Origin of the sequence: Lelliottia sp. (genome assembly GCF_045627565.1) — a bacterium.
Classification (GTDB): domain Bacteria; phylum Pseudomonadota; class Gammaproteobacteria; order Enterobacterales; family Enterobacteriaceae; genus Enterobacter.
Genome location: NZ_JAZQNX010000034.1, coordinates 57,672 through 115,342, shown reverse-complemented (window position 1 = coordinate 115,342; position 57,671 = coordinate 57,672). Strand labels below are relative to the sequence as shown.

General features: G+C 53.3%; 52 protein-coding genes (1 of these 52 only partly in view). 27 read left to right on the top strand and 25 right to left on the bottom strand.

The window, feature by feature from the left end; genetic code table 11:
• The 5 genes from ACKI5T_RS17060 to ghrB form a co-directional block, all read left to right on the top strand.
• A protein-coding gene (locus tag ACKI5T_RS17060; protein ID WP_407438988.1) for a LacI family DNA-binding transcriptional regulator crosses the window boundary here: on the top strand, window positions 1-717 show its 3' portion. It extends 300 nt beyond the left edge of the window; only the last 717 of its 1,017 coding nucleotides appear in the window; its start codon lies off the left edge, out of view; its stop codon occupies window positions 715-717.
• A gap of 102 nt (window positions 718-819) precedes the next feature.
• Complete coding sequence (locus tag ACKI5T_RS17055) at window positions 820-1,581, top strand: sugar phosphate isomerase/epimerase family protein (RefSeq protein WP_407438986.1); 762 nt, start codon at window positions 820-822, stop codon at window positions 1,579-1,581.
• A complete protein-coding gene (locus tag ACKI5T_RS17050) occupies window positions 1,574-2,512 on the top strand; it encodes a sugar kinase (RefSeq protein ID WP_407438984.1) in 939 nt (312 codons plus the stop codon). Before ACKI5T_RS17055 ends, ACKI5T_RS17050 begins: the two co-directional genes overlap by 8 nt.
• Window positions 2,513-2,596: 84 nt before the next feature.
• Complete coding sequence (locus ACKI5T_RS17045; RefSeq protein WP_407438982.1) at window positions 2,597-3,877, top strand: MFS transporter; 1,281 nt, start codon at window positions 2,597-2,599, stop codon at window positions 3,875-3,877.
• Between the two features lie 26 nt (window positions 3,878-3,903).
• The gene (ghrB, locus tag ACKI5T_RS17040; RefSeq protein ID WP_407438980.1) at window positions 3,904-4,878 is read left to right on the top strand and encodes a glyoxylate/hydroxypyruvate reductase GhrB; all 975 of its coding nucleotides are present in this window, start codon (window positions 3,904-3,906) and stop codon (window positions 4,876-4,878) included.
• Between the two features lie 56 nt (window positions 4,879-4,934).
• Here the strand turns inward: ghrB and cspA are convergent, their stop codons facing one another.
• Together cspA and ACKI5T_RS17030 are read right to left on the bottom strand one after the other, a co-directional pair.
• Window positions 4,935-5,147, bottom strand: coding sequence for an RNA chaperone/antiterminator CspA (gene cspA / locus ACKI5T_RS17035; protein ID WP_006177792.1), 213 nt, complete (start codon window positions 5,145-5,147; stop codon window positions 4,935-4,937).
• Between the two features lie 245 nt (window positions 5,148-5,392).
• A complete protein-coding gene (locus ACKI5T_RS17030) occupies window positions 5,393-6,103 on the bottom strand; it encodes a DUF3053 domain-containing protein (protein WP_407438978.1) in 711 nt (236 codons plus the stop codon).
• 330 nt (window positions 6,104-6,433) lie between these two features.
• On the opposite strand from ACKI5T_RS17030, the gene ACKI5T_RS17025 reads away from it, so the two are divergent.
• Window positions 6,434-6,712: an HTH-type transcriptional regulator gene (locus ACKI5T_RS17025; RefSeq protein ID WP_407438976.1), complete on the top strand. Its 279-nt coding sequence runs from the start codon at window positions 6,434-6,436 to the stop codon at window positions 6,710-6,712.
• Window positions 6,713-6,880: 168 nt separating this feature from the next.
• Here ACKI5T_RS17025 and glyS read toward each other — a convergent pair whose 3' ends face one another.
• The 3 genes from glyS to ACKI5T_RS17010 all read right to left on the bottom strand — a co-directional run bounded on the left by glyS (window position 6,881) and on the right by ACKI5T_RS17010 (window position 10,335).
• Window positions 6,881-8,950 (bottom strand): glycine--tRNA ligase subunit beta, encoded by a 2,070-nt coding sequence (glyS, locus tag ACKI5T_RS17020; RefSeq protein WP_407438974.1) that lies wholly within the window; start codon window positions 8,948-8,950, stop codon window positions 6,881-6,883.
• 9 nt (window positions 8,951-8,959) lie between these two features.
• Window positions 8,960-9,871: a glycine--tRNA ligase subunit alpha gene (glyQ, locus tag ACKI5T_RS17015; protein WP_011915428.1), complete on the bottom strand. Its 912-nt coding sequence runs from the start codon at window positions 9,869-9,871 to the stop codon at window positions 8,960-8,962.
• A 158-nt stretch (window positions 9,872-10,029) separates the two neighbouring features.
• The gene (locus ACKI5T_RS17010; protein ID WP_133632055.1) at window positions 10,030-10,335 is read right to left on the bottom strand and encodes a YsaB family lipoprotein; all 306 of its coding nucleotides are present in this window, start codon (window positions 10,333-10,335) and stop codon (window positions 10,030-10,032) included.
• Between the two features lie 184 nt (window positions 10,336-10,519).
• Here ACKI5T_RS17010 and ACKI5T_RS17005 point away from each other — a divergent pair, with 184 nt between their 5' ends.
• Window positions 10,520-11,515 carry an acyltransferase gene (locus tag ACKI5T_RS17005; protein ID WP_407438972.1) on the top strand — a complete coding sequence of 332 codons (996 nt, stop codon included), beginning with the start codon at window positions 10,520-10,522 and terminating at the stop codon, window positions 11,513-11,515.
• Here the strand turns inward: ACKI5T_RS17005 and ACKI5T_RS17000 are convergent.
• The 4 genes from ACKI5T_RS17000 to xylA form a co-directional block, all read right to left on the bottom strand.
• Window positions 11,508-12,404: a GlxA family transcriptional regulator gene (locus ACKI5T_RS17000; protein WP_407439009.1), complete on the bottom strand. Its 897-nt coding sequence runs from the start codon at window positions 12,402-12,404 to the stop codon at window positions 11,508-11,510. The two genes, ACKI5T_RS17005 and ACKI5T_RS17000, sit on opposite strands and share 8 nt — an antisense overlap.
• 23 nt (window positions 12,405-12,427) lie before the next feature.
• On the bottom strand, window positions 12,428-12,967 hold the full coding sequence (locus ACKI5T_RS16995; protein WP_407438970.1) for an isochorismatase family protein: 540 nt from the start codon (window positions 12,965-12,967) through the stop codon (window positions 12,428-12,430).
• A 104-nt stretch (window positions 12,968-13,071) separates the two neighbouring features.
• Window positions 13,072-14,526 (bottom strand): xylulokinase, encoded by a 1,455-nt coding sequence (xylB, locus tag ACKI5T_RS16990; RefSeq protein WP_407438968.1) that lies wholly within the window; start codon window positions 14,524-14,526, stop codon window positions 13,072-13,074.
• A 52-nt stretch (window positions 14,527-14,578) separates the two neighbouring features.
• A complete protein-coding gene (xylA, locus tag ACKI5T_RS16985; RefSeq protein WP_011915422.1) occupies window positions 14,579-15,901 on the bottom strand; it encodes a xylose isomerase in 1,323 nt (440 codons plus the stop codon).
• Between the two features lie 376 nt (window positions 15,902-16,277).
• On the opposite strand from xylA, the gene xylF reads away from it, so the two are divergent.
• The 4 genes from xylF (at window position 16,278) to xylR (ending at window position 21,249) form a co-directional block, all read left to right on the top strand.
• Window positions 16,278-17,270, top strand: coding sequence for a D-xylose ABC transporter substrate-binding protein (gene xylF, locus ACKI5T_RS16980; protein WP_407438965.1), 993 nt, complete (start codon window positions 16,278-16,280; stop codon window positions 17,268-17,270).
• A gap of 72 nt (window positions 17,271-17,342) precedes the next feature.
• A complete protein-coding gene (locus ACKI5T_RS16975) occupies window positions 17,343-18,884 on the top strand; it encodes a xylose ABC transporter ATP-binding protein (RefSeq protein WP_407438964.1) in 1,542 nt (513 codons plus the stop codon).
• Window positions 18,862-20,043 (top strand): xylose ABC transporter permease XylH, encoded by a 1,182-nt coding sequence (gene xylH / locus ACKI5T_RS16970; RefSeq protein ID WP_407438962.1) that lies wholly within the window; start codon window positions 18,862-18,864, stop codon window positions 20,041-20,043. Before ACKI5T_RS16975 ends, xylH begins: the two co-directional genes overlap by 23 nt.
• A 27-nt stretch (window positions 20,044-20,070) precedes the next feature.
• Window positions 20,071-21,249 (top strand): D-xylose utilization transcriptional activator XylR, encoded by a 1,179-nt coding sequence (gene xylR, locus ACKI5T_RS16965; RefSeq protein WP_011915418.1) that lies wholly within the window; start codon window positions 20,071-20,073, stop codon window positions 21,247-21,249.
• 52 nt (window positions 21,250-21,301) lie between these two features.
• On the opposite strand, the gene ACKI5T_RS16960 is transcribed toward xylR, so the two are convergent.
• A complete protein-coding gene (locus ACKI5T_RS16960; protein WP_407438960.1) occupies window positions 21,302-22,138 on the bottom strand; it encodes a protein bax in 837 nt (278 codons plus the stop codon).
• A 314-nt stretch (window positions 22,139-22,452) separates the two neighbouring features.
• Here ACKI5T_RS16960 and ACKI5T_RS16955 point away from each other — a divergent pair, with 314 nt between their 5' ends.
• The 4 genes from ACKI5T_RS16955 (at window position 22,453) to ACKI5T_RS16940 (ending at window position 29,240) form a co-directional block, all read left to right on the top strand.
• Complete coding sequence (locus ACKI5T_RS16955; RefSeq protein WP_407438958.1) at window positions 22,453-24,483, top strand: alpha-amylase; 2,031 nt, start codon at window positions 22,453-22,455, stop codon at window positions 24,481-24,483.
• Between the two features lie 173 nt (window positions 24,484-24,656).
• Window positions 24,657-25,907 carry a valine--pyruvate transaminase gene (gene avtA, locus ACKI5T_RS16950; protein WP_407438956.1) on the top strand — a complete coding sequence of 417 codons (1,251 nt, stop codon included), beginning with the start codon at window positions 24,657-24,659 and terminating at the stop codon, window positions 25,905-25,907.
• Window positions 25,908-26,253: 346 nt separating this feature from the next.
• Window positions 26,254-27,438, top strand: a complete 1,185-nt coding sequence (locus tag ACKI5T_RS16945) for a collagen-like triple helix repeat-containing protein (protein WP_407438954.1) — start codon at window positions 26,254-26,256, stop codon at window positions 27,436-27,438.
• Window positions 27,439-27,521: 83 nt separating this feature from the next.
• Window positions 27,522-29,240, top strand: coding sequence for a ShlB/FhaC/HecB family hemolysin secretion/activation protein (locus ACKI5T_RS16940; RefSeq protein ID WP_407438952.1), 1,719 nt, complete (start codon window positions 27,522-27,524; stop codon window positions 29,238-29,240).
• On the opposite strand, the gene ACKI5T_RS16935 is transcribed toward ACKI5T_RS16940, so the two are convergent.
• Together ACKI5T_RS16935 and ACKI5T_RS16930 are read right to left on the bottom strand one after the other, a co-directional pair.
• On the bottom strand, window positions 29,232-29,693 hold the full coding sequence (locus ACKI5T_RS16935; RefSeq protein ID WP_407438950.1) for a 4Fe-4S dicluster domain-containing protein: 462 nt from the start codon (window positions 29,691-29,693) through the stop codon (window positions 29,232-29,234). The genes ACKI5T_RS16940 and ACKI5T_RS16935 overlap by 9 nt on opposite strands.
• A 301-nt stretch (window positions 29,694-29,994) precedes the next feature.
• The gene (locus ACKI5T_RS16930) at window positions 29,995-30,735 is read right to left on the bottom strand and encodes a MipA/OmpV family protein (RefSeq protein WP_407438949.1); all 741 of its coding nucleotides are present in this window, start codon (window positions 30,733-30,735) and stop codon (window positions 29,995-29,997) included.
• Between the two features lie 118 nt (window positions 30,736-30,853).
• On the opposite strand from ACKI5T_RS16930, the gene ACKI5T_RS16925 reads away from it, so the two are divergent.
• On the top strand, window positions 30,854-31,816 hold the full coding sequence (locus tag ACKI5T_RS16925; protein ID WP_407438947.1) for a LysR family transcriptional regulator: 963 nt from the start codon (window positions 30,854-30,856) through the stop codon (window positions 31,814-31,816).
• Here ACKI5T_RS16925 and ACKI5T_RS16920 read toward each other — a convergent pair.
• The 7 genes from ACKI5T_RS16920 to ACKI5T_RS16890 all read right to left on the bottom strand — a co-directional run bounded on the left by ACKI5T_RS16920 (window position 31,813) and on the right by ACKI5T_RS16890 (window position 40,267).
• Window positions 31,813-33,351: an aldehyde dehydrogenase family protein gene (locus ACKI5T_RS16920; RefSeq protein ID WP_011915409.1), complete on the bottom strand. Its 1,539-nt coding sequence runs from the start codon at window positions 33,349-33,351 to the stop codon at window positions 31,813-31,815. The two genes, ACKI5T_RS16925 and ACKI5T_RS16920, sit on opposite strands and share 4 nt — an antisense overlap.
• A 92-nt stretch (window positions 33,352-33,443) precedes the next feature.
• Complete coding sequence (gene yiaY, locus ACKI5T_RS16915; RefSeq protein WP_407438945.1) at window positions 33,444-34,595, bottom strand: L-threonine dehydrogenase; 1,152 nt, start codon at window positions 34,593-34,595, stop codon at window positions 33,444-33,446.
• A gap of 153 nt (window positions 34,596-34,748) precedes the next feature.
• Window positions 34,749-36,614 (bottom strand): selenocysteine-specific translation elongation factor, encoded by a 1,866-nt coding sequence (gene selB / locus ACKI5T_RS16910; protein ID WP_407438943.1) that lies wholly within the window; start codon window positions 36,612-36,614, stop codon window positions 34,749-34,751.
• Window positions 36,611-38,002, bottom strand: a complete 1,392-nt coding sequence (selA, locus tag ACKI5T_RS16905; protein ID WP_407438941.1) for an L-seryl-tRNA(Sec) selenium transferase — start codon at window positions 38,000-38,002, stop codon at window positions 36,611-36,613. The genes selB and selA overlap by 4 nt, the downstream gene beginning before the upstream one ends.
• A 97-nt stretch (window positions 38,003-38,099) precedes the next feature.
• On the bottom strand, window positions 38,100-38,708 hold the full coding sequence (locus ACKI5T_RS16900; protein ID WP_407438939.1) for a glutathione S-transferase: 609 nt from the start codon (window positions 38,706-38,708) through the stop codon (window positions 38,100-38,102).
• Window positions 38,709-38,771: 63 nt separating this feature from the next.
• A complete protein-coding gene (locus ACKI5T_RS16895) occupies window positions 38,772-39,908 on the bottom strand; it encodes an HlyD family secretion protein (protein WP_011915404.1) in 1,137 nt (378 codons plus the stop codon).
• A 2-nt stretch (window positions 39,909-39,910) separates the two neighbouring features.
• Entirely contained in the window at window positions 39,911-40,267 is a 357-nt protein-coding gene (locus tag ACKI5T_RS16890; protein ID WP_407438937.1) for a DUF3302 domain-containing protein, read from the bottom strand.
• Window positions 40,268-40,921: 654 nt separating this feature from the next.
• Between ACKI5T_RS16890 and ACKI5T_RS16885 the strand changes: the two genes are divergently transcribed.
• From ACKI5T_RS16885 to trmL, 8 genes are all read left to right on the top strand, one after another.
• Entirely contained in the window at window positions 40,922-42,832 is a 1,911-nt protein-coding gene (locus tag ACKI5T_RS16885; protein WP_407438936.1) for a PTS mannitol transporter subunit IICBA, read from the top strand.
• Window positions 42,833-42,916: 84 nt separating this feature from the next.
• Window positions 42,917-44,080 carry a mannitol-1-phosphate 5-dehydrogenase gene (gene mtlD / locus ACKI5T_RS16880; protein WP_407438934.1) on the top strand — a complete coding sequence of 388 codons (1,164 nt, stop codon included), beginning with the start codon at window positions 42,917-42,919 and terminating at the stop codon, window positions 44,078-44,080.
• Complete coding sequence (gene mtlR, locus ACKI5T_RS16875; RefSeq protein ID WP_407438932.1) at window positions 44,080-44,670, top strand: mannitol operon repressor MtlR; 591 nt, start codon at window positions 44,080-44,082, stop codon at window positions 44,668-44,670. Before mtlD ends, mtlR begins: the two co-directional genes overlap by 1 nt.
• Window positions 44,671-44,727: 57 nt before the next feature.
• Complete coding sequence (locus ACKI5T_RS16870; protein WP_011915399.1) at window positions 44,728-45,090, top strand: YibL family ribosome-associated protein; 363 nt, start codon at window positions 44,728-44,730, stop codon at window positions 45,088-45,090.
• A gap of 352 nt (window positions 45,091-45,442) precedes the next feature.
• A complete protein-coding gene (gene lldP, locus ACKI5T_RS16865) occupies window positions 45,443-47,098 on the top strand; it encodes an L-lactate permease (protein WP_407438929.1) in 1,656 nt (551 codons plus the stop codon).
• A complete protein-coding gene (gene lldR, locus ACKI5T_RS16860) occupies window positions 47,095-47,868 on the top strand; it encodes a transcriptional regulator LldR (protein WP_407438927.1) in 774 nt (257 codons plus the stop codon). Before lldP ends, lldR begins: the two co-directional genes overlap by 4 nt.
• Window positions 47,865-49,052 carry an FMN-dependent L-lactate dehydrogenase LldD gene (gene lldD, locus ACKI5T_RS16855; protein WP_407438925.1) on the top strand — a complete coding sequence of 396 codons (1,188 nt, stop codon included), beginning with the start codon at window positions 47,865-47,867 and terminating at the stop codon, window positions 49,050-49,052. The genes lldR and lldD overlap by 4 nt, the downstream gene beginning before the upstream one ends.
• A 125-nt stretch (window positions 49,053-49,177) precedes the next feature.
• On the top strand, window positions 49,178-49,651 hold the full coding sequence (trmL, locus tag ACKI5T_RS16850) for a tRNA (uridine(34)/cytosine(34)/5-carboxymethylaminomethyluridine(34)-2'-O)-methyltransferase TrmL (RefSeq protein ID WP_407438923.1): 474 nt from the start codon (window positions 49,178-49,180) through the stop codon (window positions 49,649-49,651).
• Here trmL and cysE read toward each other — a convergent pair.
• From cysE to ACKI5T_RS16825, 5 genes are all read right to left on the bottom strand, one after another.
• Window positions 49,648-50,469, bottom strand: a complete 822-nt coding sequence (cysE, locus tag ACKI5T_RS16845; protein WP_011915394.1) for a serine O-acetyltransferase — start codon at window positions 50,467-50,469, stop codon at window positions 49,648-49,650. The genes trmL and cysE overlap by 4 nt on opposite strands.
• A 75-nt stretch (window positions 50,470-50,544) precedes the next feature.
• On the bottom strand, window positions 50,545-51,564 hold the full coding sequence (gene gpsA / locus ACKI5T_RS16840) for an NAD(P)H-dependent glycerol-3-phosphate dehydrogenase (protein WP_407438920.1): 1,020 nt from the start codon (window positions 51,562-51,564) through the stop codon (window positions 50,545-50,547).
• Window positions 51,564-52,031 carry a protein-export chaperone SecB gene (gene secB, locus ACKI5T_RS16835; RefSeq protein WP_407438919.1) on the bottom strand — a complete coding sequence of 156 codons (468 nt, stop codon included), beginning with the start codon at window positions 52,029-52,031 and terminating at the stop codon, window positions 51,564-51,566. The genes gpsA and secB overlap by 1 nt, the downstream gene beginning before the upstream one ends.
• 33 nt (window positions 52,032-52,064) lie before the next feature.
• Complete coding sequence (gene grxC / locus ACKI5T_RS16830; protein WP_059180467.1) at window positions 52,065-52,313, bottom strand: glutaredoxin 3; 249 nt, start codon at window positions 52,311-52,313, stop codon at window positions 52,065-52,067.
• Between the two features lie 13 nt (window positions 52,314-52,326).
• Window positions 52,327-52,758, bottom strand: coding sequence for a rhodanese-like domain-containing protein (locus ACKI5T_RS16825; RefSeq protein ID WP_407438917.1), 432 nt, complete (start codon window positions 52,756-52,758; stop codon window positions 52,327-52,329).
• Window positions 52,759-53,005: 247 nt separating this feature from the next.
• Between ACKI5T_RS16825 and gpmM the strand changes: the two genes are divergently transcribed.
• The 3 genes from gpmM to ACKI5T_RS16810 are packed head-to-tail and all read left to right on the top strand — an operon-like array spanning window position 53,006 to window position 56,791.
• Window positions 53,006-54,550, top strand: coding sequence for a 2,3-bisphosphoglycerate-independent phosphoglycerate mutase (gene gpmM / locus ACKI5T_RS16820; RefSeq protein WP_407438915.1), 1,545 nt, complete (start codon window positions 53,006-53,008; stop codon window positions 54,548-54,550).
• A gap of 33 nt (window positions 54,551-54,583) precedes the next feature.
• Window positions 54,584-55,843: a murein hydrolase activator EnvC gene (gene envC, locus ACKI5T_RS16815; RefSeq protein WP_235135802.1), complete on the top strand. Its 1,260-nt coding sequence runs from the start codon at window positions 54,584-54,586 to the stop codon at window positions 55,841-55,843.
• A gap of 3 nt (window positions 55,844-55,846) precedes the next feature.
• Complete coding sequence (locus tag ACKI5T_RS16810; protein ID WP_407438913.1) at window positions 55,847-56,791, top strand: divergent polysaccharide deacetylase family protein; 945 nt, start codon at window positions 55,847-55,849, stop codon at window positions 56,789-56,791.
• Window positions 56,792-56,808: 17 nt separating this feature from the next.
• On the opposite strand, the gene ACKI5T_RS16805 is transcribed toward ACKI5T_RS16810, so the two are convergent.
• Window positions 56,809-57,615: a glycosyltransferase family 2 protein gene (locus ACKI5T_RS16805; RefSeq protein ID WP_407438911.1), complete on the bottom strand. Its 807-nt coding sequence runs from the start codon at window positions 57,613-57,615 to the stop codon at window positions 56,809-56,811.
• Between the last annotated feature and the right edge of the window lie 56 nt (window positions 57,616-57,671).

The window sequence follows — 57,671 nt, the reverse complement described above, 5'->3', positions numbered from 1 at the left end:
TGTAATACCAATAACGAGCTGAATCAGGAATTGCACTACCTCGACCTGCTGCGCAGCTATCAGGTGGAAGGTATCGTGGTTAATGCCGTGGGTATGCGCGAAGAGGGGCTAAACCGTCTTCAGCAGTCTGCGCTTCCGATGGTACTCATTGACCGCAAAATACCGGAATTCGCCTGCGATGTCGTCGGGCTGGATAACACGCAGGCCGCCACGACCGCCACGGAACACCTCATAGAGCAGGGTTTTGAAGCGATTTTGTTTATGAGCGAACCGTTGGGAATGGTCAATACCCGTCGCGATCGCCTCAGCGCTTTTCGTGCGACCCTGGCGCGTTATCCCGGCGTGATCGCCGAGAATGCTGAAATCCCACTGCATGAAGCCGACCAGATGGATAACACGCTGCGTCAATTTCACACCCGTCATCGCGGAATGCGTAAAGCCGTGATTTCTGCCAATGGCGCACTCACGCTGCAGGTGGCCCGCGCCCTCAAACGCATTGGCCTGAACTGGGGCAGCGATATTGGCCTGCTCGGCTTTGACGAACTGGAATGGGCCGAGCTCGCGGGCGTAGGAATCACCACGCTAAAACAGCCGACCTGGCAGATCGGTTATGCCGCCGTCGAGCAGGTGGTACGCCGTATTGAAGGCATGACCGACACCGTGCGCGAGCAGGTTTTCTCCGGCGAGCTGATCGTACGCGGTTCCACGTCCCGCTAAATCCCCTTCGTGATGGCGATCATAAATTCAACACCCTGGACTTCCCTTTGGAACCGGTTCCATCTAGCGTGATAACTATCAGCTACGAAGGAGAGTGAGCCAATGGGCAGAAAAATTATCGTCGTGACCGCTGCATACGGTGCGGATCAGGTACGTCAGGCAGGCGGTCAGCGGGCCATGCTGCCCGTCATCGCAGCGGGTGGCGCAGATGGCGTCGAAATACGTCGCGAACTGTTCAGCGAGCAAGAGCTGCAAACCCTTCCGGTGCTGGCCCAATCTATCGAGCTGCTTGGCTTGCTGGCCTGTTATTCCGCGCCAGCCGCATTGCTCATGCCCGATGGAACGCTTAACCCGGATCTGCCGCGTTATCTTGCTGAAGCCAACACGTTGAATGCGCTGTGGTTAAAGGTTTCTCTGGGCCATTTCCGTGATAAACAGCCGCTGGAAGCGCTACGTGAATTACTCAATGACAGCGGCATGGCGCTGGTGGTCGAAAACGATCAAACCGATTGTGGCCAGCTGGCCCCCATGCAGCGATTCAAAGCGGCCTGTCGGGTAATGCAATTACCCGTCACGCTGACGTTCGATACGGGCAACTGGTTGTGGGTGGGCGATTCACCTGAGGAAGCCGCACGTCTTCTGGCCCCTGCCGTGAGCTATATCCACGTTAAAGCGGCAATCCCGCATAATCAAAAGTACCGCGCTATCGCGCCGGATAACGCCGATGCACGCTGGATGGCGCTTCTGGATCAACTTCCCGCGGATGCGCCGCGCGGTATTGAATTCCCGCTGGAAGGTCCAGATTTAGCCGTGGTGACCCGCCATTATGTCAACCTGCTGCGCGAGGAGCCACGCCATGTCTAAGACTTTGGACGTCATCACCATTGGTGAAGCCATGGCGATGTTTGTTGCCACTGAAACGGGTGAGTTGCGCGCCGTTGAACACTTTATCAAACGCGTGGCAGGCGCCGAACTCAACGTTGCGACCGGACTGGCGCGCCTGGGTATGAACGTCGGCTGGGTCAGCCGCGTAGGGGACGATAGCTTCGGTCAGTTTGTCGTGGATTCGCTCAAAAAAGAGGGTATCGACGCGGCTGGCGTCACGCTCGACAGCCGTTTCACCACGGGTTTCCAACTAAAATCCAAAGTTGAAAATGGAACCGATCCCATTGTGGAGTATTTCCGTAAAGGCTCGGCGGCCAGTCATCTTTCTATTGCCGATTATCACCCTGATTATTTCTCGTCGGCACGACATCTGCATTTGAGCGGTGTCGCGGCAGCCTTGTCGTGCAGTTCGTATGAACTGCTCGATCACGCAGCCAGCACCATGAAAGCTCAAGGTAAGACGATTTCCTTCGATCCCAATCTGCGTCCGGTGCTGTGGAAAAGCGAGGCCGAGATGATCAGTAAACTCAATCACCTCGCCTTCCAGGCTGACTGGGTTTTGCCTGGTGTAAAAGAAGGGATGATTCTGACCGGAGAGTATTCCCCCGAAGCCATCGCCGATTTTTATCTGAATCAAGGTGTGAAAGCCGTGGTGCTGAAAACGGGAGCCGATGGCGCATGGTTCAAGACGGCAGACGGTGAAAAAGGGGCCGTTGCCGCGATAAACGTCGAGAATGTGGTTGATACCGTCGGCGCTGGCGATGGTTTTGCTGTCGGGGTGATAAGCGCGTTACTCGAAGGCAAAACGTTATCTCAGGCCGTCGCCCGCGGTAACAAAATTGGCTCGCTCGCCATTCAGGTTCAGGGCGACAGCGAAGGATTACCAACGCGGGAAGCATTAGGGGAATAAATCCCCGCCACCGCTAATTAAAAACACAGCCCCGCGTACCCTACATACAGCGGCGGAAGTCCCCTCAACAACAGAGGCAAGTCTATGAACAAATCGACCAATGCAGTCAAACGCTGGTGGTACATCATGCCGATCGTGTTTATCACGTACAGCCTGGCGTATCTTGATCGCGCGAATTTCAGTTTCGCTTCCGCCGCAGGGATCACCGAAGATCTGGGGATCACCAAAGGGGTCTCTTCTCTCTTAGGCGCGTTGTTCTTTCTGGGCTATTTCTTCTTCCAGATCCCGGGCGCGATTTATGCCGAACGCCGTAGCGTGCGCAAACTGATCTTCGTGTGCCTGATTCTGTGGGGAGCCTGTGCGTCGCTCACCGGCATGGTTAACAACATTCCGGCGCTGGCTGCCATTCGCTTTATTCTTGGCGTAGTCGAAGCCGCCGTGATGCCCGCGATGCTGATTTACATCAGCAACTGGTTTACCAAATCCGAACGTTCGCGCGCCAATACTTTCCTGATCCTCGGTAACCCGGTCACGGTACTATGGATGTCCGTCGTCTCTGGCTACCTGATTCAATCGTTTGGCTGGCGTCACATGTTCATCATTGAAGGGATCCCAGCGATTATCTGGGCCTTCTGTTGGTGGGTGCTGGTAAAAGATAAACCGTCCCAGGCGACATGGCTCTCCGAAAGTGAAAAAGCCGCGCTTCAGGCGGAACTGGAGAAAGAGCAACAGGGGCTGAAACCGGTACGTAACTACGGCGAAGCGTTCCGCTCCCGGAACGTGGTGCTACTTTGCATGCAGTACTTTACGTGGAGTATTGGTGTGTACGGATTTGTGCTGTGGCTGCCGTCCATCATTCGCAGCGGCGGAGAAAACCTTGGCATGGTGGAAGTGGGCTGGCTGTCATCCGTGCCTTATCTGGCAGCGACTATCGCGATGATTGTGGTGTCATGGGCATCTGACAAACTGCAAAACCGTAAGCTTTTCGTTTGGCCGCTGCTGCTGATTGCCGCATTCGCGTTTATTGGGTCATGGGCGGTTGGGCCTGATCACTTCTGGATTTCTTACACCCTGCTGGTGATTGCGGGCGCCGCGATGTATGCGCCTTACGGCCCTTTCTTTGCCATCATTCCCGAGATGCTGCCGCGTAACGTTGCGGGCGGCGCGATGGCACTCATCAACAGCATGGGTGCGCTGGGGTCGTTCTTTGGCTCGTGGTTTGTGGGATATCTGAACGGCTCGACCGGCAGCCCGTCCGCCTCGTACATTTTTATGGGGGTGGCACTTTTCGCTTCAGTGTGGCTTACTTTGATTGTTAAGCCTGCTAATAATCAACATGTCCCTGCTGGCGCACGCCACGCCTGAACCCTTTAACATCAACGGAGATTAGCATGAAGCCGTCCGTCATTTTGTATAAAGCCTTGCCCGACGATCTGCAAAAACGTCTTGAAGAACATTTCACGGTCACCCTGGTGAAGAATCTTAATCCAGAGACCGTCGCGGAGCATGCTGACGCGTTCGCCAGCGCAGCAGGATTATTGGGATCAAGCGAAAAAGTGGATACCGCATTGCTGGAAAAAATGCCGAAGCTTCGTGCGACGTCCACCATTTCAGTCGGTTACGACAATTTTGACGTCGATGCCCTCAACGCACGCAAAATCCTGCTCATGCACACACCTTATGCGCTGACCGAAACGGTCGCAGATACGCTGATGGCGCTGGTTCTGAGCACGGCGCGTCGGGTGGTAGAAGTTGCTGAGCGTGTAAAAGCGGGCGAATGGACGAAAAGTATTGGTCCCGACTGGTTTGGTGTGGATGTGCATGGCAAAACGCTGGGGATTGTCGGGATGGGGCGTATTGGGCTGGCGTTAGCCCAGCGCGCGCATTTCGGTTTTAACATGCCAATTCTGTACAACGCCCGCCGTCATCACAGCGAAGCGGAAGAACGTTTCGAGGCGCGTTACTGCGAGTTAGAGACGCTGCTACAGGAAGCTGACTATGTTTGCCTGATCCTGCCGCTGACGGACGAGACGCATCATCTGATCGGTAAAGCAGAATTTGAGAAAATGAAGAAATCGGCGATTTTCATTAATGCCGGTCGTGGGCCGGTCGTCGATGAGAAAGCGTTAATTGAGGCACTGCAAAAGGGTGAGATCCACGCCGCCGGTCTGGACGTGTTTGAGCAAGAGCCGCTGCCGGTTGATTCGCCGCTGCTGACAATGCCGAATGTCGTTGCCCTGCCGCACATTGGGTCCGCTACACATGAAACCCGTTACAACATGGCCGCGACTGCTGTGGATAATCTGATCAACGCCCTCAACGGCAAGGTTGAGAAAAACTGTGTGAATCCACACGTTAACGCCTAAACGAAAAAAACCCGCCAGAGGCGGGTTTTCAAATTCTTTGCTGCTGAGTTGGAAGCTTACAGGCTTACAACGTTACCAGCTGCTGGGCCTTTAGCGCCGCTTTCGATGGTGAAGGAAACTTTCTGGCCTTCGTCCAAAGATTTGTAGCCTTCGTTCTGGATAGCAGAGAAGTGTACGAATACATCTTTAGAGCCATCGTCAGGAGTGATGAAGCCGAAACCTTTATCAGCGTTGAACCATTTTACCAGACCAGTCATTTTACCAGACATAGATTTTACCTTTTAAATATTTGTTTTGCCTTCCGGCGCGATGATGGAATGTGTTACAGATTTTTAAGCGATAGAGGAAGGGTCACTACGAAGGGTATCTAAGATAACTCATCTGGACTGCTTAACTAAAATGCTTTAGGTCTGTGAACAAACCGACGAACATAGTTATACTTGGGTGGTACTCGAATGACAAGCATTATTTTTGTAATTAATAAAAAAAGCCCCGCGTTCTGCGGGGCTTTTTTTTATTCGGTGGCCGTAACTGCCGAGCTCCACGCCTGGCTGAAGGCCTGGTGCTGCGAGGCTAGAGGCCCAATCAGCGTGTTGTACTGACTGGCTTGCTGAGACGTCGGGAACTGGATGCCATTAGCGACAAAACTCACCTGGGTACCCTGCTGAGAGATAAAATCACCCACCTGGACCAGTTGCTGACTAAAAATCTGCGCGGCTGGAATCAACGGCTGCATCGCATCAGAAGGCTTAGTCACCACTTTCTCATACACTTTATCGAATACAGGCTTCAGGTCTTCACCCTGTTTCAGCGCAGATCGCGCCGCATCAGCCTGCATTTTTGCATTCTGCAATTGCTGGCTCAACACGCCAAGCGCACCGTTAGACTGGCGAAGAGGCTCGCGCTGGGTCATGTAATCCTGCGGGACACGAATCGCATTGACGCTATCCACAACGGGACGAAGGCCTGAATCCATTGCCTGATTCACTTGTTGTGAATAACCATAAAGAATGGCGTAATCGGAAACGAAGGGGCCAAACTGTTTTTTCTGATCCGCAGTCAGCGTTGGTAAATGCTCACCACTGCGCATCACGTTATTCTGAAGAAAATCGATAAACGCTTTGCGCTGATCGCCTTCTTTATCAAAACACCCACTCAGGCTAACTACCATTAACAACGCCGCAACAGGCGCGAACCAGCGAGAGCAGGACTTTCCTGTCGCCATTTTATTACTCCTTTCACCCAAAAAGCACACACTGGCACTGGCGTGCCTGACGTTGACAAGAATAGTCCAGGTCAGCCGCGCAAGATACTCTTTTCATGCAAAACGGCTATTGCCACTTTCTTTCTGACGATTTACAAAAAAATACCATACGAAGCCTGCTTATGATTAATCAGGTAATTAGCATAACTATCCGCTTTGCTGAAACGAGCAAGGCAATACTTACCGCACGATTAATCACACACGTGACGATCCCTCACCTCCTTTAAGAGCTATTCTTAACAAGCTCTATGAAGTTCATGATCCTGTTGTGTGATGTATGAGGAGTTCTTAATGGAATCTAAAGATCCAATGTTTGAGCTGTTAACCAGCCTGGAACAAATCGTTTTTAAGGATCTGTCGCAAACCGTTATCCTGACCCAAAAATCCAATCCCTTTACAGAATTTGAGCAGTTGCGCAAAGGGACCGGGCTGAAGACTATTGATTTTGCAAGAGAAATGGGTGTCAGTGTGGCGACAGTGAAAGAGTGGGAATCGAAACGTGTTAAACCCTCTATGACCGAGTTAAAGCTGATGCGTCTGATACAGGCGACCCCAACGCTTAGCGCGTAGTCTTTAAAGATAGGCTCGTATCGCCCCCGCTATTGCGGGGGTTTGTGTTTATAACGTCTTATAACACCGCATATTTCGCCGGTTAATCCATGACATACAGATTTGCCTCAACGCGTTTAATCATAAAAAAACCCGCCATCAGAGGCGGGTTTTTTAACGTGACACAAATTACTGCAGTAACGATATGTCCGCGACGCGCAGGAATAATTCACGCAGTTTTTCGAGCATAGAGAGACGGTTAATACGCAGATCTTTATCTTCTACGTTCACCATCACTTTCTCGAAGAAGGCGTCGATAACCTCACGCAGCTCCGCCAGTTCTACCAGCGCTTCCTGGTAACGACCTTCCGCGAAGTACGGCTCAAGCTTGTCGCGCAGCACAACTACCTCCATCGCCAGAGCGATCTCTTCCGGCTCTTTCAGGGTCGCAGCGTTCACACGCTCGTTCAGCGTTTCGTCGGACTTCGCCAGGATATTGGAGACACGCTTGTTGGCCGCAGCCAGGGCTGATGCCGCTTCCAGAGTGCGGAAGTGGGAAACGGCCTTCATACGTGCATCAAAATCTGCTGGGCGGGTAGGACGACGTGCCAGAACCGCCTGAATGGTATCGACGGTGTAACCTTCGTCCTGATACCACGCGCGGAAACGGCCGAGCATGAAGTCGATCACGTCATCCACGACTTTCGCGTTGGTCAGCTTGTCACCGTACAGACGTACCGCTTCTTCGGTGAGGGTCTGCAGATCCAGAGACAGGTTTTTCTCAACGATAATACGCAGCACGCCCAGCGCAGCACGACGCAGCGCAAACGGGTCTTTGTCACCTTTCGGATGCTGACCGATACCAAAGATACCCGCCAGGGTGTCCATTTTGTCGGCAATCGCGACGGCACACGCAACAGGGTTAGACGGCAGGTCGTCACCCGCAAAGCGCGGCTGATACTGCTCGTTCAACGCAACGGCCACATCTTCTGCTTCGCCGTCATGACGCGCATAGTGCATGCCCATCACGCCCTGGGTGTCGGTAAATTCGAACACCATGTTGGTCATCAGGTCGCACTTGGACAGCAGGCCAGCGCGGGTCGCGTGATTCACATCGGCACCGATTTCACGGGCGATCCAGCCGGACAGCTCCGCGATACGGTCGGTCTTGTCGCGCAGCGTACCCAACTGTTGCTGGAACAGCACGGTCTGCAGACGCGGCAGGTTATCTTCCAGACGCTTTTTACGGTCTGTATTGAAGAAGAACTCGGCATCCGCCAGGCGCGGACGCACCACTTTCTCGTTACCGGAGATAATCTGGCTCGGATCTTTCGATTCGATATTTGCTACGAAGATGAAGTTTGGCAGCAGTTTGCCGTCGTTAGCGTAAACCGGGAAATACTTCTGGTCACCCTTCATGGTGTATACCAGCGCTTCCGCCGGAACCGCGAGGAATTTCTCTTCGAACTTCGCCGTCAGCACGACCGGCCATTCCACCAGAGAGGTCACTTCTTCCAGCAGGCTTTCGCTCAGATCGGCGTTACCACCGATTTTGCGTGCCGCTTCTTCAGCGTCCGCTTTGATTTTTGCTTTACGCAGTTCGTAGTCAGCAATGACTTTACCGCGCTCCAGCAGGATCTGCGGATACTGGTCGGCATTGTCGATGGTGAACTCTGGCTCGCCCATAAAGCGGTGGCCGCGGATCACGCGATCGGAGGCGACACCCAGAATGGTGGCAGGAATAACGGTATCGCCCAGCAGCAGGGTCACGGTGTGAACCGGACGCACGAAGTGAACGTCAGACGCGCCCCAGCGCATCAGTTTTGGAATCGGCAGCTTCGCCAGTGAGGTCGCGATCATGTTCGGCAGCAGCGCTTCTGCGCTTTCGCCTTTCACATGGGCGCGATACAGCAGCCACTCGCCTTTATCGGTAGTCAGACGCTCGGCCTGGTCAACGGTGATACCGCAACCGCGCGCCCAGCCTTCTGCCGCTTTGCTCGGCTTTCCTTCGGCGTCAAACGCCTGGGAAATTGCCGGGCCGCGTTTTTCAACTTCGCGATCCGCCTGAGACGCCGCCAGATTCGCCACTTTCAGCGCCAGGCGGCGCGGAGCAGCAAACCATTCGATTTTACCGTGCGTCAGGCCAGCGTTATCCAGCTCAGCCGTCACGTTTGCAGCAAAGGATTCCGCCAGGCTGCGCAGGGCTTTTGGTGGCAGCTCTTCAGTGCCGATCTCCACCAGGAAAGTTTTATCAGACATGGCCGCCTCTTATTTATTTCGGTTGCACATCGGGAAGCCAAGGGCTTCACGGGATGCGTAGTAAGCTTCTGCAACGGCTTTAGTCAGCGTGCGAATCCGTAAAATGTAGCGCTGACGTTCAGTCACGGAGATGGCTTTACGGGCATCCAGCAGGTTGAAGCTGTGGGCGGCCTTCAGAATACGCTCGTAGGCTGGCAGCGGCAGTGGCGTTTCCAGCGCCAGCAGTTGCTGCGCTTCTTTTTCGTACTGCTCGAAGCAGGTGAACAGGAAGTCCACATCCGCGTATTCGAAGTTATAGGTGGATTGCTCCACTTCGTTCTGATGGAACACGTCACCGTACGTGGTTTTACCCAGCGGGCCGTCGCTCCAGACCAGGTCGTAAACGCTGTCTACGCCCTGAATGTACATTGCCAGACGTTCCAGACCGTAGGTGATTTCACCCGTAATCGGTTTACATTCCAGACCGCCAACCTGCTGGAAGTAAGTGAACTGCGTCACTTCCATGCCGTTCAACCACACTTCCCAGCCGAGACCCCAGGCACCCAGCGTTGGGTTTTCCCAGTTATCTTCCACGAAGCGAATATCGTGAATGGTCGGGTCCACGCCCAGCTCTTTCAGGGAGCCAAGATACAGTTCCTGAATATTGTCCGGTGAAGGTTTAATCACCACCTGGAACTGATAATAGTGCTGTAAGCGGTTTGGGTTTTCGCCATAACGACCATCGGTCGGACGACGAGATGGCTGCACATAGGCCGTTGCCATCGGTTCTGGCCCCAACGCACGTAAGCTGGTCATTGGGTGTGAAGTGCCGGCGCCAACTTCCATGTCCAAAGGTTGAACGATGGTGCAGCCCTGACGAGCCCAGTAATCCTGTAATGTCAGGATCAGGCCCTGGAAGGTCTTGGTATCAAACTTTTGCATAGTATTTCGTGCTGGATACGTGTGTTTTGAATGGAAGCGATCAGTATACCCGCTGACTGCAAGATATACAGTACGAAACGGGTTTGTTTAGGGAAAATTGGGAAATAAGACGTTAAGCCAGTGTAGCAAGCGCACTGGTCAGCCATTACGCAGGCGCGTTAGCGCATGGAGAGGTGTAAAAACTGCCCTTCCGCATCAAAAGAACAGACAAAGCTCTCTTTACGCGTGGTATACCCACGCATTTCATAGCTGCCCTGAAATTGCTCGAACCCGGTTACGTCAATTTTTTGCGTACCCGTGTTGTACCGATGCGCGGCCTGATCCTTGCACAGTTGCTCCATATTTAATGAGCGTTCCGGGCTGACTTTACTTTTTTGCGCTCTTTGCGCTGGCGCCTCTTCTTGTGAACTACATCCTGCAAGCATTACGATCACAATCAGTGACGCAGCACGCTTCATCATCATTTTTATTACCGCCGTGGTTTCTGGCTGTTATTTTTAGTTGTAGAGCTTTTATAGTTTATCGCCCCGCATTTTGCGAATAGCACGATATTCACACAAGTCCGATAATTCAAACTCAGATTTATCCAGTGAGAGGCTGGAACACAATACGAGTCAGAACATATTTACCGCATAAACAGAGGAACTGATGCAGTCAAAAATTAACTGGATTGATAATTTGCGAGGAATTGCCTGTTTAATGGTGGTGATGATTCACACCACCACCTGGTATATTACCAATGCCCACAGTATCAGCTCAGTAAACTGGGACGTCGCGAATATTCTGAACTCGGCATCCCGCGTCAGTGTTCCGCTGTTTTTCATGATTTCTGGGTTTCTCTTCTTTGGCGAGCGCAGCGCGCAGCCGCGTCATTTTTTGCGCATCGGGCTGTGTTTGCTGTTTTACAGCATCATTGCGCTGCTCTATATCACCCTCTTTACGTCGATCAACGGCGAACTGTCTCTCCTGAATTTACTGCAAAAACCCGTTTTCTATCACCTGTGGTTTTTCTTCGCCATCATCGTGATTTATCTGGTGTCGCCGCTGATTCAGGTAAAAAACGTGGGGGGCAAAATGCTGTTGGCGCTGATGATCGTCATTGGCGTGCTCGCCAACCCAAATACTGTCTCGCAAAAAATTGGCGGTTTTGAGTGGCTGCCCATTAACCTTTATATCAATGGCGACACCTTTTACTACGTGATTTACGGCATGCTCGGGCGCGCAATCGGAATGATGGATACGCGCAAATCATGGCTGACCTGGCTCTGTGCCGCGCTGTTTATCACCGCAGTCTTTGTGATTTCTCGTGGGACGTTACATGAGTTGCGCTGGCGTGGGAATTTTGCCGATACCTGGTATTTGTACTGCGGTCCGATGGTCTTTATCTGTGCCGTTTCTCTGCTCACGCTGGTGAAGAACACACTGAACGCGCGTCCACTCCCGGTGCTGGGGTTGATTTCACGCCATTCACTTGGGATTTATGGTTTTCACGCGCTGGTGATCCACGCCCTGCGCACGCGAGGCGTTGAGTTTAAAAGCTGGCCGCTGCTGGACATCGTGTGGATTTTCACCGCCACGCTGCTGATCAGCCTGCTCCTGTCGATGCTGTTACAGCGAGTCGATACGCGCCGCTTTGTCAGCTAACGATACGCTGCCTGGCGCGATGAAACTGACGCGGTGACGAAAACCCAGCCGCCGTTGCCGCGTGTTCAACGCCGCGTCCTTGCAGTAGCCACTGTTCAGCAACCGCCAGTCGCAGCTGTTCAAGATAATCGCGCACGCTAATACCTAAATGTTCCTGAAAAAGTCGGGTTAAATGGCGTGGGCTGACGTGTGCCAAATTCGCGATATCAGCCAGTTGCCAGCCCTTTTGCGGCTCCGCCGTCAGCGCATCTTGCGCACGATGAATGGCCGGATGCAGGTGATTGCGATAACGCAGCCACGGCGAAAGCTGCGGATCGTCTCCTGAACGCCGAAACCAAACCACCATTTCACGTGCCACCGCTAAGGCCTTTTCTGGCCCGCACAGGCGGTTAATCATATGCAACGCCAGATCGATTCCCGACGTAATGCCCGCGCTGGTCCAGATATTTTGGTCCTGCACAAAAATACGATTCTCTTTGATCAGCGCACCGGGCGCTGCGACACGAAGACGGCCAATCACGTCGTGGTGAGTCGTGCACTGTTTGCCATCAAGCAGCCCTGATTTCGCCGCCAGTAGTGCGCCGGAGCAGACGCACATCACGGTAATGCGATGCCGATGGATCTCAGGCTGCAAGCGCATCAGCCAATGCTGAATGCTCAGCGCCTGAGGTGATGAAAACTGATGACTGGAATCGCTGACGCCCGGCAAAACCAGCAGGCTTCCTTCCGGCAGCGTTTCCGGTAACGGTTTGATACCGCTCATCGTCAGGCCTATGGATGTCGGCACTTCTGGCTGCGGACCAACAAAATGCAGACGAAACGCATCGCCCGCCAACGCAAAGGTTTCGGCCGGGCCGGTCATGTCCAGCGACAATATTCCCGGCAACATCACAAACCAGACATCGGTACTCTTCAAAGTGACTCCAGCGTCTCCGCTACGGTTTTGATTTCTGCAAAACGCCCATCCAGCACCGTTTCAGTACGATGGCGAAGGTCATCGGTATCCAGCGTAATACCCTTGTGCGTCATGGGGAATGTCAGCGTGGCTTCACTGACGAAAGTGACGGCATAGCCTAAATCTGACGCGACTCGCGCCGTGGTTTCGCAGCATTGTTCAGTCCGCAAACCACAAATGATCAGATGATTAATATCCCGCTCACGCAGCCAACGATCAAGGCCGGTATCGGTAAAAGCATTATGGACATGTTTCTGGAAAACTACCGCAGGCTTGTGACGTAAAAAGGACATTGGCTCAACGTAACCACTTTCCAATGAGAACGGGCCGGTATCGTCTACATGAAAGATATCAACAACGGGGACGCCACGAGATTCACAGCCTTCGATAAGCCCCAGCATCGCCTGCTGGAACTCAGCGAAACCTTTTTCCTGCCAATATTCACGGTGATGAAATGATTGCTGAGTATCGATGTTGATTAACGCGGTGCGTGACATGGTGATTTTCCTCGCCAGTGGGTGTAACCCTATACTGACGAGGAGAAGTGCGGACGAGAAGACCAAAAAAGGACATCCTCACGCCGCATCGGGACAACGTGCGATCACGACATCAATGGCAGAAGTTGCTGATAGATTTTGCGGAACACGTCGCGCTGTTTAGCGTAATGCGCATGACGCACGGAATCCGGGCGGTGCTCTTGCTCCAGCGGTAATTGCGGCAACAGCTGCGCGAGCGGTTTTGCTGGATTCATTGCGATTTGCGCCAGACGCGCGGCTCCCAACGCGGGACCCACATCGCCACCGGTGCGGTAGTCGAGCTGTAATCCACTGATATCGGACAACATCTGCCGCCAATAGCTGCTGCGTGCGCCGCCACCAATCAGCGTAATGCTGTGGGGCTTCACTCCACAATCGTGCACCACATCCATACCATCGGCTAACGCAAAGCCCACGCCTTCCAGCACTGCGCGTGCCAGTTCCGCCGGACCGTGCTGATGCGTTAAGCCAAAGAAAACCCCCTTCGCCTGCGGGTTGTTGTGCGGGGTACGTTCACCCGAAAGATACGGCAGGAACCAGACGGCACCCGCATTTTCATCAGCCTGTTGTGCACCAGCGATCAGCGACGGGACATCGTCAAAACCCGTGAGCTTCGCAGCCCAGTCCAGGCATGAAGCGGCACTCAGCATCACCGACATCAAATGCCATTTCCCCGGTAGCGCATGGCAGAAGCTGTGAACAGCACTTTCCGGGTTGCTACGATAACCGTCGCTCACGGCAAAATAGACGCCCGATGTGCCCAGCGACAGCATTGCCTGGCCCGCATCAACCATTCCAACGCCGATGGCACCCGCCGCGTTATCTCCGCCACCCGCAACAAGCGGCACCGCGGGCATATTCCAGCGCTCGGCAAGAGACGACTGTAATGTTCCCGTCATTTCACTGCCTTCAAAAAGGGCAGGCATATGTTCACGCGTAAGCTGGCAGGCGGCGAGCATCGCTTCGCTCCAGTCGCGTTCTGCCACATCCAGCCACATGGTGCCTGCCGCGTCCGACATATCGCTGGCAAAGTCGCCGGTCATACGAAAACGCAGATAATCTTTTGGCAGAAGCACTTTTGCGACCTGACGGAAAATCTCAGGTTCATGACGTTGCACCCACAGCAGTTTTGGCGCAGTGAAACCCGGCATCATCAGATTGCCGGTAATCTCGCGAGAAGTCGGCACGCGTTCTTCGAGAATGGCGCATTCCTCCGCGCAGCGACCGTCGTTCCACAAGATAGCCGGGCGCAGAACGCGATGCTCTTTATCCAGCAGCGTCGCGCCGTGCATTTGCCCGGCAATGCCCAGCGCTTTCACGTTCCGTAAGCTGTGCTGTTCGCCCAGCGCTTTTATGGCGCGATCCGTCGCTTGCCACCACTCTTCAGGATCTTGCTCAGACCATAACGGGTGCGGACGCGAGACATGCAGCTTTTCAGTTTGCGTAGCCAACACATCGCCCTGTTCGTTTAACAGGATGGCTTTCACACCCGACGTGCCAAGATCAATCCCGATATACATGCGGTGACTCCTTAAAAGAGAAGCCCGGTAATGGGGTACCGGGCAATGCTGATTACTTATCGAACAGGTAGTGATTCACCAGGTTTTCAAGCAATTCCTGATGACCGCTCTGATGGCTCGGTGCCAGGCTATGCTGTTCAGCGTACTTCGCTATCTCAGCAAGCGATAACTGGCCTTTCAAAATTTGCTGGCCCAGCTCACTGTTCCAACCGGCGTAACGCTTCGCAACGCGTTTATCCAGCTCGCCATCTTCAATCATGCGGGCCGCCACTTTCAGCGCCAGCGCCATGGTATCCATTGCGCCAATATGCCCGTAGAACAGATCGTATTTGTCGGTACTTTGACGGCGGACTTTGGCGTCAAAGTTCAGGCCGCCGGTGGTAAAACCGCCCGCTTTGATAATTTCGTACATCACCAGCGCATTTTCTTCGACACTGATCGGGAACTGGTCAGTATCCCAGCCCAACTGCGGATCGCCACGGTTGGCATCAACAGAGCCAAAGATGCCCAGCGCGATAGCAGACGCAATTTCGTGATGGAAAGAGTGCCCCGCCAGCGTCGCGTGGTTCGCTTCAATATTCACTTTGATCTCTTTTTCCAGACCAAATTGTTTGAGGAAACCGTAGACGGTCGCCACGTCATAATCGTACTGATGTTTAGTCGGTTCCTGCGGTTTAGGCTCAATGAGCAACGTGCCACGGAAACCAATTTTGTGTTTGTGCTCCACCACCATCTGCATGAAGCGGCCGATTTGTTCACGCTCCTGACGCAGATCGGTGTTAAGCAGGGTTTCGTAGCCTTCGCGGCCACCCCACAGCACATAGTTTTCACCGCCGAGTTTGTGAGTGGCATTCATCGCGGTCACGACCTGCGTTGCCGCCCAGCTAAACACTTCAGGATCCGGATTAGTCGCCGCACCGGCGCCGTAGCGAGGATTGGTAAAGCAGTTCGCCGTGCCCCACAGCAGTTTCACGCCGCTTTGCTGTTGTTTTTCACCCAGGTAATCGACCATCTGCGCAAAGTTATTCAGATACTCTTTCAGCGAGGCCCCTTCCGGAGAAACATCGACATCGTGGAAGCAGTAATACGGCACATTGAGCTTATGGAAGAATTCAAACGCGACATCCGCTTTGCGCTTCGCCAGCTCCAGTGCTTCGCCGGGTTGCTGCCACGGACGGTCAAAAGAACCGACGCCAAACATATCCGCACCGTTCCAGCAGAAGGTGTGCCAGTAGCAGGCAGCAAAACGCAGGTGATCTTCCATGCGCTTACCCAGCACCAGCTCGTCGGGATTGTAATGACGAAATGCGAGAGGATTAGTGGATTTCGGGCCTTCGTAACGAACACGATCGAGTTGGTCGAAATAAGCTTGCATATTTAACTCCATAATCAAGAAGTGCGGCGAATAACCGATACTGAAACTAATAGTGAATATTCATTGTGATTTGCTCAATTACGTTATTTCACACTGGTATTGAGAGAATGCACAAACGTGCGCTGGCTCCCAAAAAAAATAATACGCAAGCAAACGATTTCTCTGTGATTATTCCAGAATGATGTGTAATGAATAAGTTGTGCATTTTAAAATCAGATCACGGTCATAAATTCGCAAATAAACCAAATATCGTAATGAGAAGATAAAAATCTGTAATTGCTAGTTTGTCGTTACCCGTTAAGAATTTGCTGCGTATCTGACAAGAATCATCCTTTTCTCTCTGATCTCTACCCTACAGAAAAAGGTAATAATAATTATGAAGATAAGAAACCTGTGTCTCACAATCTGCGCTTCGCTGCTGCTGACAAGCGTTGCGGGCCATGCAAAAGAAGTCAAAATCGGCATGGCTATCGACGATCTGCGTCTTGAGCGCTGGCAAAAAGATCGCGATATTTTTGTTAAAAAAGCAGAATCTCTTGGCGCAACTGTTTTTGTACAGTCGGCTAACGGCAATGAAGAAACACAAATGTCGCAAATCGAAAATATGATTAACCGCGGCGTTGATGTGCTGGTTATTATTCCTTACAACGGTCAAGTTTTAAGTAATGTTGTGAAAGAAGCCAAACAAGAAGGCATTAAAGTTTTGGCGTATGACCGTATGATTAATAATGCCGATATCGATTTTTATATTTCCTTTGATAACGAAAACGTCGGCGAAATTCAGGCGCAAAGTCTGATCAAAAAAGTGCCTGAAGGGAATTATTTCCTGATGGGTGGCTCACCTGTCGATAACAACGCAAAATTATTCCGCGAAGGGCAAATGAAAGTGCTCAAGCCGTATATTGATGAAGGCAAAATTAAAATCGTAGGCGATCAATGGGCTGACGGGTGGCTGCCAGAAAACGCCCTCAAAATTATGGAAAACGCCTTAACCGCTAACAATAACAAAATTGATGCGGTCGTCGCGTCAAACGATGCAACAGCCGGTGGGGCAATTCAAGCCCTGAGCGCACAGGGCCTGGCAGGTAAAGTCGCTATTTCAGGACAAGATGCCGATCTGGCTGGCGTAAAACGTATTCTTAATGGCACCCAAACCATGACGGTTTATAAACCGATCACTGAACTCGCTAATACGGCAGCTGAAATTGCTGTTGAGTTGGGGAATGGAAAACAGCCAAAGGCAGACTCCTCATTAAACAACGGCCTGAAAGACGTACCCGCTCGTCTGTTGACGCCGATTGAAGTCACCAAAGACAACATTGATGCCACCGTTGTGAAAGACGGTTTCCACAGTAAGAGTCAATTGTAATCCAGCCACGCCCCTGTTCTGCAGGGGCGTGCCGACTTGTACGGGTATTCCTTCGGGTCTTGTGGAGCAGTTATGTCTTATCTACTGGAAATGAAAAGCATCACCAAAGCTTTTGGCGCGGTGAAAGCCGTCGACAACGTGAGCCTGCGCTTGAATCCCGGCGAAATCGTCTCGCTCTGTGGTGAAAATGGCTCTGGAAAATCCACGCTGATGAAAGTGCTGTGCGGTATCTATCCGCACGGGAGCTACGAGGGCGAAATCGTATTTGCCGGAGAGACGCTGCAAGCGACTCATATTCGCGATACCGAGCGTAAAGGTATCGCCATCATTCACCAGGAACTCGCGCTGGTGAAGAATTTGACCGTGCTGGAGAATATTTTTCTCGGTGCTGAGCTTTCGCGTCACGGAGTGCTGGATTACGACACCATGACGCTGCGTTGTGAAAAACTGCTGGCGCAGGTCAGCCTGGCTATCTCACCTGACACACGAGTTGGCGATTTGGGTTTAGGCCAGCAGCAACTGGTTGAAATAGCCAAAGCACTTAATAAACAGGTGCGCCTGTTGATTCTTGATGAGCCGACGGCATCCCTTACCGAACAGGAAACCGCGGTACTGTTAAATATCATCCGCGACCTGCAAAACCACGGCATTGCCTGCGTTTATATTTCGCACAAGCTTAACGAGGTTAAAGCGATATCGGACACCATCTGCGTGATCCGCGACGGACAGCACATTGGCACCCGCGCCGCAGCAGGCATGAGTGAAGATGACATCATCACAATGATGGTGGGCCGCGAACTTACCGCCCTTTATCCAAACGAACCCCACACCACGGGCGATGAAATTTTGCGCGTCGAGAATCTCACCGCCTGGCATCCGGTCAATCGCCATATCAAACGCGTTAACGATATCTCTTTCTCACTGCGCCGCGGGGAAATCCTCGGGATTGCGGGACTGGTCGGCGCTGGGCGTACCGAAGCCGTGCAGTGTTTATTCGGCGTATGGCCTGGGCGCTGGGAGGGGGAAATTTTTATCGACGGGCAACCTGTGCAGATAAATAACTGTCAGCAGGCGATTGCGCTCGGTATTGCAATGGTGCCGGAAGACCGTAAAAAAGACGGCATCGTGCCGGTGATGGCGGTCGGGAAAAATATCACGCTGGCCGCGCTCGACCAGTTTTCCGGTCCACTGAGCAGCCTGGACGATGCTGCCGAACAGCAGTGTATTCTCCAGTCCCTCGCCCGCCTCAAGGTCAAAACCTCTTCACCCGAACTGGCCATTGGCAGACTGAGCGGCGGCAATCAGCAGAAAGCTATTCTGGCCCGCTGCCTGCTGCTCAATCCGCGCATTTTGATTCTCGATGAGCCCACTCGCGGGATCGATATCGGTGCGAAATACGAAATCTACAAACTGATTAACCAGCTTGTACAGCAGGGCATTGCCGTCATTGTGATTTCGTCTGAGCTACCTGAAGTACTCGGCCTGAGCGATCGCGTTCTTGTGATGCACGAAGGCAAACTGAAAGCCAATTTGAACAACCAAAACCTGACGCAGGAACAGGTGATGGAAGCCGCCCTGAGGAGCGAACGCCATGTCGAAAAGCAATCCGTCTGATCTTAAAGTCTCCGTTCACACGCCCGGCGCGTTTTCGGGGCTCAAGGCGCTCAATTTACAGGTTTTCGTCATGATCGCGGCCATTATCGCCATCATGCTGTTCTTCACCTGGATGACCGACGGCTCGTATTTGAGCGCGCGTAATATCTCCAACTTGCTGCGCCAGACCGCGATCACCGGCATTCTGGCAGTCGGCATGGTATTCGTCATTATCTCTGCTGAGATTGACCTCTCGGTGGGCTCGATGATGGGGTTACTGGGTGGCGTTGCCGCCATCTTTGACGTCTGGCTGGGCTGGCCGTTACCACTCACCATCGTCGTGACGCTTGTGCTGGGTCTTCTGCTGGGCACCTGGAATGGTTGGTGGGTCGCGTACCGCAAAGTACCGTCTTTTATCGTCACCCTCGCGGGGATGCTGGCGTTTCGCGGCATCCTGATTGGGATCACCAACGGCACGACCGTTTCCCCCACCAGCGCATCCATGTCGCAAATTGGGCAAAGCTATCTCTCTGACGGTCTTGGCTTTACGTTCGGTGCCATCGGTCTCATGGCGTTTATCGCCTGGCAATGGCGTGCGCGGATGCGCCGTGAAGCGTTGGGACTTGCCACACCCGCATCAACCTCTGTTGTCGGACGCCAGGCATTAACGGCGGTAATTGTGCTGGGCGCAATCTGGTTGCTGAACGATTACCGTGGCGTTCCAACGCCGGTGTTGATTCTGACGCTGCTGTTACTGGCAGGGATGTTTATGGCCACGCGCACGGCTTTCGGTCGCCGTATCTACGCCATCGGCGGCAACATCGAAGCGGCACGTCTGTCAGGCATTAACGTCGAACGGACTAAACTGGCGGTGTTTGCGATCAATGGCCTGATGGTGGCGATTGCTGGGCTTATTCTGAGTTCACGTTTGGGGGCCGGTTCGCCGTCTGCCGGGAACATCGCCGAACTGGACGCCATCGCTGCCTGTGTCATCGGTGGGACCAGCCTGGCAGGCGGGATCGGTAGCGTTGCCGGCGCCGTGATGGGCGCATTTATTATGGCGTCGCTGGATAACGGAATGAGTATGATGGACGTGCCGACCTTCTGGCAGTATATCGTTAAGGGCGCCATTCTGTTGCTGGCGGTCTGGATGGACTCCGCAACCAAGCGACGGGCCTGAGAACCACAAATTTGGGAAAGATAAGCCATGTTTGAGAAGCGTCACCGCATTACGTTGTTATTCAATGCCAACAAAGCCTACGACCGTCAGGTCGTGGAGGGCGTGGGTGAATATTTGCAGGCGTCGCAATCCGAATGGGACATCTTCATAGAAGAAGATTTTCGTGCCAGCATCGAGACGATTAAAGACTGGTTAGGCGATGGGGTTATCGCAGATTTTGATGACCCCGATATCCAAAAAATGCTTGTCGATGTCGACGTCCCCATTGTGGGCGTCGGCGGTTCTTACCACTCGCCCGAAAAATATCCCCCGGTACATTACATCGCGACCGATAACTACGCGCTGGTCGAAAGCGCATTTTTGCATTTAAAAGAAAAAGGTGTTCACCGCTTTGCCTTTTATGGTTTGCCAGCCTCCAGCGGTAAGCGATGGGCGATGGAGCGCGAACACGCCTTTTGTCAGATTGTGGCCCAGGAAAAGTATCGTGGCGTCGTTTATCAAGGGCTGGAGACGGCACCTGAAAACTGGCAACACGCGCAAAACCGTCTGGCCGACTGGCTGCAAACGCTGCCACCGCAAACCGGCATTATTGCGGTCACAGACGCGCGTGCGCGTCATGTACTCCAGGTGTGCGACCATTTGCACATTCCAGTTCCTGAAAAACTGTGCGTCATTGGCATCGATAACGAAGAGTTAACCCGTTATTTGTCACGCGTCGCGCTGTCATCAGTCGCGCAGGGAACGCGTCAGATGGGCTATCAGGCCGCGAAGTTACTTCACCGATTGCTGGATAACGAAACCCTGCCGCTGCAGCGTCTGCTGGTGCCACCGGTCCGTGTGGTGGAACGGCGCTCCACCGATTACCGTTCTTTAAACGATCCCGCGGTAATTCAGGCGATGCATTACATTCGTAACCATGCCTGCAAGGGCATCAAAGTGGATCAGGTGTTGGATGCCGTGGGCATTTCTCGCTCGAATCTGGAGAAGCGTTTTAAAGAAGAGGTCGGGGAAACCATTCATGCGGTCATTCACGCCGAAAAACTGGAAAAAGCGCGCAGTCTGCTAGTGTCGACGTCATTGTCGATCAACGAGATTTCGCAGATGTGCGGCTACCCATCGTTACAGTATTTCTATTCGGTGTTTAAAAAAGATTATGACACCACGCCGAAAGAGTATCGGGAGCGGTACAGCGAGGTGCTGATTTAGCGCTGGCTGAGTAAAGAAAAAGGCCTTCCGATGGAAGGCCTTTTTTAATGGATTACATATGGGCGGCGATTAAACGCTGGTTATCCTGGTACATTGCAAACAAGTAATTGTTATAGCTCTGTCCTTGGGTGGAATAACCTTTCAGCTTGTGAATCATCGTGCTCGCTGTAACTTCCTGGTCTGCTTTACGCAATTGCGCGCGTGATTTACGGAATGAAGCGTACGCCGGATGCGTATTCAGATTCACCACGTAGGCATTCACTGAATCTTTCACCGATTCGAACTGCGAATACCCTTTCACTTTGCCTGGCGCGTTGTTACAGCGGCCTTTGGCGCACTTCATACCGAAGAGATTATTGTTGGTGCGGGCCAATTTTGATGTCCCCCAACCACTCTCCGCAGCAGCCATCGTCGCCACCATGCTACCTGGAATAATGTCTACACGCTCAAGCAGTGAGTTCCACGGTACACGACGTGTATTCCCGTTCCAGCTCACATTGTAGCGTTTAGCGATCTCTTTCAGACGCGTACGCTCGGTCGGCGACCAGCGGCTGGCGTACTGTTTTGAGATCAACCAGTTACGATCCGCGGTAATCGCAGAATTTTGACTCGTAATATAAGGCATTACCGTCCGGAGAAACGCTTTTTTTCTTGGTGTCCCGGAAGGGTATTTTCGCAAATCAGGCAGTGAACTACTCTTAACACTATTGCGAGAATACTCTTTCTTACTGCTAACCTTACTCTTACTGCTCGTTGTCGTCGTCTTTATGACGTGGGCTTTCTTACTCGTTGTATCCGTGTGCGTTTTAGCAAGCACCTCACCTGAAAAAGCCACGGTGAGCAACATGAGTATCGTAGCCCCAAATCGTCGTATGGGAGTCGATATCATTAGGTCTCCTGGTCGGATATTTGTGTTCCAACCCTTTATTTTTTTCACAAAATTGAGAGCGGAATCTCAGATCATAGCAAAAATAACCTTTCAGAGCATCCAAAGAAATAGTCTAATTCCGAAACTATGTCACCTGAAACTTGCTCACATAAGCATCATTCCTGCAAAATTGTGTGCGATATCGCAGATAACAGCTTAATTTTGCGCGAGATCACTCATCCTCACCCCTCCACCTGAAAGATTGCGCCTGGGGAGGAGTCCTGCGCATACACCTGGTGGCACACTGGTTAAAATTGCCACAACAGGAAAAAGGAATGAAACGCTCCGCTTTAGCCCTCTTGCTCTTACCCGCGATGGCAAACGCTGGCTGGTCATCCCCCGGTTTCTCTGCGTTTAATGCTGAAGGAACCGGACTTTTCACAGGCCATGCAACGCTCGCGAAGGGTACGCGCCCTCTTACGCTCAGTTTTGACAATGCGTGCTGGCAGCCAACCGAAGCAATAAAGCTCAACGAAATGCTCTCGCTTAAACCGTGCGCAGGAACCCCGCCGCAATGGCGCTTATTCCGCGAAGGGGAGTACCAAATGCGCATCGATACGCGCTCCGGTACACCCACGCTCATGGTCACCGTACAAAGTGTCACCGACAAACCTGTTACGAACGTCACTCAACAATGTCCTAAATGGGATGGCAAGCCCCTCACCCTCGACGTGACGAACACGTTCCCGGAAGGCTCAGTCGTACGGGACTTCTACAGCAAGCAAACCGCTATGGTTCAGCAAGGGAAAATCACCCTTCAGCCTGCCGCCAACAGCAATGGACTGCTGTTGCTTGAGCGTGCCGAAACCGAAAAAACGGCGTCCTTTAGCTGGCAAAACGCCACCGTTTATTTCGTCCTGACGGACCGCTATGTGAACGGGGATCCTTCAAACGACAAGAGCTATGGCCGCCACAAAGACGACATGCAGGAAATTGGGACTTTCCACGGCGGCGATCTCAAAGGGCTTACCAGTAAACTGGATTATCTGCAAAATCTGGGCGTCAACGCGCTATGGATAAGCTCGCCGCTAGAGCAAATTCATGGCTGGGTCGGCGGCGGAACCAAGGGCGATTTCCCGCATTACGCCTATCACGGCTATTACACGCAGGACTGGACCCGACTCGACGCGAATATGGGTCAGGAGGACGACTTACGCCATCTGGTCGCCGAGGCACACAAGCGCGGGATACGCATTCTGTTCGATGTGGTCATGAATCACACCGGCTACGCCACGCTTGCGGATATGCAGGAGTACCAGTTTGGCGCGTTGTATTTACAGGGCGACGAGCTGAAAAAAACGCTGGGTGAGCGCTGGACCGACTGGAAGCCCGCTACGGGGCAAAGCTGGCACAGCTTTAATGATTACATTAATTTTAGCGATAAAGCGGGATGGGAAAACTGGTGGGGTAAAAAATGGATCCGCACCGACATTGGCGATTACGACAACCCCGGTTTCGATGATCTGACCATGTCGCTGGCCTTCTTACCCGATCTCAAAACGGAATCCACTGCGCCTTCCGGCCTGCCAAATTTCTATCGGCATAAACCCGACACACACGCCAAAGCCATCGCCGGTTATACCCCGCGCGATTATTTAACTCATTGGCTGAGTCAATGGGTTCGCGAATACGGCATTGATGGTTTTCGTGTTGATACCGCTAAACATGTCGAAATGGCGGGCTGGCAACAGCTGAAAGAACAGGCTTCTGCGGCGCTGAAAGCGTGGAAAACAGCCCATCCGGACCAAAAGCTCGATGATGCTCCGTTCTGGATGACCGGCGAATCCTGGGGCCACGGCGTTATGCAAAGCGACTATTATCGTCATGGTTTCGACGCCATGATCAATTTTGATTATCAGGAGCAGGCAGCAAAAGCGGTCGATTGTCTGGCTGATATGGACCTAACCTGGCAGCAAATGGCCGAAAAACTGCAAGGCTATAACGTGCTGAGCTATCTCTCTTCTCACGATACCCGCCTGTTCCGCGAAGGTGGCCAACGTGCAGCCGAACTGCTGCTCCTCGCGCCAGGTGCCGTACAAATATACTACGGCGACGAATCTGAACGCCCGTTCGGTCCAACCGGTTCCGATCCGCTTCAGGGAACGCGTTCTGATATGAACTGGCAAGCGGTGTCGGGCAGCCAGGCACAAACGGTCGCTCACTGGCAAATACTGGGGCAGTTCCGCGCCCGTCACCCCGCGATTGGTGCAGGCACGCAAACCACGCTATCCCTGAAGCAGGGCTACGGTTTTACCCGTCAGCACCAGACAGACAAAGTGATGGTGGTGTGGGCGGGAAATCAGTAAACCGTTCCGTCTCCGCGCCTAAAATGAGCGGAGACGAATTTGGAATAATCCACCACCCAATCAGCAATCCATAACATAAAACAATAACCCGTCTCGCCTTTCACGATTTGCACCTGTGCATTTGTAGCGTTATGGTGGCGCACTCTTAGAATAAGTACGATAGATCACCTGCTATGACCTTTTCACTTTTCGGCGATAAATTCACCCGCCATTCAGGCATCACCCGCCTGATGGAGGATCTCAACGACGGCCTGCGCACACCGGGCGCTATCATGCTCGGCGGCGGAAACCCGGCGCAGATCCCGGCCATGAATGAATACTTTCAGGATCTGCTGTCGGAGATGCTGCAAAACGGCAAAGCCGCTGATGCACTTTGCAATTATGACGGCCCGCAGGGGAAAACCGAGCTGCTGTCTCTTCTGGCAAACATGCTGCGCGATGAACTGGGTTGGGATATCGAACCACAGAATATTGCACTGACAAATGGCAGCCAGAGCGCATTTTTCTACTTGTTTAATCTTTTCGCAGGACGACGCGCAGACGGTACGACCCGGAAAGTGCTATTCCCCCTGACCCCTGAATACATTGGCTATGCCGATTCTGGGCTGGAGGAGGATCTTTTTGTCTCAGCACGTCCCAATATCGAGCTGTTGCCGGAAGGTCAGTTCAAATATCACGTCGATTTTGAACATCTGCACATTGGTGAAGAGACCGGCATGATTTGTGTGTCGCGCCCGACCAACCCAACGGGCAACGTCATCACAGACGAAGAGCTGATGAAGCTGGATGTGTTGGCGAATCAGCACGGCATTCCGCTGGTGATCGATAATGCTTATGGCGTGCCATTCCCGGGCATTATCTTTAGCGAAGCGCGCCCGCTGTGGAACCCGAACATTGTCCTTTGCATGAGCCTGTCTAAACTTGGCCTGCCGGGTAGCCGCTGCGGCATTATTATTGCCAATGAAAAAATCATCTCCGCTATTACCAATATGAACGGAATTATTAGCCTGGCGCCTGGTGGTATTGGCCCGGCAATGATGAGCGAAATGATTAAGCGTAACGATCTGCTGCGCCTGTCAAATGATGTAATCAAGCCGTTCTATTATCAGCGCGTTCATGAAACGATTGCGACCATTCGCCGCTATCTTCCGGAAGATCGTTGTCTTATTCATAAACCTGAAGGAGCCATTTTCCTTTGGCTATGGTTTAAAGATCTGCCGATTTCTACCGAACTGCTGTACCAGCGTCTGAAAAAACGCGGCGTGTTGATGGTGCCCGGCGATTACTTTTTCCCTGGGCTGGATAAGCCATGGCCGCACACTCACCAGTGCATGCGCATGAATTACGTTCCGGACCCAGACAAGATCGAGGCCGGTGTTAAAATTCTTGCCGAAGAAATTGAAATCGCCTGGAGCGAAAAGTAGTAGCACATAATTAAGGCTCTTCAACTGATGAGCCTTATTTTTTGATCGTCTTACTGGAAATATAATATATTCATTTTCTCTTATAACCTCCTTTATCCAGGATTAATCTATAAAATGAATCATTTTATTTGCGCTGTATTAATCCCGGGAAATGTTTAGCAGCAATCAATTAAATCAATATCCTGATAATATTACTATTTTTACCAGAAGCATATTTCCATTATTTTGCCAAAAATATATTTTTTCTTTCTGTTCATTGATATTTTCGCTGTCCGTAAGCAACCCGGGAAATACCACATATACTCACTGATACGCCGCTCGGCGTTTTATTAAGTGGAGTATTCATATGCTACCTAATAACGTTAGCCGCGTCAGCGTTATTGCTGCCGCGGTCCTGCTCGCATTTTCTCTTTCTGCCTGCAGTGGAAGCGGCGGAGGCTCGCATTCCTCAGCAAAAAACAATCCGACTACTGGGACAGATAGCGGATCGGGGTCCGGAAGCGGGGATGGCTCAACCGCCAATAATGGCGGCTCAGGAAGCAATGGTTCCGGCAGTGGCGGAACAGGCAGCGGAGGCGGTGGAACAGGAGGTGGAAATAATGGTGGAGGCACTGGCGGTGGCGGAACAGGAAATAGCGGCACCTCTACAGCCGCCATTAATAACGTGCTGAGCGATACCGGAAAGACCGTCACCAGCGTCGGCTCAACGCTTGATGGGCTTGGCAGCCAGCTTCCTACTGATAATCCCGTAACCTCTACCGTATCGACCACCATTAGTGGTGTCGGGAGCGCAGTGTCCACGGTCGGAACGGGTGTCACAGCGGGCATCGGTAATCCTGATAATGCCAACGGGGTCGGAACGACGGTGAAAGGCGTCACGACAACGGTGACATCGCTGGGTAACACGGTTTCAACCGTCGGAACGGACCTTTCTGGCACAACTGCTGGCACGCCAATTAGTGGTGTAACCAGCCTGACAGGAAGCATTGTGAACAATACCGGGCAACTGGTGAGCAACACAGGTACCGGTTTAACCAGCGCCGTAAGTAGCCCCACCGTGACACAGCTGACGACAGACACCACCACGGTGGTCAACAAAACGCTTGGGGGTGTTCAGGGCGTCACGCAGGGCGTAGGTACCACTACCGGGCTTGGCACGCCGGTAAATGGTCTGCTGACGCAGGTGGGGAATACCGTCAGCGGCGTGGGGACCAACATCAGCACCAATAATAGCGGGTTGAGTGGTGTCGGCCACATTGTGCAAAACACAGGGCAAACCGTCACGGATGTTGGTGGGTTGGTGAAACCAACCTCGTCCACCAGCAGCGGTACGGGTTCACTTTCTGCGGATGCCAATGTCACAGCGAATAACTCAGGCCTGGGCGCGACGGTGAATACTACGCTCAATACGCTCACCGCCGGGGTTACGGCAAATGCAGGAACGACTACCAGTCAAAACGGCGCCACCGCCAATCCTTTGGGTGGTCTTAACTCACTCACCAGCAATCTCCTGAATCCGAAACGTCAGTAATTGCGTTACCCTTCTGCGCCCCCCCATGGGGGCGCATTTCGCAGCAAAATGCCTTTTAGGGCTTAAAGAACAGGGATTGCGCGATGAAACACACTTTACGCTATTCGCTGTCCGGACTGATTGTGTTGAGCATGGCGCGGTCCGATACGCTGCCATCGATTGTCGATCCTAATAACCCCGCGCAAACTTCACCCACGGTGGCTGCACCACCTGCAACACCCGCAGTGATGCCTAAAACCAGCATCCAAAAACCCGAATCGAGGCTCACGCCCGAAACGCCCATTCAGGTTGATCATATCCAGTTTATTGGCGGGACGGTTTATCCCTTAAAAGAACTGCTGGAACCTTTTCGTCCCTACGCGAAAAAAACCGTGCCACTCAAAACGCTGATTGGCCTGGTTAATGACATCACGGCACGCTATAAAGCCGACGGATATTCCCTCTCTTACGCATGGCTGCCGGATAATAATTTCCAGCAGGGAAACATCAAAATCGTGCTGGTCGAGGGGTATGTGGCCCACAGCGATATCAAGAGTAACAACCCCAATATCGCGGCCCGCCTGCAGCGGCTGGCAGCAAAAATCATGCAGGAAAAGCCGCTCACGCAAGACACGTTTGATCGCTATAGCATGTTGATGACCCGCACGCCTGGCGTGCCCGTTACGGCCAATGCCCGCTTGCCAACCAATATTTACGGCGCGGCCGCCATGCAAATCACCGGCAATCAGCCGCATATCTGGGATATCTCATCGACTGTTGATACGCGTAAAGGGCAAGACTTGATGATGGTCAATGGCACGCTCAGCAATCTGACGTCGTATGGCGATCAGCTTGGTGTGGCCACGCTAATCCCCCTGGACAACGACACGCGCAAAACGTATCTCGGTTTGAACTGGCAACAATTTTTGAATGATGAAGGGCTGACTTTGCAGCTAAAAGGCAGCTATTACCGCGAAAAACCACGTGATTATACCCCGCTGTTGTCTCTGCCCAATAACGTGACTGTCGATTCCCGACAAAAATCGACCCAGTACAACGGCGGGGTGAATTTTGGCTACCCGCTGCTATTAACGCAAAAATCACAATTTAATCTGACAGGCGGTTTCGACTACACCGACAGGCAGGATGATTATGATTTGCAGGCGCGCATTGCCAACCGCACTTTCCCTCTGGAACCCCAGAACCTGCACACACGCTATCCGGCACTGGAATTCGGCGTTAACGGGGCGCATCAGTTCACCACCGCCAGCGTGAGCAGCAGACTGGTTGTCCGTCAGGGTTTTAACGATCTGGGAGCCGATGTGGTGTCGGGGCAAAACACCGATCTCAACTTTACACTGTCGAAAGGGTATCTGGATGCCGCCTGGCTCATCGACGAAAAATGGCGACTGTCGACTTCATGGGAAGGCGTGTGGTCAAACAACAACTTACCGGAACCGGAACGCGTGAGTTTTGGCGCGCAGCGTTTTGGTCGGGGTTATCAGGATGGCGAAGCCAGCGGAGACTATGGCTACGGCGGACAGCTCGAATTCCGGTATCTGCACATGCGCAAAAAGAGCACCTGGCTTACCACCGTTCAGCCGTATATTTTAACCGATACGGCACAAACCTGGTTTAATCAGACCGGTTTCCCCCATCAACAATTAGCGTCTGTGGCTGCCGGGGTGATGGTGGGTGATAATCGCCACTACAGCGTCACAGTAGAAGCGGCGCGTCCGATCGGCAGCGTTCCGTCAGACAGCAGCAACCGTGACTGGCGTTACAGCCTAACAGTGACGTGGAATTTCAATAATTTACTGTAATCTCGCGGCGCGCAGTTGGGCGACGTCAACACAAGAGAGGGCATGAGTTGGGCAGGCCTCGACGCAGGCAGGGCCTTGTGCCCGGTGGTGACATAAATCACATTTGATCGCCTGCGCGCGGTGGTGGTTCGCCACCACTCGCATCGCGCCAAACGGGCACGCTATCACGCAGCTTTTGCATCCGATGCAGCGTTGCTGGTCCACTGCGATTCTGCCCTGTTCGCGCCGAATCGCACCCGTCGGACAAACATTCCCACATGGCGCATCTTCACAGTGATGGCAGGTGACCGCCGTCGAAAAGGTATCCCCTTTCACCATCTGGATTCGCGGGAGAAAAGCCTCTGCTGAAAGCTGCGCGCAGTCCTGTTCTTGCTGATGTGCCACGACGCAGGCCACCTCACAAGTCCGGCAGCCGATGCATTTTTCCGAATTCGCCACGATAAACCGGTTCATCCCTTACTCCGCGCAACAGGTAAAAAACCAGAGTGCCCGAAAAGCACGCCAGGGTGCTTTGATCCTACAGGGGGAAGGCGTCAGATTTGTGGTATCAGCCATCGTTTCTGGTCGTATGCCAGAAGCGCTGCCCGCCGAGTGTACATATTGGCTAAAGAAGTGGTTAGCGCGAGAATAAGCGGAATGAATAAAACCCGGTGGCGCTAAACATACCCAAGCTGTAATTCTCGGGTCGGGTAAGTGCAGCACCACCGGGTTGAATATGGTGTTGCCCTCATCCTTGAGGACATATGCTGAGTGCTTAGAAACGCCAGCTCAAGCCAGTCATCAGCGCGAGGCTGTCTTGCCTGTCGATCATTGGGCTGTTCTTCACGTCGTCAGGTAATACGGTATATGCTGCGCTGGCATTCAGGATGAGGTTATCCGTCAGCTGATATTTGGCAACCAGGGCCACGTAAGGGTTCCAGCTATCTCCGGCAGTGTATTGATCCAGGCCGCTGCGGCGTGACTCTTTACCTGAAACACCGTAGTAGTAGTCGTTAAAGCTTTCGTCATAGTACAGAACGCCGACCGATGGAATCAGAGTCAGTTTGTCCATGCGAATCGGTTTGAAATAAGATATTTCACCGACCACACCCCCACTTTCATCCATCGCGTCCGCCGCGACAGCAAACTTCATGCTGCCCCATTTTTCATGGCGGTAATAAGCACCACCCAGCATGGCAGAGGCTTTACGTTCATCCAGTTGCGCCATGGCGTGGTCGTCATTGTCATCCGGATCAAAGTGCAGTGGCATCCAGGAAGCCGTCAGGCTTAATTCATTTTTGCTGTCTTTCCAGAACGCCCAGCCCGCCGTAAATTGACGCACATAGAAATTGTCGCCTTCATAACTGATTAAAGGAATTGCCAGAACGTTCTCGTTATATCCTTTATAAGCCGATTCATTATAAACCGCACCGGCGCCCAATGAAAAATCTCCGGCCATTGCTGATGATGCAGAAAATAATGCCGCGACGATAAGTAAATTCTTTTTGATATTCATTCCCTGTAATCCATTAAATGCCAAAGAAGCAGGCGAATAATAATGGTTACAAATTTATCAATGCAATGGCGTAAATAGTATAATATTATATACAAAATCATATAAATGGCGGTTCACGATGAATAATTTACAGATTAAACCACGTGAGTTAAAGATCATTTCCGTCATTGCTGCAACGCACAGTATCGGAGATGCCGCCGCCCTGTTAGGCATGGCGCAGGCCAATGTCAGTAAATATCTTTCCGATTTTGAAATGCGTGTGGGGCTGAAAGTATTTGAACGTACGACGCGACAACTGGCGCTGACTCAGTTCGGCGAAGCTTTGGTGCCTTACATCAATGCTTCGCTGGATAAAAATAGCCAACTCATTAATTTTATTGCTGATTATAAGCATGAAAAAAGTGGCCGCGTGACAATTTATGCCCCTACCGGAATCATTACGTATCTCGCGCGCCACGTCGTACATGAGATTGAAGAGATCGGAGACATTCGTCTCGCGTTGAAAACCTACAATCTTGATCGCAACGAATTTGCCGAAGGCGTATCCTTCCCGGATGATTGCGATATATTAATTACGTACGCGCAGCCTAAAGACGAAAATTTAGTTGCCAGCGTACTGACAAAATATTCAGTGACCGCTTTCGCTACTGAAACCTATTTAAAGCAACATCCCATTCAAGGCCCAGACGACTTAATTAATCATTCCTGTATTTTGATTGATTCAATGCTGGTCGATGACGCCAATATTTGGCGATTTTGTGTTTATAACAGCAATGAAGTGCGCGACTACAAAGTCACCGGAAATTATATTTGCGATAATACGCAAACAGCGCTGGAATTAGCACGGAATAATTTAGGTATTGTCTTCGCGCCGAAAGAGAGCCTGCAGCAGGAGATCAGTAAAGGCACGCTGGTTCCCTGCTTTCCGCACCGGGAGGAGTGGTGGCTCGATCTCACTGCCATTTTCCGCAAGCGAGAGTATCAGCCGTGGCGTGTCCAGTATGTGCTGGACAGCGTTCTGAATAGCTTACGCACGCATATTTCTCAGGCCGTCCATGGACGGCCCTCGCCTGATAATTAGAATAAACCCAACGGTTTATCCGAATAGCTGACCAGCAAGCATTTCGTTTGCTGGTAATGGTTCAGCATCATCTTGTGCGTTTCGCGCCCAATCCCCGACTGCTTATATCCGCCAAACGCGGCATGGGCCGGATAGGCGTGATAGCAGTTTGTCCAGACGCGCCCGGCCTGAATTCCGCGCCCCATTTTATACGCCAGATTACCGTTGCGGCTCCAGACGCCCGCCCCGAGGCCATATTGCGTATCGTTGGCCAACTCCAGTGCTTCCTCCATGGTTTTAAACGTTGTCACCGCCAGCACCGGTCCGAAGATTTCCTCCTGGAAAACGCGCATATCATTTTTGCCAAACAGAATGGTTGGCTCAAGGTAAAAGCCATCTTTCAGATCGCCTTCGAGCATTTTTCGACGCCCGCCGGTCAGAACATCTGCACCCTCTTTCTTACCGATATCAATGTAATTGAGGATAGTCTCCAGCTGCCCCTGCGAAACCTGTGCGCCCATTTGCGTGACGCTGTCCAGCGGATTACCACTGCGGATGGATTCCACCCGACGAATAGCCCGCTCCATGAAGCGTTCATAAATGGATTCCTGCACCAGCGCTCGGCTTGGACAGGTGCAAACCTCGCCCTGGTTAAAGGCAAACAGCGCAAACCCTTCCAGCGCTTTATCGAAGAAAGCGTCCTCTTCATCCATCACATCGGCAAAGAAAATGTTCGGCGATTTCCCCCCCAGCTCCAGCGTGACTGGAATGATATTTTGGGTCGCATACTGCATGATCTGCTGGCCTACTTCCGTGGAGCCGGTAAACGCGACTTTCGCGATACGCTTCGAGGTCGCCAGATATTCACCGATTTCGCCGCCTGCCCCGTTCACAACGTTAATCACCCCCGGCGGAACCAGGTCGCCAATGATTTCCATCAGCAGTAATACTGACAGCGGGGTTAAGCGTGCCGGTTTAAGGATCACGCAGTTGCCCGCCGCCAGCGCGGGAGCCATTTTCCAGCTCGCCATCAGCAGCGGGAAGTTCCACGGAATAATTTGCCCCACGACACCCAGCGGCTCGTGGAAATGGTAGGCAACCGTTTCACTGTCCACCTCGCTGATTCCCCCTTCCTGAGCGCGAATACAGGAGGCAAAATAACGGAAGTGGTCGATAGCCAGCGGTACGTCAGCGCCAGTGGTTTCGCGGATCGGTTTGCCGTTATCCCAGGTTTCAGCCGCTGCCAGCAGCTCCAGGTTTTGCTCCATCCGATCGGCGATTTTCAATAGAATGGCGGCTCTGTCCTGAACCGAGGTGTGTCCCCATTTCTCTTTCGCTTTATGCGCCGCATCCAGCGCCAGATCGATATCTTTTTTGCCGGAGCTGGCAATTTCGCATAGCGGTTGCCCAGTGACAGGCGTCAGATTCGAGTAATACTCGCCGTCGACGGGAGCAACCCAGCCGCCGCCAATGAAGTTGTCGTACCGGGGTTTTAACTTGAGGGGATAACCATACTCGCCAGGCTGCAAACGCGTTGAGGGAGGATTATTCGTCATGACCGTCTCCTTGCTGTTGGTGTCTAACAAGGGTAGTCACGACTGGCGATTTTTTCGCCAGCCGCTTACAGCTTTACGACAGGAATCACGGATTACAGCGCCGCACGATAAATCGCCATAATCTCGTCATGCGTGGCCTGGATTGGATTAGTGAATCCGCATGCGTCTTTCAGCGCGTTGGTCGCCAGAATTGGGAAGTCCGCTTCCTTCACGTTGAGGTCACGCAGACCCGCCGGGATATTCACTTTACGCGCCAGGGAGCGAATCTCTGCGATACACGCCTGTGCACCCTGTTCTGCGGTCATTTGACTGACATCAACACCCATCGCCTGGGCGCAATCACGCAGACGCGGGGCTGCCGCTTTGCTGTTAAACGTCTGCACGTGTGGCAACAATATCGCATTGCACACACCGTGCGGCAGATCGTAAAAGCCACCCAGCTGATGCGCCATCGCATGCACATACCCGAGAGACGCATTGTTGAACGCCATACCCGCCAGGAATTGCGCGTAGGCCATTGCTTCACGGGCGACAGCGTTGCTGCCATCTTCTACCGCATGCGTCAGGTTCTCGGCGATCATTGTCATCGCTTTCAATGCACAAGCGTCGGTGATCGGCGTGGCGGCAATGGACACATAGGCTTCTATCGCGTGAGTCAACGCATCCATACCGGTTGCGGCCGTCAGGGATTTCGGCATGCCAACCATCAGCGAAGAGTCATTCACGGACAAAACAGGTGTGACATGCTTATCGACAATCGCCATTTTAATATGACGCACTTCGTCGGTAATAATGCAGAAACGGGTCATTTCGGATGCCGTGCCCGCCGTAGTATTAATCGCAATCATGGGTAACTGCGGTTTTGCCGAGCGATCGACGCCCTCATAGTCACGAATATCCCCACCGTTTGCCGCGACCAGCGCAATACCTTTCGCGCAATCATGTGGAGAACCGCCGCCGAGCGAAATAACGCAATCACAGTTATTTTCTTTTAAGATTTTCAGCCCCGCAGCGACATTAGCAGTGGTTGGATTAGGGTGCGTGCCATCAAATACAACGCTGACAATATCGCGTTCCTGAAGCGCGTTTTGAATATCGGCGACCATCCCCATTTTGTTTAACACCGCGTCAGTCACAATCAGGGCACGATGCCAGCCGTAATCGCGCATAGTATCCATTGCGCTAACTAATGAATCAGAACCTATAATATTCACCGAAGGAATATAAAATACGGATGCAGTCATAGTAATACCTCGAAGGGATTAATGTTCAAGGCAGAATACAAAAAGGGGAATATAAAAAACATGATCAAAAAGGTAATATTGCGTGGATATTCGCAGGTTTTTTATTTTTAAGCCTGCGAAATATATTATTTAGTATATAAGCTTATCTTTTTGTTAATTTATATTATCGACTGATGTTATCTCAGGAAATAATAACGAATCACGTAATAGATGATCATTACCACGACGACGCGTAAAACCAATCCGATTAAAATATTCCAGAATTTGAATCGCCAGCTTACGCCCGACGTTAAGCCGATCGCGGAAGTCAGCCGCACAAGTCGATCCCTTTTCCTGATCCAACTCGCGAATCAAATTGGCAAACGTCACGATACGATCGTTGCGGTAGTAGCGATCTTTCACGATCGCGGTAATCAGCCCCTGCTGCGCTGAGTGGCGCAACACCTGGCGCATGAGCTGCTCGTCTGTCCCCGTCTGCTGGGCCAGGTCGCGCACCCACCAGGGTTCATCACCAAATAACGGCGCGACTTTTTGCCATATCGCGTCTTGTTCAGGTGTAAAGCCCGCTTTGTGATCCGGCAGGTGCAGCCAACCGTGGTGACTATGGATGACGCCGCTTTCACGCATTTTTTCAATCAACAGCAGAACCAGCGCGTCATCTTCCATCGGCAGAGCCATACGGCGCAGCCGTTCACGCCCAGGCCCCGGTTCATCCTGATGCTGTTCGTGATAAGTCGCAAGCGTCGTCAGCACTTTACGCTGCCAGCGCGCGGCGACCGGCGCGTTCAGTAAGTTAACGCCCGCCTGGATAAAATCGGGCTGCTGCGACAATCGGTGCAGCCCCTCGTCACTCAGCTGCCGCGCCCAGGCAAAATCAGCAAGATTTACCGCACCGCGATCGAGATGCACCGCCAGGGCGGATTTGTCATTCTCTGCCAGCGCGAGCGCCGCCAGCCATTGGAGATATTCAGCTTTGCGCTTGCCGCGACGGGGTGGATTTAACGTCACTACACGAGCACCTGCCAGCGTGGCCCGCGCGGAGATATCGCGCAGCACCAGTCTATCATTATCAGCCAGCCAAAGCGGTGTATCGAATACCAGCTCTGCCAGATCGTTTTCCAGCAGCGAAACGCGGCCAGTGGCGTGGCTGGCGGCATGGTGGATATGCAGCGGCTGCCACTGCGTCAACGGCGTATGGGCTTGCAGGGAAACAATCACGCGCTCGGACGGCTCCGGTGGCGCGTCGGACAGCAGCCAGTCGCCGCGATTGAGTTGTTCTTTTTCAGCATCACCCGCAATGTTCAGCGCGATACGCTGCCCGGCATGTGCCTGTTCAGACGGCTGATTCTGCGCATGCAGACCACGTACACGCATCGGTTTGTTGACGCCCGTCAGCCACAGGCTGTCCCCCACTTTCACTTCACCACTCAGCGCCGTACCGGTGACGACCAGTCCAGCCCCTTTCACGGTAAATGCGCGGTCGATGGCTAAACGGAACCGATGATCGCGGGTTTGCTCGCGCGAAGAAAGATGCTGTAAATGAGAGCGAAGTTCGTCGATACCCCGCCCTTCTGTAGCGACGGTGACAAAAACAGGCGCATCGGCAAAACCGTACTCCTGTAATGTCGCCTGAAGCTGTTCGCGGACTTCATCAATACGACTCTCATCGACACGATCCGCTTTCGTCAGCGCAACCGTGAGCTGCGGATTACCGGTCAATTGCAAAATAGCCAGATGCTCGCGCGTTTGCGCCATCACGCCATCATCACAGGCCACCACCAGCAGCGCGAGGTCGATTCCGCCAACACCTGCCAGCATATTCGAGAGAAATTTTTCATGCCCAGGCACATCAATAAAGCCCAGAATCCGGCCATCGGGTTGCGGCCAATAGGCATATCCCAGATCGATGGTCATGCCGCGTTTTTTCTCTTCGGGCAAGCGATCGGCATTCACACCCGTGATGGCCTGCAACAGCGTGGTTTTCCCGTGGTCGACATGACCGGCAGTGGCAATAATCATTTCAGCAACATCTCCAGAAACTGTTCTTCATCTTCAAGACAGCGCAGATCCAGCCACAGCCGCCCGTCATAGATGCGCCCAATGATGGGCGTAGGCAATGCACGCCAGCAGGATGACAGCGCTTCGAGCTGGCTACCGCGCCCGTCGCGCGGCGTAAACGTCAGTGCCGCGCTCGGCAGGCGGTCGACCGGAAGCGATCCGCTGCCAATCTGCGACTGACAGGATTCAACATGCACGTCAAACGCCACGAAATGCGCAGCGATTTTTGCGCGCAATAACTCGGCCTGAGCGCGAATCGACGCCGCATCGCGCGCCAACAATCGTAACGTGGGCAGCCGTTCTGCCAGTGTTTCCGGATGGAGATACAGTCGCAGCGTGGCTTCAAGCGCCGCCAGCGTCATTTTATCGACGCGCAGCGCGCGTTTCAGCGGATGTTGCTGTAGCTTTTCAATCAGTTCGCGTTTGCCAACGATAATGCCCGCCTGCGGACCACCCAGCAGCTTATCGCCCGAAAAACTGACCAGACTGACGCCCGCGGCGATCATCTCCTGCGGCATCGGCTCTTTCGGCAAGCCGTACACGCTGAGATCCACCAGCGAACCGCTGCCCAAATCCGCAATCACCGACACGTTCAGCTCGCGGCCAATCTCTGCCAGTTCCGCCTCTTCAACGGTTTTGGTAAAACCTTCAATCTGATAATTACTGGTGTGGACTTTCATCAACAGCGCAGTGTTTTCATTTACCGCAGCGCGATAGTCCTTCGCATGCGTCCGGTTCGTCGTCCCCACTTCATGCAGTGTGCAACCGGCCTGGCGCATCACATCTGGAATGCGAAACGCCCCGCCGATCTCCACTAATTCACCACGCGACACCACCACCTCTTTTCCGCTTGCGGTCGCGGCCAACATCAGCAGCACTGCCGCCGCGTTGTTATTCACGATGCAGGCATCTTCTGCGCCCGTAATCTGGCACAGCAGACTCGCCAGCGCCCGGTCACGATGACCACGGCCAGCGCCATCCAGATCGTATTCCAGCGTCACGGGCGAACGCATCGCCTGCGTGACGGCCTCAATCGCCTCTTCAGCCTGCGGTGCACGACCTAAATTGGTGTGAAGCACCGTTCCGGTAAGGTTAATGACCGGGCGCAACGCGCTCTGCGTTTGCGCTTTCAAGCGCTTTTCTACTTCCATCGGCCAGTCCGCACACCACTGCGGCAATGCGTTTTCAGCCTGAATATGCAGGCGCGCTTCATCCTGTAACAAACGCAACAACGCGACGGCGCGAGTGTGTCCGAACTGTTCAAGAATGGGAGTGAAGCGGGGATCACGCAGCAGGCGATCGGACGCAGGTATCTGGCTGTAGAGGGAATGATGAGTCGTCATTGTCATGCCTGGAAGTGGGGGTTTTATCCCCCTCCCGACGGGAGAGGGGGTCAATTTCTACAGGGATTGTACAGGCTAAAGAGGAGAAGTGTTATAACTCGCATCAAACCTTCGGCGGTTCCGTACGGGCAAAACTTTCGCGCTGGAAGAGCGTTTCAGCGAGTTTAACCAGCAGCGGACGCTCTACGCACCAGCCCGGAGAAACATGGCGAAAATTGAGGTAGCCCACGGCGCAGGCAATCGCAATCGTGGCCAGATTCAGCGTATCGGTTTTAACATTGCCGTTATGCAGAAGCTGTTCACATCTGTCCAGGCTGCGATTGATTTTCTCCCGCTGGCGCAATAGCTCCGTTTCGGATTGCTGCGCCGCAGGGCGCGCTTGCTCACGCACGGACGCCAGCGCCGCATCCATAATGCCATCCGCCAGCGCTTCGATTTGCCTCACGGCAAGCGCTGCTTTCGGTTCACGTGGCACCATTGCAGGCGCAATGCCGAGCAGTTCGATATATTCCGCAATAATCGGGGAGTCAAACCAGCATTCGCCATCATCGGTGAGCAGCGCCGGGACTTTTCCCAGCGGGTTATACTGCGCCACGCCATTCTCTGCGTTGTACGGCTGCTCATTCACAAACTCGAACGTGATGCCTTTTTCCAACAGGAGAACCGAAATTTTACGCACGAATGGACTGGTGTAGCTGCCGATGAGTTTCATTGCCTGATCCTTGATTCATCCAAAAGGGTAAGTATGGATCAGGCAATGAAAAAAGGCAGAACCTTAATGATCGAGGTAGAGGTAATGCATCCAACTGGTCATGCGCAGTAGCACTTTTCGCATCACCGAGACGTGAGAAAAGTGGTCGGAATAGACGGCCACTTGCGCATAGATGCCGTCCGGCAACGCTTCGACATCCGCATTCGGCGCGAGCTCAATCGTGCCAAGCACCCCGTCCGTACCCGGAATCACCGTTAACGATTGCAGCGCGCCCTGAGCCTGATAAGAACCGCCCGGCACCACCGGTAAAATGCTGGTGAGCTTACCGCTGAAGACCTGGCCCGGCAGCGCGTTGAAGACCACTTCGGCTTCGTCACCCGGTTTCAGACGCAGTAACGAGTTCTGGCGGAACTGCGCCACAATGAGTCGTTTTTGCTCCGGAATAAACACCATCACCGGACGTAACGGCAGCGCAGCAGCATAGGTCCCCGGACGGATCAGCACCTGAGTGACATAGCCATCGCTGGGTGCGCGCACCACGGTCTGTTCGAGATTGTAGTTAGCTTCTGTAAGCTGGGCGCGAAGTGAGACAATTTGCGATTGCTCGCCGTTGACCATGCTGTCTAACTGGCTTTTGATTTGCGCTTGATCCGCGATGGACGCTTTGACCATCGCATCCTGCGCCAGATAGTTTTGCCGCGCGTTATCAATGTCGCTTTCTGAGAAGGGATTGACCTTCGCCTGGCTGCCCTTCAGGTAGCGTTGGAAATCTTTATAAAGTCTGTCGCGTTCGGCAGACACGCGAGTGGTATTCGCTTCGGCTTCAGAAAGCTGCGCTTTCAGGACATCAATACTGTGTGTCGCCGTCACTAAATCCGCTTTAAGTCTGTCGACTCTGGCTTGATAGCGTACCGGGTCCAATTTAAATAACACTTCGCCTTTTTTAATGAGCTGATTATTTTTATCCGTGACTTCACTCACCACCCCAGTAACCTGCGGGGTAATCGGAATAGAAATTACTGCTTTCTGTGCCGTGAAGGTATACGGATGGTTATAGTTCATTAATAAAATCAAACCAGCGACAATAAACACTCCACCTAATGCGGCAGTAGACAGCGTCCATTGATTAACGGGAATGCGAAAAATTTTAAATATTGCCCACGCAAACGCCACGTAAGTCAAAATAATGAGCAGATCCATATTTAGCCCTCCGCCCTATTTTTGTTCGCGGGCGTAGGCGTGGCGGCAAGCCGCTGTTCCAGGTCGGCAACGCGTTTAGAAAGGGCATCAATATCTTGTTGCTGCGGGGCGGGAACGGCTTGATTTTGCATACCCCACCCGCGCTCTGGCTGGTACAGTGTGGCCCAAATCCACAGGAAGGGCCAGATAACGTGGAGCGTAAACAGACTCACCCAACCCGCCGTATGGATCGCATCAGCGTGGGGATGATTACGCTTTTTTGCCATTAAATAAGGGATGTCGTGGATGGCAATGATTCCGTAAAAAAGAACCAGGAAAACGAAAATCAATACACCCAGCGCAAAATAGTTTAAAAACATATTTGCCTCACTCGAAACAACGTCAACTCATTAAATTAATAAAATGGTACGCAACCAAATTAATTCATTTAAGTACAATCTAATGCACTTATTATTTCAGAGCCGGGGAGTATGGTTTTTTATTATATCTCCATGCAAGTTTATAAGCGTGACAAAATATATCATGAATAATAATAGACTTAAGTTTACATAATGAGCGTAATCCAGGTTTCCACTTTTCGCCATAACCTATGAGGTGAAATTCGTTTAGCTTTTCGTGTGACGAAATCCTGGCTCTGGAGAGCCATACCGAATTTGCCGCCGATCGCATCAAGAGAAATCCGCATCAAAATATTTTGTGAAATCAATCACAATAACGAGACAAACACCAAATCATAAAATGTGATCAGCTTCACATTAACAGGCCTAATCAGCGACTTTTTTCTCCATTGTATTTTTTCATACTCTCATTTTGTGATAGCGATCACTTCAATGTTATCCGCACCCCCTGTATTTGCGTGATTCAGATCACATAAATTTTCACTGTCTGGACAGTTGAACGATTCGGTGCCAGATTTCACAGCATCAGAACAGGGCTCAGCAACCTCTGCCGCCGCACATTAACGATAAACCTCGGGCTGAAAGCCTAAGCGTAAACATAAGAAGGGGTGTTTTATGTCATCCGATTTCAAGATCAAAGTACAAAGCTTTGGTCGTTTCCTCAGCAACATGGTGATGCCAAATATCGGCGCGTTTATCGCGTGGGGTATCATCACCGCCTTGTTCATTCCAACAGGATGGTTGCCGAGCGAAACCCTGGCGAAGCTTGTTGGTCCAATGATTACCTATCTGCTGCCACTGCTCATCGGTTTTACCGGTGGTCGTTTGGTCGGCGGTGACCGTGGTGGTGTGGTCGGTGCAATTACGACCATGGGCGTGATCGTCGGCGCGGATATGCCGATGTTCCTCGGTGCAATGATTGCCGGTCCGCTGGGCGGCTGGGCGATTAAGAAATTCGACGTTTGGGTTGATGGCAAAATCAAATCCGGCTTCGAAATGCTGGTGAACAACTTCTCCGCTGGCATCATCGGTATGATCCTGGCGATTCTGGCGTTCCTCGGCATTGGCCCTGCGGTTGAAGTGCTGTCTAAAGTGCTGGCTGCTGGCGTTAACTTCATGGTTGTTCACGACATGCTGCCGCTGGCGTCTATCTTTGTTGAACCGGCGAAAATCCTGTTCCTCAATAACGCGATTAACCACGGTATCTTCTCGCCGCTGGGTATTCAGCAGTCTCATGAACTCGGCAAGTCCATCTTCTTCCTGATTGAAGCAAACCCAGGTCCGGGTATGGGTGTTCTGCTGGCGTATATGTTCTTTGGTCGTGGCAGCGCGAAACAGTCTGCAGGCGGCGCGGCAATCATCCACTTCCTGGGTGGTATCCACGAAATTTACTTCCCATACGTGCTGATGAACCCACGTCTGATCCTGGCCGTTATCCTCGGCGGTATGACTGGTGTGTTCACCCTGAGCGTATTGGGTGGCGGTCTGGTTTCTCCAGCGTCTCCAGGCTCTATCCTGGCGGTACTGGCGATGACGCCAAAAGGCGCTTACTTCGCTAACATCGCAGCGATTTGTGCCGCAATGGCGGTCTCCTTCGTGGTCTCTGCCATCTTGCTGAAAACCAGCAAAGTGAAAGAAGAAGACGATATCGAAGCGGCGACCCGTCGCATGCATGATATGAAGTCCGAATCCAAAGGTGTTGCAACGCCGCTGTCTGCTGGCGACGTGTCTAACGACCTGAGCCATGTGCGTAAAATCATCGTGGCATGCGATGCGGGTATGGGTTCCAGCGCCATGGGTGCCGGGGTGCTGCGCAAGAAAGTCCAGGACGCGGGTCTGACCCACATCTCCGTGACCAACAGCGCCATCAACAGCCTGCCGGGGGACGTTGACCTGGTCATCACGCACCGCGATCTGACTGAGCGTGCGATGCGTCAGGTTCCGCAAGCACAGCACATTTCGCTGACCAACTTCCTCGATAGCGGCCTGTATTCCAGCCTGACCGAACGTCTGGTTGCAGCACAGCGTCACACCGAAAACGAAGTGAAAGTTCGCGATAGCCTGAAAGACAGTTTTGATCCGAACGATAGCCACTTGTTCAAACTGGGTGCGGAGAACATCTTCCTGGGTCGCACGGCGAGCCACAAAGAAGAAGCGATTCGCTTTGCCGGTGAGCAACTGGTGAAAGGCGGCTACGTTGAGCCAGAGTACGTTGATGCCATGCTGGAACGTGAAAAGCTGACCCCAACGTATCTGGGCGAATCTATCGCGGTGCCACACGGTACGGTTGAAGCGAAAGACCGCGTATTGAAAACCGGCGTGGTGTTCTGTCAGTATCCTGATGGCGTGCGTTTTGGTGAAGAAGAAGACGATATCGCCCGTCTGGTGATTGGTATCGCCGCTCGCAACAACGAGCACATCCAGGTGATTACCAGCCTGACAAACGCGCTGGATGATGAAACCGTTATCGAGCGCCTGTCACAGACCACCAGCGTTGAAGAAGTGCTGGCTCTGCTGAACAAATAAGTTCTGCCTGGCCCCCTCTCCCTTTGGGGAGAGGGTTAGGGTGAGGGAAAAGCCTCACCCCAGCCCTCTCGGGTAAAAACATTGATGAAGGTTAATACGATGAAAGCATTACATTTTGGCGCAGGTAATATCGGTCGTGGCTTTATCGGCAAACTGCTGGCAGACGCGGGCATTACGCTAACATTCGCCGATGTGAATCAGGTGGTGCTCGACGCCCTGAATGCCCGTCATAGCTACGATGTTCACGTTGTCGGCGAAAACGAACAGGTTGAAACCGTCTCAGGCGTCAACGCTGTTAGCAGCATTGGCGATGACGTTGTAGACCTGATCGCAAGCGTAGACCTGGTGACCACCGCCGTGGGCCCGGTGGTGCTTGAGCGCATCGCCCCTGCCGTCGCAAAAGGCCTCGCAAAACGCAAAGCACAGGGCAATAACACGCCGCTGAACATCATCGCCTGCGAAAACATGGTGCGTGGTACCACACAACTGAAAGGCCACGTTCTGGCCGCCGTGGCTGATGAAGATAAAGCCTGGGTTGAAGAGCACGTCGGTTTTGTGGATTCCGCCGTTGACCGCATCGTTCCCCCATCCGAATCTGCAACAAACGACCCGCTGGAAGTGACCGTTGAAACCTTCAGCGAGTGGATCGTCGACAAAACCCAGTTCAAAGGCGCGCTGCCGGCTATTCCGGGAATGGAATTGACGGATAACCTGATGGCCTTTGTCGAACGCAAACTCTTCACGCTGAACACCGGGCATGCTATAACCGCGTACCTCGGAAAATTGGCCGGTCATCAAACCATTCGTGACGCGATTCTCGATGAGAAAATCCGCGCTGTGGTAAAAGGTGCAATGGACGAGAGCGGCGCGGTCCTGATCAAACGCTACGGTTTTGATGCTGAGAAACATGCGGCATACATTCAGAAAATCCTCGGTCGTTTTGAAAACCCGTATCTGAAAGATGACGTTGAGCGCGTTGGGCGTCAGCCGCTGCGTAAACTCAGCGCGGGCGACCGTCTGATTAAGCCGCTGTTGGGCACGCTGGAATACGGTTTGCCGCACGCCAATTTGGTGAAAGGTATCGCCGCTGCCATGCATTATCGCAGCGAGCAAGATCCGCAGGCGATTGAGCTGGCAGAATTGATTGATACCAAAGGCCCGCAAGATGCGCTGGCGCAGCTTTCTGGCCTTGAAGCGAAGAGTGACGTAGTGCTGGAGGCGGTTAACGCATACAACGCGACGAAATAATGATGCAGGTTCTGGCGCAGGTCACCCTGCGCCCGATGGATAGATTGTCAGATATGCAGGCAATAATGGAACAAACCCAGGCCTTTGAAAATCGTGTGCTTGAGCGTCTGAATGCTGGCAAAACCGTACGAAGTTTCCTGATTGCTGCCGTCGAGTTACTTACCGAGGCGGTCAATATTCTGGTTCTTCAGGTGTTTCGCAAAGACGACTACGCGGTAAAATATGCTGTAGAACCGTTACTGGACGGAGACGGACCGCTGGGCGATTTGTCAGTCCGCCTGAAATTGATTTATGGCCTTGGCGTGCTCAGCAGGCATGAATATGAAGATGCTGAATTGCTGATGGCGCTGCGCGAAGAGTTAAATCACGACGGCAATGAATACGCCTTTACCGATGACGAAATTCTTGGGCCTTTCGGCGAATTACATTGCGTCACTGCGCTACCGCCTGCTCCTCATTTCGATAACAGCGATCCTGATCTGTATGCGATGCAAAAGCTTCGTTATCAACAGGTTATGCGGTCAACGATGGTCCTTTCCCTGACTGAGCTGATTTCCCGAATCAGCTTAAAGAAAGCGTTTCAGAAGTAAGACCGCGCACATTGGTGTATCCTTCCTGTAATTCCCCCGTTTTTAGAGCTATATGTGATGAAAGAAGTCGAAAAGAACGAAATTAAACGCCTCAGTGACCGTTTGGATCTGATCCGCCACCAGCAGGCTGATATGTCTCTTGTTGAATCTGCCGAAAAATATGCAGAGCTTGAAAAAGAGAAAGAGAAACTCGAAGGCGAAATTGAGCGTCTGCGCGCTGTTAAAGGCCATAAGCTGAGCAAAGAAGCACAAAAGCTGATGGGCATGCCGCATCGCCGTGCGATCACCAAAAAAGAACAAGCCGACCTGGGCAAGCTGAAGAAAAGCGCGCGCGGTCTGGTCGTCGTACACCCGATGACTGAGCTGGGCCGTGAAATGGGCCTGCAAGAGATGACGGGTTTCTGTAAGACGGCGTTCTAATATTTTCCCTCTCCCCACCGGAGAGGGAATTGTTCAAGACCTTCCCCAGCACGATCCGAGCACTGCTCCTGGCCTGGCTTCTCCCTCTCACGTGGGAGAGGGTCGGGGTAAGGGTATCAAACTGCCTCCGCGTTAAATTGGTCCTACCAATACCCTTTCTAATCGTTCAACGCTTCACATTCCCGCAAATTCCGATCACAAACTCATTGCCCGACCATAACATTTGGTTAACCATTCATTGTCATTAACCCTACATCACACTATTGGCAGGACCACTTTTACACTCAATGTGATGCCGAGATGAGCATAGACTCACCGCGACACTGAGCGTGTGGTCCACAGGAGACCTGCAATGAGCCTCTGGCAACAAAACTACGATCCGGCCGGGAATATTTGGTTGTCTAGCCTGATCGCATCGCTACCGATCCTGTTCTTTTTCTTCGCGCTGATTAAGCTCAAGCTGAAAGGCTATTTGGCCGCGACGTATACCGTCGCTATCGCGCTCGCGGTAGCGCTGTTGTTCTACAAAATGCCGGTCGACCGCGCACTGGCGTCCGTCATCTATGGCTTCTTCTACGGTCTGTGGCCCATTGCGTGGATTATTATTGCCGCGGTATTTGTCTATAAAATCTCGGTGAAAACCGGGCAGTTTGACATTATCCGCTCGTCGATTTTGTCCATCACGCCGGACCAGCGCCTGCAAATGCTGATCGTCGGCTTCTGCTTCGGGGCCTTCCTCGAAGGGGCCGCGGGATTTGGCGCGCCGGTGGCGATTACCGCTGCACTGCTGGTGGGGCTGGGCTTTAATCCGCTGTACGCGGCAGGTCTGTGCCTGATCGTTAACACGGCACCGGTGGCGTTTGGCGCGATGGGTATCCCAATTCTGGTTGCAGGACAGGTCACCGGCCTGGACAGCTTTGAAATCGGCCAAATGGTGGGTCGCCAGCTGCCGTTCCTGACCATTATCGTGCTGTTCTGGATCATGGCGATTATGGACGGCTGGCGTGGCGTAAAAGAGACCTGGCCTGCGGTGATGGTCGCAGGCGGCTCGTTCGCCATCGCGCAATACCTCAGCTCGAACTTCATTGGCCCGGAACTGCCGGATATCATTTCGTCGCTCGTTTCTCTGGTGTGTCTGACCCTGTTCCTGCGACGCTGGCAGCCGGTGCGGATCTTCCGCTTTGGCGATATGGGCGCGTCGCAAGTCGATCAAAAGCTGGCACGCACGAATTACACCATTGGGCAGATTGTTCGCGCCTGGTCGCCGTTCCTGTTCCTGACGGCCACCGTCACTCTGTGGAGCGTGCCACCGTTTAAAGCGCTTTTCGCCCCAGGCGGCGCGCTGTACGACATGGTGATCAACATCTCCGTGCCGTTCCTCGACAAAATGGTGGCGCGTATGCCGCCCGTGGTCCACGCCGCCACGCCGTACGCTGCGGTGTATAAATTCGACTGGTTCTCCGCCACCGGCACGGCGATTCTGTTTGCCGCTATCCTTTCCATCGTATGGCTACGCATGAAGCCTGCAGCGGCGATACAGACTTTTGCCAGCACGCTGAAGGAACTGGCGCTGCCGATTTACTCCATCGGGATGGTGCTGGCATTCGCGTTTATCTCGAACTATTCCGGCCTGTCATCAACGCTGGCATTAGCGCTTGCCCACACAGGACATGCGTTTACCTTTTTCTCGCCGTTCCTCGGCTGGCTGGGGGTGTTCCTGACCGGTTCGGATACGTCCTCAAACGCACTGTTTGCCGCTTTGCAGGCGACCGCCGCTCAACAGATTGGCGTATCAGACGTACTCTTAGTCGCTGCCAACACCACGGGCGGCGTAACGGGCAAGATGATTTCTCCGCAGTCCATCGCCATTGCTTGTGCTGCGGTGGGCCTGGTCGGGAAAGAGTCGGATCTGTTCCGCTTTACCGTTAAACACAGCCTGATTTTCACCTGCATGGTCGGCGTTATCACCACGTTGCAGGCTTACGTCTTAACCTGGATGATTCCATGATAGTGATGCCCAAACGCCTGTCCGACGAGATCGCCTCTCGCGTGCGGGCGCTGATTGAAGAACAACAGCTGGAAGCGGGCATGAAATTGCCCGCCGAGCGCCAGCTGGCCGCCCAGCTTGGCGTGTCGCGTAATTCACTGCGCGAAGCGCTGGCGACGCTGACCAGCGAAGGGGTGCTGCTGAGTCGACGTGGCGGCGGAACGTTTGTGCGCTGGCAGCACGACGACTGGTCCGAGCAAAACATCGTCCAGCCGCTGAAGACGCTGATGGAGAACGACCCCGATTACAGTTTCGACATTCTGGAAGCGCGCCACGCGATAGAAACCAGCACCGCCTGGCATGCGGCGATGCGCGCTACGGACAGCGATAAGGAGAAGCTCAAAGCCTGTTTTGAAGCCACGCAAAGCAGCGACCCGGATATCGCCTCGCAGGCTGACGTCCGCTTTCATCTGGCGATTGCCGAAGCCTCACACAACGTGGTGCTGCTGCAAACCATGCGCGGTTTTTTCGACCTGCTGCAATCGTCCGTTAAGCAGAGCCGCCAGCGCATGTATCTGGTGCCGCCGGTTTTCGCACAGTTGACCGAACAGCACGAAGCGGTGCTGAACGCCATTCTGGCCGGTGACGCCGACGCCGCGCGCAAGGCGATGATGGCACATCTGGGTTTTGTGCATACCACCATTAAACGATTCGATGAAGATCAGGCCCGACAGGCGCGCATTACCCGCCTGCCCGGCGATCATGATAATTCCAGGGAGAACAACGCATGATTATTTCCGCAGCCAGTGACTACCGCGCCGCAGCGCAGCGCATCCTGCCGCCGTTTTTATTCCACTACATCGACGGCGGCGCGTACTCGGAATACACCCTGCGCCGCAACGTGGAAGATTTGTCAGAGGTGGCGCTGCGCCAGCGCGTGCTGAAAAACATGTCAGACCTGAGCCTTGAGACAAAACTCTTCAACGAGACGCTGTCGATGCCCGTAGCCCTTGCGCCCGTCGGGCTGTGCGGGATGTACGCGCGCCGTGGCGAGGTGCAGGCTGCGGCTGCGGCAGATACCAAAGGGATCCCCTTTACCCTTTCGACCGTGTCCGTTTGCCCAATTGAAGAAGTCGCGCCTACCATCAAGCGCCCAATGTGGTTCCAGCTGTACGTCCTGCGCGATCGCGGCTTTATGCGTAACGCGCTGGAACGTGCCAAAGCGGCGGGCTGTTCCACGCTGGTGTTTACCGTCGATATGCCCACGCCGGGTGCGCGTTATCGCGATGCACACTCCGGAATGAGCGGTGCGAATGCGGCGATGCGTCGTTACTGGCAGGCGGTGACGCATCCGCAATGGGCGTGGGATGTCGGCGTTAACGGCCGTCCGCACGATCTGGGGAATATCTCGGCCTATCTCGGCAAGCCAACCGGGCTTGAGGATTACATTGGCTGGCTGGCGAATAACTTCGATCCGTCGATTTCATGGAAAGACCTGGAGTGGATCCGCGAATTCTGGGATGGTCCGATGGTGATCAAAGGGATCCTCGACCCGGAAGATGCCCGCGATGCGGTGCGTTTTGGCGCAGATGGCATTGTGGTGTCGAACCACGGTGGACGGCAGTTGGACGGCGTGCTCTCTTCTGCACGCGCCCTGCCTGCGATTGCCGATGCGGTGAAAGGTGATATCGCGATCCTGGCCGACAGCGGCATTCGTAACGGGCTGGACGTGGTACGCATGATTGCATTGGGCGCAGACAGCGTGCTGCTGGGCCGCGCATATCTGTACGCGCTGGCCACGCACGGCCAGGCGGGCGTGGCGAATCTGCTGAACCTGATCGAAAAAGAGATGAAAGTGGCGATGACCCTGACCGGCGCGAAGACCATCAGTGAAATCAGCAAAGACTCGCTGGTACAGGAGTTGAGCCGAATTCCTGCAGGGCTGGCACCGCTAGCGCAGGGGACTGCCGCTTAAGTGTTGTGGTCGTCTGTTGCCCTCACCCCACCCCTCTCCCACAGGGAGAGGGAGAAAAGATGCAGATTCTGCTATCCTGCCCCCGTATTTTTCAGAGCCTAACGGGATAGGCTCCAGGGGACAGCATGCTTAACATCGTACTATTCGAACCAGAAATTCCGCCTAATACCGGCAATATCATTCGCCTGTGCGCCAATACCGGTTTTCGTCTGCATATCATTGAGCCGATGGGCTTTACGTGGGACGACAAACGCCTGCGCCGCGCGGGACTGGATTATCATGAATTTACGGCCGTCGTTCGCCATCACGATTACGCGACCTTTATGGCAGCGGAAAACGCGCAGCGCATGTTTGCTCTGACGACCAAAGGCACACCGGCGCACAGCGCAGTGAGTTATCAGGAAGGCGATTATCTGATGTTTGGCCCTGAGACGCGTGGCCTGCCAGCCACTATTCTGGATGTTCTGCCCGCTGAGCAAAAAATCCGTATTCCAATGATGCCGGACAGCCGCAGCATGAATTTGTCTAATGCGGTGTCGGTCGTGGTGTATGAAGCCTGGCGCCAGCTGGGATATGCCGGCGCCGTGCTCAGAAGCTAGATACCGTCACCATACTCGAAGGTATGGTGAATGCCGTTGAAATGCTGATCCATATCCATCGCCGGTTTATCACTCTCGGGTTTGCCGACGATTCGCGCTGGCACGCCGGCGGCGGTGGTGTGCGGCGGAACGGGTTGAAGCACAACCGATCCCGCACCAATCTTCGCACCACGTCCGACTTCAATATTGCCGAGAATTTTCGCGCCCGCGCCAATCATCACGCCTTCGCGAATCTTTGGATGGCGATCGCCACTGGTTTTGCCCGTACCGCCAAGGGTCACGGATTGCAGAATTGACACGTCATCTTCGATAACCGCCGTTTCACCGACAACAATGCCGGTGGCGTGGTCAAGCATGATCCCGCGACCGATTTTCGCTGCCGGGTGAATATCCACCTGGAAGGTCACGGAAACCTGATTTTGCAGGAAAATAGCCAGCGCACGACGGCCTTCGTTCCACAGCCAGTGGCCGATGCGGTAAGCCTGTAGAGCGTGAAAACCTTTGAGGTACAGCAGCGGCGTGGAGTATTTATCCACCGCCGGGTCGCGCGTTCGCACGGCCTGAATATCACAGGCGGCAGAGGCGATCATTTCGGGGTCGGCGGCATACGCCTCTTCAACGACTTCGCGAATGGCAATGGCGGGCATGATTGAAGAGGCGAGTTTGTTCGCGAGCATATAGCTCAGGGCACTGCCGAGATCTTCATGCTTGAGTAACGTCGCGTGATAAAAACTGGCCAGCATAGGCTCGCAGTCGGCTAAAGCCCGGGCTTCGGCTTTAATATTGTTCCAGACGATATCCAGTTCTTCACACGGCATTGCATACTCCAGGCGTAATTAGACGACCGGCCAGTCTCTGCTGGCCGTGTCGTTGGGCGACAACGTATCCCTGCATTAGCTACTGCTGCGCTCTTCCTTGCGTGAGCGACCTAATAAGGTCAATGCTGCCTCGCGCGCATTTTTTCCGCAATACAATACCTGATAAATTTCCTCGGTTATTGGCATTTCGACACCAAAACGGTGCGCCAATTCCCGAACTTCTTTGGTATTGCGATAACCTTCGACCACCTGACCAATTTTTTCCTGCGCGCCCATCACATCCATGCCCTGTCCGAGCATCATGCCAAAGCGGCGGTTACGAGACTGGTTGTCGGTACAGGTCAGCACCAAATCGCCTAAACCAGCCATACCCATAAAGGTGGCAGGATCGGCGCCTAAGGCTTCGCCAAGACGCGACATTTCCGTCAGTCCACGGGTGATCAATGCCGTACGCGCGTTCGCGCCAAAGCCGATACCGTCAGACATACCCGCGCCGATCGCGATAACGTTCTTCACCGCGCCGCCCAACTGCACGCCGATAAAATCCGGGTTGCTGTAGACGCGGAAGCTTTTGCCGCAGTGCAGCAAATGCTGGAGATCGTCGGAGAAGGTTTGATCGGTTGACGCCAGAGAGATTGCCGTCGGCAGGCCAGCGGCCAGCTCTTTGGCAAACGTCGGTCCAGAGATCACCGCCAGCGGAACATCATCACCCAGCACTTCACGGGCCACATCCTGCAACAGACGTCCCGTTTCCGCTTCCAGCCCTTTTGTTGCCCACACGATACGCGCATCAGCACGCATCAGCGGCTTGATCTGGTGCAGCACCTGACCAAACACATGGCTTGGCACGACAACTAAGATATTACGGCTGGCAGCAAGTGCCGTAGCGAGATCGCTTTCGAGGTGCAGCGAATCAGGAAAAGGAACATCAGGAAGGAACGCAACATTGCAGCGATCGTTCTGTAACGTCGCGATATGCTTAGGATCGTGGCCCCAAAGCACCACTTCGTGACCATTTCTTGCCAGGGTAATAGCAAGAGCAGTGCCGTACGAGCCGGCACCGATCACAGTCATTGACGCATTAACTGTACTCATCAGGCATCCTGATGTTCTTCAGTACCTTCGCCAGCTTGCTGCTGCAGATAGTTCATGAACAGCGCATCAAAGTTCACTGGCGCAAGGTTCAGTTGCGGGAATGTACCGCGGGATACCAGGCTGGTGATGCATTCGCGAGCATACGGGAACAGAATATTCGGGCAGTATGCACCCAGGCAATGCGCCAGCTGATTACCGTCAATGCCGCCCACAGAGAAGATGCCGCCCTGCTGTACTTCGCACAGGAATGCAGTTTCTTCGCCCAGCGAGGCGGTGACGGTCACGCGCAGTACAACTTCATACACGTCGTCTGCCAGTTGGGTAGACGCAGTATCAAGATCAAGTTTAACCTCTGGCTGCCAATCTTTCTGGAAAACATGCGGCGCATTTGGCGCTTCGAAAGAGACATCCTTGGTGTAGATGCGCTGAATCTGGAAACTCATTTCGTTGTTGTTTTGTTCTGACATGGAAATACCCTTTTTAATTGTCCTAAAACGCTTTTACAGCAGGGGATCAAGCCCACCACGTGCATCAAGCGCATACAAGTCATCACAGCCGCCAATGTGCTGCGCATCAATAAAAATCTGCGGAACCGTCGTACGGCCACTACGTTTGATCATCTCTTCACGTTTTGCCGCGTCGCCATCGATAGGCAGTTCCTGAAAGGTGACGCCTTTGCTGCTCAGCAGCGCTTTCGCGCGATGGCAGAACGGGCAGGTCGCTTTGGTGTACATTTCGATATTGGCCATAACGTCGTTCCTCTTATTTACCGCGAACTAAAGGCAGATTCTCGCCGCTCCAGCCGGAGACGCCGTCTTTCAGCACGTATACCTTTTCAAAACCCGCCTTGATCAGCGCGCTGGCCGGATCCTGCGCCTGCATACCAGTACCGTCGACAACGATAATCGGCTGCGCTTTATGCTTGTCCAGTTCACCAACATTGTTTGCTTTGATTTCAGCAGGCAGCAGGTTCATAGAACCTGCAATATGACCTTTACGGAAATCATCACGCTGACGCAGGTCGACAACGACGGCGTCTTCTTTATTGATAAGACGCGTTGCTTCGCCACGAGTGATAACCTTAACTTTAGAAGTAAGGCCTTTGAAAGTGGTAAACAGCACAGCTGCCAGTAAACCAATCCACGCGATACTCAGTACCGGATGGCGGCTAACAAATTGCATAATTTCTTGCATGGGGGGTAACAACTCCCGACGTAGTGATTAAAAAAACCAGGACAGGAGTATACCTGTGCGGTGTGGCAAATACAGCCAGCGGGAATAAGCTAATCCATTTTCTGCGGCATGCCACGAAAAAAATAATGCAAAATCGCCTTCATGGCTCCTGTCCCTACGTATTCTTTGATCTTCCGAGGCTACTTTAACGATTCAGCTGTAGTAAAATTACGCAAATTTTTTGTCTCTTGAGCATGAGGATGTCGCAATGTCGGTTTCTAAAAAACCTATGGTACTGGTGATTCTGGATGGTTATGGCTATCGCGAAGACAGCCAGGATAATGCCATTTTCAACGCAAAAACCCCGGTAATGGATGCGCTGTGGGCACAGCGTCCGCATACCCTGATCGATGCGTCCGGGCTGGAGGTGGGTCTGCCGGATCGCCAGATGGGCAACTCTGAAGTCGGACACGTCAACCTGGGTGCGGGCCGCATTGTTTATCAGGATCTGACCCGTCTGGATGTTGAAATTAAAGAACGCACGTTCTTCTCCAACCCTACGCTGACCGGTGCTGTCGATAAAGCCGTGAGCGCAGGCAAAGCGGTTCACATTATGGGTCTGCTCTCTGCAGGCGGCGTTCACAGCCACGAAGATCACATCCTGGCGATGGTAGAAATGGCAGCCGAGCGCGGCGCAGAAAAAATCTACCTGCATGCTTTCCTGGACGGTCGCGACACCCCACCGCGCAGCGCCAAATCATCACTGCAAACCTTTGAAGACAAATTTGCCGAGCTGGGCAAAGGCCGTGTTGCCTCGATCATTGGCCGTTACTACGCAATGGACCGCGATAACCGCTGGGATCGCGTTGAGCAAGCGTATGACCTGATGACCATGGCAAAAGGTGAGTTCCAGTTTGATACCGCCGTTGCCGGTCTGGAAGCCGCTTACGCGCGTGACGAGAACGACGAATTCGTGAAAGCAACCGTGATCCGTGCTGAAGGCCAGGCTGACGCCGCTATGGAAGACGGCGATGCGCTGATCTTCATGAACTTCCGTGCCGACCGTGCGCGTGAAATCACCCGTGCGTTCGTGAATGCTGATTTTGACGGTTTCGCCCGTAAGAAAGTGGTGAACCTCGACTTCATCATGCTGACCGAATACGCTGCTGACATCAAAGTGCCGTGCGCATATCCACCAGCTTCACTGGCGAACACCCTTGGCGAGTGGATGGCGAAGCACGACAAAACGCAGCTGCGCATTTCCGAAACCGAAAAATACGCGCACGTGACCTTCTTCTTTAACGGCGGCGTAGAAGAGCCGTTCAAAGGCGAAGACCGCATTCTGATTAACTCCCCGAAAGTGGCGACTTACGATCTGCAGCCAGAAATGAGCTCTGCTGAGCTGACTGAAAAGCTGGTCGCGGCAATCACAAGCGGCAAATACGACACCATTATCTGTAACTATCCGAACGGCGATATGGTTGGTCATACCGGCGTGATGGAAGCAGCGGTGAAAGCAGTTGAAACCCTGGACCACTGCGTTGATCGAGTTGCCAAAGCCGTGGAATCCGTCGGCGGTCAGTTGCTGATCACCGCCGATCACGGTAATGCTGAGCAGATGCGCGATCCGTTGACCGGTCAGGCGCATACGGCGCACACAAACCTGCCCGTTCCGCTGATTTATGTGGGTGAGAAATCTCTGAAAGCGGTGGAAGGCGGTAAGCTTTCTGACATCGCACCAACCATGTTGACGCTGATGGGGATGGAAATCCCGCAAGAGATGACTGGCAAGCCGCTGTTCATCGTGGAATAATCCTTCCCCATGAGGGGAAAGGCGATTTTTTCAATCACATGGGTCGTGAAGCCGCTACGGTTTTCAGTCAGACCTTTGCTTTACGCCAGCGCGCTTAGCGCTGGCGTATTGTTGTGCGCCACATCCGCCCACGCTGACGATCGCGATCAGCTCAAATCGATTCAGGCCGATATCGCCGCGAAAGAGCGCGCAGTTCGCCAGCAGCAACAGCAACGCGCTTCACTGCTTGCGCAGTTAAAGCAGCAGGAAGAAGCCATTTCCGCCGCCGCGCGGAAATTACGCGAAACGCAAAACACCCTTTCACTGCTCAATAAGCAAATCGATGAGATGAACGCGTCGATTGCCAAACTAGAACGCCAGCGCGACGCCCAGGAACGTAATCTTGCCGCCCAGCTTGATGCGGCATTCCGTCAGGGTGAGCATACCGGCATTCAGTTGATTCTCAGCGGTGAAGAGAGCCAGCGCGGCCAGCGTTTGCAGGCCTATTTTGGCTATCTGAACCAGGCTCGCCAGGAGACCATCGCGCAGCTTAAGCAGACGCGCGAAGAGGTCAACACCCAGAAAGCGGAGCTTGAAGAGAAGCAAAGCCAACAGCAGACCCTGCTTTACGATCAGCAGGCGCAACAGGCGAAGCTGGAACAGGCGCGGAACGAGCGTAAGAAAACGCTTTCCGGTCTGGAGTCGTCGATTCAGGAAGGTCAGACGCAGCTGGGTGAAATGCGTGCCAACGAGTCAAAACTGCGTAACAGCATTGCGCGTGCCGAAGCGGCAGCCAAAGCGCGGGCCGAAAAAGAAGCCCGTGAAGCGCAGGCCGTAAAAGATCGCCAGCAAGAAGCGTCGCGTAAAGGTTCAACCTATAAACCGACCGAAAGCGAGCGCTCGCTCATCTCGCGTACCGGCGGCCTTGGTGCCCCTCGCGGACAAGCGTTCTGGCCCGTACGTGGTTCGATTTTGCATCGCTATGGCGAACAACTGCAGGGTGAGCTACGTTGGAAGGGTATCGTTATTGGTGCCTCCGAAGGCAGCGAAGTCAAAGCCATCGCCGATGGCCGCGTGATCCTCGCAGACTGGCTGCAGGGTTACGGTCTTGTCGTGGTGGTTGAACACGGCAAAGGCGACATGAGTCTTTACGGCTATAACCAGAGCGCACTGGTCAGCGTAGGCACACAGGTCCGTGCCGGACAACCCATCGCCCTTGTGGGCAGTAGTGGCGGTCAGGGCCGCCCGTCACTCTATTTCGAAATTCGTCGCCAGGGTCAGGCGGTCAATCCACAGCCGTGGTTGGGAAGATAAGTTTTGCTTCAATTTCGTCGTCTTGTTTTATCCGTCGTCAGCGCACTGGCGCTGGCTTCACCGGTTTACGCAGGCAAACTTGCCATCGTCATTGATGATTTCGGTTATCGCCCACACAACGAGAATCAGGTGCTGGCAATGCCCACTGCCATCTCCGTTGCCGTGTTACCCAATGCCCCACATGCGCGCGAAATGGCGACCAAAGCCCATAATAGCGGGCACGAAGTGCTGATCCACTTGCCGATGGCGCCGCTCAGTAAACAACCGCTGGAAAAAGACACCTTACGCCCGGACATGAGCAGCGACGAGATCGAGCGCATTATTCGCGATGCTTACGGAAAAGTGCCGTTTGCCGTCGGGCTGAATAACCACATGGGCAGCGCGATGACGTCGAGCCTGTTTGGAATGCAAAAAGTGATGCAGGCGCTGGCGCGCTACAATCTCTATTTCCTCGACAGCATGACCATTGGCAATAGCCAGGCTCTGCGCGCCTCGCAGGGCACCGGTGTGAAGGTGATTAAGCGCAAAGTCTTCCTGGACGACACGCAGAACGACGCGGATATTCGTGCTCAGTTCAATCGTGCGGTTCAGCTCGCACGCCGCAACGGGTCGGCTATCGCGATTGGGCATCCCCATCCGTCCACCGTGCGCGTCTTGCAGCAAATGCTGCCTTCTCTGCCGTCGGATATCACGCTGGTACGCCCGAGCGATCTGCTCAACGAGCCGCAAGTAGATACCTCACGGCCCGATACGTCATCGCCGTCAGGCATAAACCCAGCGACAAAACCGCGAAATCCGTTCAAGGGTGTGAGCCTCTGCAAGCCAAAACAGCCGCTGGAACCGGTGTATGCCACCCGATTCTTCTCGGTGATCGGCGAAAGTGTGGGCCAAAGCTCACTGGTGAAATACGTCCAGCATCAGTGGCAGGGTTGGGATAGAAAGGCGTAATTCATCACTGTCAGTCATCATTCGATGAGATGAGAGTCCACTGGCTTTTCTGCCGTGGACTTTTCTTTTTCGTTATCCTGATACAGATACCAGGCCTTAAAATATTTCAAAAAACTGTATGAGACCGCGTACAGCCCCGTCACGATCCCCACTTTCCCCTGTCGCCAGGCGCCGCTGAATAGATACCATTTGAAAAATGCACCCGTTGCGCTGATCACCCCGCGCCCGATAGACGGCCTCACTTTCTGGTATTTCACCAGCCGCGACGTGTAGCTATTCAGTTTATTAAAGACTTCATGAAGCGTGTAAAACGTGTCATGCCGCACGCGTCCCGGCATTTTGGTGGCCTGCACATTGCCTTCAACTTTGTCATCAACTGGGCGGTGATTGAATCGCGCCCGAGTGCGATTGAACAGACGCACCGGATAATCCGGTGAGGAGATGGGATAAATCGTTCGCACTTCTTCGCCAAGCACATACCAGTAACGCGCAATACGCCAGGCACAGTTGACCGGAGGCGCTTCGCCCGCTTTCAGTGCCAGGATGAAATCGACCGTTTCGGCATCCAGGATTTCATCGCTGTCCATGCACAGCACCCAATCATGCGTTGCCAAGTCAATCGCATAATTCATCTGTGCGCCGTGCATCGCGTAAGGATGATGGTGGACAGAAAGGCCGTATTCTCGACAGATAGCCAGAGTCGAATCAGTACTTCCGGAATCCACCACGATAAATTCGTCCGCAACGGCCAGTAACGGAGGAATGACTTCGCGAAGCAAACGCGCGGAATTACAGGTCAATAAACAAACGGTAAGCTTGAGCATAGGCGCTGTAAAAGTAAACGAATGTTAAACAAACTTTATAAGCGTGTGGGTAAAAA

Bases quoted from the DNA above. Each gene is read 5' to 3' on its own strand.
- ACKI5T_RS17055 (WP_407438986.1), top strand. From the start codon at position 820: ATGGGCAGAAAAATTATCGTCGTGACCGCTGCATACGGTGCGGATCAG.
- ACKI5T_RS17050 (WP_407438984.1), top strand. From the start codon at position 1,574: ATGTCTAAGACTTTGGACGTCATCACCATTGGTGAAGCCATGGCGATG.
- ACKI5T_RS17045 (WP_407438982.1), top strand. From the start codon at position 2,597: ATGAACAAATCGACCAATGCAGTCAAACGCTGGTGGTACATCATGCCG.
- ghrB (WP_407438980.1), top strand. From the start codon at position 3,904: ATGAAGCCGTCCGTCATTTTGTATAAAGCCTTGCCCGACGATCTGCAA.
- cspA (WP_006177792.1), bottom strand. From the start codon at position 5,147: ATGTCTGGTAAAATGACTGGTCTGGTAAAATGGTTCAACGCTGATAAA.
- ACKI5T_RS17030 (WP_407438978.1), bottom strand. From the start codon at position 6,103: ATGGCGACAGGAAAGTCCTGCTCTCGCTGGTTCGCGCCTGTTGCGGCG.
- ACKI5T_RS17025 (WP_407438976.1), top strand. From the start codon at position 6,434: ATGGAATCTAAAGATCCAATGTTTGAGCTGTTAACCAGCCTGGAACAA.
- glyS (WP_407438974.1), bottom strand. From the start codon at position 8,950: ATGTCTGATAAAACTTTCCTGGTGGAGATCGGCACTGAAGAGCTGCCA.
- glyQ (WP_011915428.1), bottom strand. From the start codon at position 9,871: ATGCAAAAGTTTGATACCAAGACCTTCCAGGGCCTGATCCTGACATTA.
- ACKI5T_RS17010 (WP_133632055.1), bottom strand. From the start codon at position 10,335: ATGATGATGAAGCGTGCTGCGTCACTGATTGTGATCGTAATGCTTGCA.
- ACKI5T_RS17005 (WP_407438972.1), top strand. From the start codon at position 10,520: ATGCAGTCAAAAATTAACTGGATTGATAATTTGCGAGGAATTGCCTGT.
- ACKI5T_RS17000 (WP_407439009.1), bottom strand. From the start codon at position 12,404: ATGTTGCCGGGAATATTGTCGCTGGACATGACCGGCCCGGCCGAAACC.
- ACKI5T_RS16995 (WP_407438970.1), bottom strand. From the start codon at position 12,967: ATGTCACGCACCGCGTTAATCAACATCGATACTCAGCAATCATTTCAT.
- xylB (WP_407438968.1), bottom strand. From the start codon at position 14,526: ATGTATATCGGGATTGATCTTGGCACGTCGGGTGTGAAAGCCATCCTG.
- xylA (WP_011915422.1), bottom strand. From the start codon at position 15,901: ATGCAAGCTTATTTCGACCAACTCGATCGTGTTCGTTACGAAGGCCCG.
- xylF (WP_407438965.1), top strand. From the start codon at position 16,278: ATGAAGATAAGAAACCTGTGTCTCACAATCTGCGCTTCGCTGCTGCTG.
- ACKI5T_RS16975 (WP_407438964.1), top strand. From the start codon at position 17,343: ATGTCTTATCTACTGGAAATGAAAAGCATCACCAAAGCTTTTGGCGCG.
- xylH (WP_407438962.1), top strand. From the start codon at position 18,862: ATGTCGAAAAGCAATCCGTCTGATCTTAAAGTCTCCGTTCACACGCCC.
- xylR (WP_011915418.1), top strand. From the start codon at position 20,071: ATGTTTGAGAAGCGTCACCGCATTACGTTGTTATTCAATGCCAACAAA.
- ACKI5T_RS16960 (WP_407438960.1), bottom strand. From the start codon at position 22,138: ATGATATCGACTCCCATACGACGATTTGGGGCTACGATACTCATGTTG.
- ACKI5T_RS16955 (WP_407438958.1), top strand. From the start codon at position 22,453: ATGAAACGCTCCGCTTTAGCCCTCTTGCTCTTACCCGCGATGGCAAAC.
- avtA (WP_407438956.1), top strand. From the start codon at position 24,657: ATGACCTTTTCACTTTTCGGCGATAAATTCACCCGCCATTCAGGCATC.
- ACKI5T_RS16945 (WP_407438954.1), top strand. From the start codon at position 26,254: ATGCTACCTAATAACGTTAGCCGCGTCAGCGTTATTGCTGCCGCGGTC.
- ACKI5T_RS16940 (WP_407438952.1), top strand. From the start codon at position 27,522: ATGAAACACACTTTACGCTATTCGCTGTCCGGACTGATTGTGTTGAGC.
- ACKI5T_RS16935 (WP_407438950.1), bottom strand. From the start codon at position 29,693: ATGAACCGGTTTATCGTGGCGAATTCGGAAAAATGCATCGGCTGCCGG.
- ACKI5T_RS16930 (WP_407438949.1), bottom strand. From the start codon at position 30,735: ATGAATATCAAAAAGAATTTACTTATCGTCGCGGCATTATTTTCTGCA.
- ACKI5T_RS16925 (WP_407438947.1), top strand. From the start codon at position 30,854: ATGAATAATTTACAGATTAAACCACGTGAGTTAAAGATCATTTCCGTC.
- ACKI5T_RS16920 (WP_011915409.1), bottom strand. From the start codon at position 33,351: ATGACGAATAATCCTCCCTCAACGCGTTTGCAGCCTGGCGAGTATGGT.
- yiaY (WP_407438945.1), bottom strand. From the start codon at position 34,595: ATGACTGCATCCGTATTTTATATTCCTTCGGTGAATATTATAGGTTCT.
- selB (WP_407438943.1), bottom strand. From the start codon at position 36,614: ATGATTATTGCCACTGCCGGTCATGTCGACCACGGGAAAACCACGCTG.
- selA (WP_407438941.1), bottom strand. From the start codon at position 38,002: ATGACAATGACGACTCATCATTCCCTCTACAGCCAGATACCTGCGTCC.
- ACKI5T_RS16900 (WP_407438939.1), bottom strand. From the start codon at position 38,708: ATGAAACTCATCGGCAGCTACACCAGTCCATTCGTGCGTAAAATTTCG.
- ACKI5T_RS16895 (WP_011915404.1), bottom strand. From the start codon at position 39,908: ATGGATCTGCTCATTATTTTGACTTACGTGGCGTTTGCGTGGGCAATA.
- ACKI5T_RS16890 (WP_407438937.1), bottom strand. From the start codon at position 40,267: ATGTTTTTAAACTATTTTGCGCTGGGTGTATTGATTTTCGTTTTCCTG.
- ACKI5T_RS16885 (WP_407438936.1), top strand. From the start codon at position 40,922: ATGTCATCCGATTTCAAGATCAAAGTACAAAGCTTTGGTCGTTTCCTC.
- mtlD (WP_407438934.1), top strand. From the start codon at position 42,917: ATGAAGGTTAATACGATGAAAGCATTACATTTTGGCGCAGGTAATATC.
- mtlR (WP_407438932.1), top strand. From the start codon at position 44,080: ATGATGCAGGTTCTGGCGCAGGTCACCCTGCGCCCGATGGATAGATTG.
- ACKI5T_RS16870 (WP_011915399.1), top strand. From the start codon at position 44,728: ATGAAAGAAGTCGAAAAGAACGAAATTAAACGCCTCAGTGACCGTTTG.
- lldP (WP_407438929.1), top strand. From the start codon at position 45,443: ATGAGCCTCTGGCAACAAAACTACGATCCGGCCGGGAATATTTGGTTG.
- lldR (WP_407438927.1), top strand. From the start codon at position 47,095: ATGATAGTGATGCCCAAACGCCTGTCCGACGAGATCGCCTCTCGCGTG.
- lldD (WP_407438925.1), top strand. From the start codon at position 47,865: ATGATTATTTCCGCAGCCAGTGACTACCGCGCCGCAGCGCAGCGCATC.
- trmL (WP_407438923.1), top strand. From the start codon at position 49,178: ATGCTTAACATCGTACTATTCGAACCAGAAATTCCGCCTAATACCGGC.
- cysE (WP_011915394.1), bottom strand. From the start codon at position 50,469: ATGCCGTGTGAAGAACTGGATATCGTCTGGAACAATATTAAAGCCGAA.
- gpsA (WP_407438920.1), bottom strand. From the start codon at position 51,564: ATGAGTACAGTTAATGCGTCAATGACTGTGATCGGTGCCGGCTCGTAC.
- secB (WP_407438919.1), bottom strand. From the start codon at position 52,031: ATGTCAGAACAAAACAACAACGAAATGAGTTTCCAGATTCAGCGCATC.
- grxC (WP_059180467.1), bottom strand. From the start codon at position 52,313: ATGGCCAATATCGAAATGTACACCAAAGCGACCTGCCCGTTCTGCCAT.
- ACKI5T_RS16825 (WP_407438917.1), bottom strand. From the start codon at position 52,758: ATGCAAGAAATTATGCAATTTGTTAGCCGCCATCCGGTACTGAGTATC.
- gpmM (WP_407438915.1), top strand. From the start codon at position 53,006: ATGTCGGTTTCTAAAAAACCTATGGTACTGGTGATTCTGGATGGTTAT.
- ACKI5T_RS16805 (WP_407438911.1), bottom strand. From the start codon at position 57,615: ATGCTCAAGCTTACCGTTTGTTTATTGACCTGTAATTCCGCGCGTTTG.